General features: G+C 70.3%; 54 protein-coding genes (1 of these 54 cut by a window edge). 25 read left to right on the top strand and 29 right to left on the bottom strand.

Translation table 11 applies throughout. The annotated features are described in order from the left end of the window. Both ACFPZ3_RS13680 and ACFPZ3_RS13675 read right to left on the bottom strand, forming a co-directional pair. On the bottom strand, positions 1-282 hold the start of the coding sequence (locus ACFPZ3_RS13680) for an NAD(P)/FAD-dependent oxidoreductase (RefSeq protein WP_379514427.1). 894 nt of this gene lie to the left of the window's left edge; 282 of the gene's 1,176 nt are visible here — the first part of the coding sequence; its start codon is at positions 280-282; its stop codon lies off the left edge, out of view. Positions 283-324: 42 nt separating this feature from the next. Beyond that, entirely contained in the window at positions 325-909 is a 585-nt protein-coding gene (locus ACFPZ3_RS13675) for a hypothetical protein (RefSeq protein WP_379514426.1), read from the bottom strand. Between the two features lie 119 nt (positions 910-1,028). Here ACFPZ3_RS13675 and ACFPZ3_RS13670 point away from each other — a divergent pair, with 119 nt between their 5' ends. The 7 genes from ACFPZ3_RS13670 (at position 1,029) to ACFPZ3_RS13640 (ending at position 7,662) form a co-directional block, all read left to right on the top strand. Next, the gene (locus tag ACFPZ3_RS13670; protein ID WP_379514425.1) at positions 1,029-1,658 is read left to right on the top strand and encodes an IclR family transcriptional regulator; all 630 of its coding nucleotides are present in this window, start codon (positions 1,029-1,031) and stop codon (positions 1,656-1,658) included. Between the two features lie 82 nt (positions 1,659-1,740). Then, complete coding sequence (locus ACFPZ3_RS13665; RefSeq protein WP_379514424.1) at positions 1,741-2,910, top strand: homogentisate 1,2-dioxygenase; 1,170 nt, start codon at positions 1,741-1,743, stop codon at positions 2,908-2,910. Continuing rightward, a complete protein-coding gene (locus ACFPZ3_RS13660; RefSeq protein ID WP_379514423.1) occupies positions 2,907-3,680 on the top strand; it encodes a hypothetical protein in 774 nt (257 codons plus the stop codon). The genes ACFPZ3_RS13665 and ACFPZ3_RS13660 overlap by 4 nt, the downstream gene beginning before the upstream one ends. A 52-nt stretch (positions 3,681-3,732) precedes the next feature. Further along, positions 3,733-4,836, top strand: a complete 1,104-nt coding sequence (fahA, locus tag ACFPZ3_RS13655) for a fumarylacetoacetase (RefSeq protein WP_379514422.1) — start codon at positions 3,733-3,735, stop codon at positions 4,834-4,836. A 73-nt stretch (positions 4,837-4,909) separates the two neighbouring features. Next, positions 4,910-6,079, top strand: a complete 1,170-nt coding sequence (locus ACFPZ3_RS13650; protein ID WP_379514421.1) for a L,D-transpeptidase — start codon at positions 4,910-4,912, stop codon at positions 6,077-6,079. Positions 6,080-6,150: 71 nt separating this feature from the next. Then, the gene (locus ACFPZ3_RS13645; RefSeq protein WP_379514420.1) at positions 6,151-6,582 is read left to right on the top strand and encodes an NfeD family protein; all 432 of its coding nucleotides are present in this window, start codon (positions 6,151-6,153) and stop codon (positions 6,580-6,582) included. A gap of 3 nt (positions 6,583-6,585) precedes the next feature. After that, positions 6,586-7,662, top strand: coding sequence for an SPFH domain-containing protein (locus ACFPZ3_RS13640; protein WP_379514419.1), 1,077 nt, complete (start codon positions 6,586-6,588; stop codon positions 7,660-7,662). A 70-nt stretch (positions 7,663-7,732) separates the two neighbouring features. Here the strand turns inward: ACFPZ3_RS13640 and ACFPZ3_RS13635 are convergent, their stop codons facing one another. The 5 genes from ACFPZ3_RS13635 to ACFPZ3_RS13615 all read right to left on the bottom strand — a co-directional run bounded on the left by ACFPZ3_RS13635 (position 7,733) and on the right by ACFPZ3_RS13615 (position 10,999). Then, the gene (locus ACFPZ3_RS13635; protein ID WP_379514418.1) at positions 7,733-8,263 is read right to left on the bottom strand and encodes a hypothetical protein; all 531 of its coding nucleotides are present in this window, start codon (positions 8,261-8,263) and stop codon (positions 7,733-7,735) included. Further along, on the bottom strand, positions 8,260-8,505 hold the full coding sequence (locus ACFPZ3_RS13630) for a hypothetical protein (RefSeq protein ID WP_379514417.1): 246 nt from the start codon (positions 8,503-8,505) through the stop codon (positions 8,260-8,262). The genes ACFPZ3_RS13635 and ACFPZ3_RS13630 overlap by 4 nt, the downstream gene beginning before the upstream one ends. Before the next feature lie 122 nt (positions 8,506-8,627). Continuing rightward, the gene (locus ACFPZ3_RS13625; protein ID WP_379514416.1) at positions 8,628-9,209 is read right to left on the bottom strand and encodes a hypothetical protein; all 582 of its coding nucleotides are present in this window, start codon (positions 9,207-9,209) and stop codon (positions 8,628-8,630) included. Then, entirely contained in the window at positions 9,206-9,793 is a 588-nt protein-coding gene (locus tag ACFPZ3_RS13620) for an RNA polymerase sigma factor (RefSeq protein WP_379514415.1), read from the bottom strand. Before ACFPZ3_RS13620 ends, ACFPZ3_RS13625 begins: the two co-directional genes overlap by 4 nt. Before the next feature lie 12 nt (positions 9,794-9,805). Continuing rightward, the gene (locus ACFPZ3_RS13615; RefSeq protein WP_379514414.1) at positions 9,806-10,999 is read right to left on the bottom strand and encodes a Gfo/Idh/MocA family protein; all 1,194 of its coding nucleotides are present in this window, start codon (positions 10,997-10,999) and stop codon (positions 9,806-9,808) included. 145 nt (positions 11,000-11,144) lie between these two features. Here ACFPZ3_RS13615 and tdh point away from each other — a divergent pair, with 145 nt between their 5' ends. From tdh to ACFPZ3_RS13595, 4 genes are read left to right on the top strand one after another with little or no spacing between them, the layout of a single operon-like run. Continuing rightward, positions 11,145-12,173, top strand: coding sequence for an L-threonine 3-dehydrogenase (gene tdh / locus ACFPZ3_RS13610; RefSeq protein ID WP_379514413.1), 1,029 nt, complete (start codon positions 11,145-11,147; stop codon positions 12,171-12,173). Further along, positions 12,173-13,342: a glycine C-acetyltransferase gene (locus ACFPZ3_RS13605; RefSeq protein ID WP_379514412.1), complete on the top strand. Its 1,170-nt coding sequence runs from the start codon at positions 12,173-12,175 to the stop codon at positions 13,340-13,342. Before tdh ends, ACFPZ3_RS13605 begins: the two co-directional genes overlap by 1 nt. 13 nt (positions 13,343-13,355) lie before the next feature. Then, positions 13,356-14,258, top strand: a complete 903-nt coding sequence (locus ACFPZ3_RS13600; protein ID WP_379514411.1) for a LysR family transcriptional regulator — start codon at positions 13,356-13,358, stop codon at positions 14,256-14,258. Positions 14,259-14,315: 57 nt separating this feature from the next. Continuing rightward, positions 14,316-15,494 carry an MFS transporter gene (locus tag ACFPZ3_RS13595; RefSeq protein WP_379514410.1) on the top strand — a complete coding sequence of 393 codons (1,179 nt, stop codon included), beginning with the start codon at positions 14,316-14,318 and terminating at the stop codon, positions 15,492-15,494. On the opposite strand, the gene ACFPZ3_RS13590 is transcribed toward ACFPZ3_RS13595, so the two are convergent. From ACFPZ3_RS13590 to lhgO, 6 genes are all read right to left on the bottom strand, one after another. Beyond that, on the bottom strand, positions 15,463-17,070 hold the full coding sequence (locus ACFPZ3_RS13590; RefSeq protein ID WP_379514409.1) for a YfjP family GTPase: 1,608 nt from the start codon (positions 17,068-17,070) through the stop codon (positions 15,463-15,465). The two genes, ACFPZ3_RS13595 and ACFPZ3_RS13590, sit on opposite strands and share 32 nt — an antisense overlap. Continuing rightward, positions 17,067-18,980 (bottom strand): GTPase family protein, encoded by a 1,914-nt coding sequence (locus ACFPZ3_RS13585; protein ID WP_379514408.1) that lies wholly within the window; start codon positions 18,978-18,980, stop codon positions 17,067-17,069. The genes ACFPZ3_RS13590 and ACFPZ3_RS13585 overlap by 4 nt, the downstream gene beginning before the upstream one ends. Positions 18,981-19,089: 109 nt before the next feature. Then, entirely contained in the window at positions 19,090-19,746 is a 657-nt protein-coding gene (locus tag ACFPZ3_RS13580; protein WP_379514596.1) for a response regulator transcription factor, read from the bottom strand. A gap of 65 nt (positions 19,747-19,811) precedes the next feature. Then, positions 19,812-21,224, bottom strand: a complete 1,413-nt coding sequence (locus ACFPZ3_RS13575; RefSeq protein WP_379514407.1) for a sensor histidine kinase — start codon at positions 21,222-21,224, stop codon at positions 19,812-19,814. After that, positions 21,224-21,916, bottom strand: coding sequence for a response regulator transcription factor (locus ACFPZ3_RS13570; RefSeq protein WP_379514406.1), 693 nt, complete (start codon positions 21,914-21,916; stop codon positions 21,224-21,226). The genes ACFPZ3_RS13575 and ACFPZ3_RS13570 overlap by 1 nt, the downstream gene beginning before the upstream one ends. 17 nt (positions 21,917-21,933) lie before the next feature. Next, the gene (gene lhgO, locus ACFPZ3_RS13565) at positions 21,934-23,121 is read right to left on the bottom strand and encodes an L-2-hydroxyglutarate oxidase (protein ID WP_379514595.1); all 1,188 of its coding nucleotides are present in this window, start codon (positions 23,119-23,121) and stop codon (positions 21,934-21,936) included. Positions 23,122-23,194: 73 nt separating this feature from the next. On the opposite strand from lhgO, the gene ACFPZ3_RS13560 reads away from it, so the two are divergent. Continuing rightward, the gene (locus ACFPZ3_RS13560; protein ID WP_379514405.1) at positions 23,195-23,566 is read left to right on the top strand and encodes a hypothetical protein; all 372 of its coding nucleotides are present in this window, start codon (positions 23,195-23,197) and stop codon (positions 23,564-23,566) included. Positions 23,567-23,620: 54 nt separating this feature from the next. Here the strand turns inward: ACFPZ3_RS13560 and ACFPZ3_RS13555 are convergent, their stop codons facing one another. Together ACFPZ3_RS13555 and ACFPZ3_RS13550 are read right to left on the bottom strand one after the other, a co-directional pair. Continuing rightward, positions 23,621-24,640 carry a hypothetical protein gene (locus ACFPZ3_RS13555; protein WP_379514404.1) on the bottom strand — a complete coding sequence of 340 codons (1,020 nt, stop codon included), beginning with the start codon at positions 24,638-24,640 and terminating at the stop codon, positions 23,621-23,623. A gap of 156 nt (positions 24,641-24,796) precedes the next feature. Next, positions 24,797-26,179: an MATE family efflux transporter gene (locus ACFPZ3_RS13550; protein ID WP_379514403.1), complete on the bottom strand. Its 1,383-nt coding sequence runs from the start codon at positions 26,177-26,179 to the stop codon at positions 24,797-24,799. A 97-nt stretch (positions 26,180-26,276) separates the two neighbouring features. On the opposite strand from ACFPZ3_RS13550, the gene ACFPZ3_RS13545 reads away from it, so the two are divergent. Continuing rightward, a complete protein-coding gene (locus ACFPZ3_RS13545) occupies positions 26,277-27,245 on the top strand; it encodes an aldo/keto reductase (RefSeq protein ID WP_379514402.1) in 969 nt (322 codons plus the stop codon). Between the two features lie 193 nt (positions 27,246-27,438). Here ACFPZ3_RS13545 and thpR read toward each other — a convergent pair whose 3' ends face one another. The 4 genes from thpR to ACFPZ3_RS13525 all read right to left on the bottom strand — a co-directional run bounded on the left by thpR (position 27,439) and on the right by ACFPZ3_RS13525 (position 31,392). Next, positions 27,439-27,996: an RNA 2',3'-cyclic phosphodiesterase gene (thpR, locus tag ACFPZ3_RS13540; RefSeq protein ID WP_379514401.1), complete on the bottom strand. Its 558-nt coding sequence runs from the start codon at positions 27,994-27,996 to the stop codon at positions 27,439-27,441. 115 nt (positions 27,997-28,111) lie between these two features. Then, positions 28,112-29,356, bottom strand: a complete 1,245-nt coding sequence (locus tag ACFPZ3_RS13535; RefSeq protein WP_379514400.1) for an MFS transporter — start codon at positions 29,354-29,356, stop codon at positions 28,112-28,114. 23 nt (positions 29,357-29,379) lie between these two features. Further along, on the bottom strand, positions 29,380-29,832 hold the full coding sequence (locus ACFPZ3_RS13530) for a MarR family winged helix-turn-helix transcriptional regulator (RefSeq protein ID WP_379514399.1): 453 nt from the start codon (positions 29,830-29,832) through the stop codon (positions 29,380-29,382). Between the two features lie 120 nt (positions 29,833-29,952). Continuing rightward, a complete protein-coding gene (locus ACFPZ3_RS13525; RefSeq protein ID WP_379514398.1) occupies positions 29,953-31,392 on the bottom strand; it encodes an NCS2 family permease in 1,440 nt (479 codons plus the stop codon). An 82-nt stretch (positions 31,393-31,474) separates the two neighbouring features. Between ACFPZ3_RS13525 and ACFPZ3_RS13520 the strand changes: the two genes are divergently transcribed. Together ACFPZ3_RS13520 and ACFPZ3_RS13515 are read left to right on the top strand one after the other, a co-directional pair. Further along, complete coding sequence (locus ACFPZ3_RS13520) at positions 31,475-31,687, top strand: DUF2530 domain-containing protein (RefSeq protein WP_379514397.1); 213 nt, start codon at positions 31,475-31,477, stop codon at positions 31,685-31,687. Positions 31,688-31,780: 93 nt separating this feature from the next. After that, positions 31,781-33,229 carry an alpha/beta hydrolase gene (locus ACFPZ3_RS13515; RefSeq protein ID WP_379514396.1) on the top strand — a complete coding sequence of 483 codons (1,449 nt, stop codon included), beginning with the start codon at positions 31,781-31,783 and terminating at the stop codon, positions 33,227-33,229. A gap of 110 nt (positions 33,230-33,339) precedes the next feature. On the opposite strand, the gene ACFPZ3_RS13510 is transcribed toward ACFPZ3_RS13515, so the two are convergent. Continuing rightward, on the bottom strand, positions 33,340-33,909 hold the full coding sequence (locus ACFPZ3_RS13510; protein ID WP_379514395.1) for a CGNR zinc finger domain-containing protein: 570 nt from the start codon (positions 33,907-33,909) through the stop codon (positions 33,340-33,342). An 81-nt stretch (positions 33,910-33,990) separates the two neighbouring features. On the opposite strand from ACFPZ3_RS13510, the gene ACFPZ3_RS13505 reads away from it, so the two are divergent. Further along, complete coding sequence (locus ACFPZ3_RS13505) at positions 33,991-35,424, top strand: MFS transporter (protein WP_379514394.1); 1,434 nt, start codon at positions 33,991-33,993, stop codon at positions 35,422-35,424. Between the two features lie 3 nt (positions 35,425-35,427). Here the strand turns inward: ACFPZ3_RS13505 and ACFPZ3_RS13500 are convergent, their stop codons facing one another. Together ACFPZ3_RS13500 and ACFPZ3_RS13495 are read right to left on the bottom strand one after the other, a co-directional pair. Next, on the bottom strand, positions 35,428-38,463 hold the full coding sequence (locus ACFPZ3_RS13500; RefSeq protein WP_379514393.1) for a sacsin N-terminal ATP-binding-like domain-containing protein: 3,036 nt from the start codon (positions 38,461-38,463) through the stop codon (positions 35,428-35,430). 65 nt (positions 38,464-38,528) lie between these two features. After that, complete coding sequence (locus tag ACFPZ3_RS13495; protein WP_379514392.1) at positions 38,529-39,329, bottom strand: DUF3027 domain-containing protein; 801 nt, start codon at positions 39,327-39,329, stop codon at positions 38,529-38,531. A 125-nt stretch (positions 39,330-39,454) separates the two neighbouring features. Here ACFPZ3_RS13495 and ACFPZ3_RS13490 point away from each other — a divergent pair, with 125 nt between their 5' ends. After that, positions 39,455-41,005, top strand: a complete 1,551-nt coding sequence (locus tag ACFPZ3_RS13490) for an MFS transporter (RefSeq protein WP_379514391.1) — start codon at positions 39,455-39,457, stop codon at positions 41,003-41,005. A gap of 20 nt (positions 41,006-41,025) precedes the next feature. On the opposite strand, the gene ACFPZ3_RS13485 is transcribed toward ACFPZ3_RS13490, so the two are convergent. After that, positions 41,026-41,421 carry a cold-shock protein gene (locus tag ACFPZ3_RS13485; protein ID WP_379514390.1) on the bottom strand — a complete coding sequence of 132 codons (396 nt, stop codon included), beginning with the start codon at positions 41,419-41,421 and terminating at the stop codon, positions 41,026-41,028. Between the two features lie 92 nt (positions 41,422-41,513). Next, positions 41,514-42,131, bottom strand: a complete 618-nt coding sequence (locus ACFPZ3_RS13480) for an HAD family hydrolase (RefSeq protein ID WP_379514594.1) — start codon at positions 42,129-42,131, stop codon at positions 41,514-41,516. Positions 42,132-42,235: 104 nt separating this feature from the next. On the opposite strand from ACFPZ3_RS13480, the gene ACFPZ3_RS13475 reads away from it, so the two are divergent. Further along, the gene (locus ACFPZ3_RS13475; RefSeq protein WP_379514389.1) at positions 42,236-42,631 is read left to right on the top strand and encodes a hypothetical protein; all 396 of its coding nucleotides are present in this window, start codon (positions 42,236-42,238) and stop codon (positions 42,629-42,631) included. A 34-nt stretch (positions 42,632-42,665) separates the two neighbouring features. Further along, a complete protein-coding gene (locus ACFPZ3_RS13470; RefSeq protein WP_379514388.1) occupies positions 42,666-43,283 on the top strand; it encodes a TetR/AcrR family transcriptional regulator in 618 nt (205 codons plus the stop codon). Here ACFPZ3_RS13470 and ACFPZ3_RS13465 read toward each other — a convergent pair. Continuing rightward, on the bottom strand, positions 43,276-44,124 hold the full coding sequence (locus tag ACFPZ3_RS13465; RefSeq protein WP_379514387.1) for a hypothetical protein: 849 nt from the start codon (positions 44,122-44,124) through the stop codon (positions 43,276-43,278). The genes ACFPZ3_RS13470 and ACFPZ3_RS13465 overlap by 8 nt on opposite strands. 45 nt (positions 44,125-44,169) lie before the next feature. Between ACFPZ3_RS13465 and ACFPZ3_RS13460 the strand changes: the two genes are divergently transcribed. Further along, entirely contained in the window at positions 44,170-46,527 is a 2,358-nt protein-coding gene (locus ACFPZ3_RS13460; protein WP_379514386.1) for a helicase-associated domain-containing protein, read from the top strand. Here the strand turns inward: ACFPZ3_RS13460 and ACFPZ3_RS13455 are convergent. Continuing rightward, the gene (locus ACFPZ3_RS13455; RefSeq protein WP_379514385.1) at positions 46,505-47,869 is read right to left on the bottom strand and encodes a hypothetical protein; all 1,365 of its coding nucleotides are present in this window, start codon (positions 47,867-47,869) and stop codon (positions 46,505-46,507) included. The genes ACFPZ3_RS13460 and ACFPZ3_RS13455 overlap by 23 nt on opposite strands. A gap of 328 nt (positions 47,870-48,197) precedes the next feature. Between ACFPZ3_RS13455 and ACFPZ3_RS13450 the strand changes: the two genes are divergently transcribed. The 3 genes from ACFPZ3_RS13450 to ACFPZ3_RS13440 all read left to right on the top strand — a co-directional run bounded on the left by ACFPZ3_RS13450 (position 48,198) and on the right by ACFPZ3_RS13440 (position 51,868). Next, entirely contained in the window at positions 48,198-49,679 is a 1,482-nt protein-coding gene (locus ACFPZ3_RS13450) for an AMP-binding protein (protein ID WP_379514384.1), read from the top strand. Between the two features lie 62 nt (positions 49,680-49,741). Then, a complete protein-coding gene (locus tag ACFPZ3_RS13445) occupies positions 49,742-50,095 on the top strand; it encodes a hypothetical protein (RefSeq protein ID WP_379514383.1) in 354 nt (117 codons plus the stop codon). Positions 50,096-50,215: 120 nt separating this feature from the next. Then, positions 50,216-51,868 (top strand): DNA repair helicase XPB, encoded by a 1,653-nt coding sequence (locus ACFPZ3_RS13440; RefSeq protein WP_379514382.1) that lies wholly within the window; start codon positions 50,216-50,218, stop codon positions 51,866-51,868. A 226-nt stretch (positions 51,869-52,094) separates the two neighbouring features. On the opposite strand, the gene ACFPZ3_RS13435 is transcribed toward ACFPZ3_RS13440, so the two are convergent. Further along, entirely contained in the window at positions 52,095-52,430 is a 336-nt protein-coding gene (locus ACFPZ3_RS13435) for a hypothetical protein (protein WP_379514381.1), read from the bottom strand. Positions 52,431-52,550: 120 nt separating this feature from the next. Here ACFPZ3_RS13435 and ACFPZ3_RS13430 point away from each other — a divergent pair, with 120 nt between their 5' ends. Both ACFPZ3_RS13430 and ACFPZ3_RS13425 read left to right on the top strand, forming a co-directional pair. Continuing rightward, entirely contained in the window at positions 52,551-54,554 is a 2,004-nt protein-coding gene (locus ACFPZ3_RS13430; protein WP_379514380.1) for a HelD family protein, read from the top strand. 139 nt (positions 54,555-54,693) lie between these two features. Beyond that, the gene (locus ACFPZ3_RS13425) at positions 54,694-55,224 is read left to right on the top strand and encodes a YbhB/YbcL family Raf kinase inhibitor-like protein (RefSeq protein ID WP_379514379.1); all 531 of its coding nucleotides are present in this window, start codon (positions 54,694-54,696) and stop codon (positions 55,222-55,224) included. A 144-nt stretch (positions 55,225-55,368) separates the two neighbouring features. On the opposite strand, the gene ACFPZ3_RS13420 is transcribed toward ACFPZ3_RS13425, so the two are convergent. After that, positions 55,369-55,596, bottom strand: a complete 228-nt coding sequence (locus tag ACFPZ3_RS13420; protein ID WP_379514378.1) for a hypothetical protein — start codon at positions 55,594-55,596, stop codon at positions 55,369-55,371. 147 nt (positions 55,597-55,743) lie between these two features. Continuing rightward, on the bottom strand, positions 55,744-56,161 hold a 418-nt coding region (locus ACFPZ3_RS13415), incomplete at its 5' end, for a TCP-1/cpn60 chaperonin family protein (RefSeq protein ID WP_379514377.1).

Below are 56,161 nucleotides of genomic sequence, written 5' to 3'. Positions count from 1 at the left end.
CGGCGTCCCAGCGAACCAGAGCATGCCCGCTTCCTGGTACAACTCCTCGCCGGCCCGCTCACCCAGCCGCAGCCAGTCTTCGCGTGCCTGCCAGGCGAGGCGGGCGTACCAGTCGTCGTCGCCGTGCGAGCAACGCAGCAGCCGGGTCTCGCCCGCGCTGGCCTGCCGTAGGTGCCCTGGTTTGTGCTGTTCGACCAGCGTCACCCGCCAGCCGGTCTCGGCCAGCCGCAAGGCCAGTGACGACCCCCAAATGCCTGCTCCGACCACAATGACCGATTTCATGAGTCCACGGTGACCTCCGACCAGGGGCCGCCGCAAGAGCCGTCACACGATGATGAGCCGGACGACGACGCCCGCGCAGTTGCCCGCCACGCAGATCCGCACCGGCACCTCCGAGATGCCCGGGCCCGCCGGCACCCCGCCCACGTGCCCGTCGGGGCCGATGCTCACGCCCTTGGGCACCTTGGCGTAGTCGGTCACCGTGAACGTGGGCACCACCCCGCGGGGTCCGCCGTTGATGCCGATCTCACCGTTCAGCGCCGCGCCCGCCTTGCCGGGGAAGGTCAGCTCACGCGGCTCCCACGGCACGTTGGCCGCCACCACGAGCGTGAGGTCCTGCTGCCGGCAGGAGCCTTCCGAGCAGACCTGGACGGGGACGACGTAGGTGCCCGAGCGCTGCGGCTTGCCGTAGAGGCGGCCGCTCTGGTCGACCTTGATCCCGACGGCGAGGTAGGCGGGGCGGAAGGTGACGCCCTTCGCGGTGGGCAGCAGCCACTTGCTCACCTCGATGCCCTCGGTGACGTAGAAGGTGTCCTCCACCAGGCTCTGGTTCGAGGGGTTGAGCGGGGTCCTGTTCGCCAGGGGCATGGTGGGTGGGGAGGCGGTGAGGGAGGGCAGGGCAGAGGACAAGGCACACACGGCCAACCCGGCAAGCAGGAGACCCCACCATTGCCGCATGATTACCCCCCGGCTCTTCTATGCCGATACGTACCCCCTTAACCGCGCAGCGTCACTAGATAATCGGTCGCATGGCCGCTGAATCAGCTCAGACCCTGGAACGCGGGCTCCGCCTGCTGAGACTGCTCGCCGACGGCAAGGGCCCGCGCACGCCGACCGAGCTGAGCAGCGAGCTCTCGCTGAGCCGGCCCGTGGTCTACCGGCTGCTGACGACCTTGCTGAGCGAGGGATTCGTCCGCAGGGACGCCGAGGGGCGGGTGCATCTCGGGTTCGGGGTGCTGGCGCTGGCCCAGGCCGTACAACCGCTGCTCCGCGCCGCGGCGGTGCCGACGTTGCGGCGGCTGGCCGAGCAGGTGGGCGCGACCGCGCACCTGACCGTGGCCGAGGGCGACGACGGGCTGGCCGTGGCGGTGGTGGAGCCGTCCTGGACCGACATGCACGTGGCCTACCGCGAGGGCTCGCGCCATCCGCTGGCCAAAGGGGCGGCCGGCCAGGCGATTCTCGCGCTGCGCGACGGGCGGCACGACTACTTCGTGTCGGAGGGGCAGTTGCAGGAGGGAGCGCGAGGCGTCGCCGCCCCGGTGACAGGGCTGCCGTGGCTGGAGGCGTCGGTGGGGGTGGTGACGTTCGGGCCACTGGAGGAGTCGACCGGGCCGCAGGTGGTGGCCGCCGCGGCCGAACTGACCGCCGTGCTGGGTTGACATCTCCAAGCCGAAAGCGGACGGTAGTTTACAGATATAGGACACGTCCGTCCGATAGTCGGACAGGCATGGAGGGGCCGGGATGCCGTACTACCGGGTCGTGGGAGAGGTGCCGCGCAAGCGGCATGTGCAGTTCAGACGGCCGGACGGCGGTCTCTACGCCGAGGAGCTGATGGGCGAGGAGGGCTTCTCGTCCGACTCCTCGCTGCTCTACCACCGCCACCTGCCGACCGCGATCATCAAGGCGGAGGCGGTCACGCCGGTCATGGAGACCCGGCTGGAGCCCAACCTGCCGCTCTCACCGCGCCACTTCCGCACCCAGGAGCTGATCAGCACGGGCGACCTGGTCTCCGGCCGCCAGCTGCTGGGAGGCAACAGCGACGTCCGATTGTCGTACGCCACCAGCGACCGGCCCAGCGAGCTCTACCGCAACTCCATGGGCGACGAGTGCGTCTACGTCCAGCGCGGGCGGGTGCGCTTCGAGTCCACCTACGGCGTGATCGAGGCAGGCGAGGGCGACTACGTCGTCATCCCCACCGGCACCATCCACCGCTGGGTGCCCGACGGGCCGGTCAACGTGCTGGCCATCGAGGCGGGCGGGCACATCAGGCCGCCCAAGCGCTACCTGTCGCAACACGGGCAGCTCCTGGAGCACGCGCCCTACTCCGAGCGCGACCTGCGCGGTCCCGCCGAGCCTTACGTGGTCGAGGGCGAGGAGGTGCCGGTCCTGGTGCGCACGCGCGGCGGGCTGAGCAGGCTCGTCTACCGCCACCACCCGTTCGACGTCGTGGGCTGGGACGGCTACCTCTATCCTTTCGCGTTCAACATCAACGACTTCGAGCCCATCGTGAAGAGGACGCACGCGCCGCCGCCGGTGCACCAGACGTTCGAGGGGCCGGGGTTCGTGGTGTGCTCGTTCTGTCCCCGGCCGCTGGACTACCATCCGGAGGCCGTCCCGATCCCGTACAACCATCACAACGTGGACTCCGACGAGTTCATGTTCTACGTGGGCGGCGACTACTCGGCGAGGGCGGGCTCCGGCATCGACGTCGGCTCGATCTCGCTGCATCCCGCCGGCTTCACCCACGGGCCGCAGCCCGGAGCGGTGGAGGCGGTGATCGACGCGGTCTCGCGCGGCGTCACGACGACGAGCGAGATGGCCGTCATGGTGGACACGTTCCGCCCGCTCGACCTCGGCCAGGGCGCCCTGTCCTGCGAGGATCCCGGCTACGCGTGGACCTGGGCACGATGATCCTTTTCAGCGCACTGGTGGACGACGCGGGCCTGTTCCCGCCTACGTCCCTGCACATGAACGAGGCACTGTCCCGCAACCGGCGGGACCTGGAGCGGGGCAGCGAGGTGCTCACGCACCGCTTCCTGTGCCCGGCCAGCCGGCTCGACCGGCTGCGCGGCATCGACTACCGGCCGCGGCGGATCGGGCTGATCCTGGACACCTCGGAGCTGCCCCGCTTCGACGACCTCCCCGTGGACTACGTCGAGACGACGCTCCCACCGGACACCTCCGCCGAGGCGCTGGCCGAGCAGCTGAGGCTGCCGGCAGGGGTGCGCCTGTTCGCCGAGGTCCCGCCGCGCAAGCTGGCCATGGACGTGCCGGACGGCGTCGGGCTGAAGGTGCGTTGCGGCGGTATGACAGCCGACAAGTTCCCGCATGCGGAACATCTCGGGCAGTTCATCAGGTCCTGCGCGGAGAGCGGCATCCCGTTCAAGGCCACCGCCGGGCTGCACCACGCCGTACGCCACTTCGACCCCACGCTCGGCGTGGACCGGCACGGCTTCCTCAACCTGCTGCTGGCCGTCTGCGAGGCTGTGGAGGACAGGGACCCGGTGCCGGTGCTGCGCACCACCGACGTGGGCAATCTCGTGCAGATGGCGAGGGCCGTACATGAGGAGACCGCGACGCGGGCGCGGCGGCTGCTGGTGAGCTACGGCTCGTGCAACACCTGCGCGCCCCTGGAGGACCTGCGCGCGCTGGGACTGATCGAGTCGGAGGAGGGTCTGTGAGCGAGCGGAGCGAGCGAACCATCAGGCACAGCACCTTGGCGAAGGAGGGCCTGTGACTTGGGGTGTGGACAATTTGCCGTACGGCGTCTTCTCCTGTCCCGGTGAGCGGCCCAGGGTCGGCGTCCGGTACGGCGACAAGGTGCTCGACCTGGCCCCCGCCCTGCACGACGAGGTCTTCGCCGCCCCCACGCTCAACCCGTTCATGGCCAGGGGCCGCGCGGCCTGGCACGACACCAGGACGCTGATCCAGAACAAGCTCACCGGCGACGTCTCCGTCACCGAGGCGCACCTCGTCCCGCTCGACCAGGTACGCCTCCACCTGCCCTTCGAGGTGGCCGACTACGTCGACTTCTACTGCTCGCTCGAACACGCCAGCAACATCGGCCAGATCTTCCGCCCCGGCACCGAGCCCCTGCAGCCGAACTGGCGCCACCTGCCCGTCGGCTACCACGGCAGGTCGGGCACCGTCGTGGTGTCGGGCACGCCGGTCAGGCGGCCTCAGGGCCAGCTCGGGAAGGGGACCTTCGGCCCGTGCCAGAAGCTCGACATGGAGGCGGAGCTGGGCTTCGTGGTGGGCGTGCCGACCGCGATGGGCTCGCCGGCCGGGGCGTTCGAGGACCACGTGTTCGGGGTGACGCTGGTCAACGACTGGAGCGCGCGTGACATCCAGTCGTGGGAGTACGTGCCGCTGGGGCCGTTCCTGGCCAAGTCGTTCGCCACGTCGATCTCGCCCTGGGTGACGCCGCTGGAGGCGCTGCCCAGGATTCCCGGACGCCTCCAGGACCCCGAGCCGGCCGGCTACCTGCGCAGGCAGGCCGACTGGGGGCTGGACATCGCCCTGGAGGTGCTGCTCAACGGCGAGGTGGTGTCGCGGCCTCCGTACTCGGCCATGTACTGGACGCCTGACCAGATGCTCGCGCACATGACGGTGAACGGGGCCCGCCTGCGTACGGGAGACCTGTTCGCCAGCGGCACGATCTCGGGCGCCGAGCGGGGCGAGCAGGGCTCGTTCATCGAGCTGACCTGGAACGGCACGGACCCGCTCAAGCTGGCGGGCGGCGAGACGCGCGCGTTTTTGCAGGACGGGGACACGGTCACCATCCGCGCCACCGCGGCGGGCCTGACAATGGGGGAAGTTTCCGGAACTGTCGGATAAGTGACTCGACGTGCTTGCGTGATGACTCACCGCTACCCTTGGGGCACCCCTTCCCTCGGAAAGCAGGAGTCACATGCGGCGTGCCGCGATGCTCTGTGTCGCCTTTCTCCTGGTCTGTGGCTGTAGTTCCGGCGCAGGCGAGACCACGGCCGCGCCGCCCGTCGTGCAGGTATGGCCGCCGTTCGACGCCAAGCACGCCCGCCCCGACCACGGCCTGGTGATCAAGGCGCACGGCGGCACGCTCAGCCAGGTGCTCGTCTACCAGAGCGGGGAGCCGGTGTCCGGCCGGCTCGACGGGTCCCGCACGACGTGGCGGACGAACTGGACACTGAAACCCGCCACCGAATACACGGTGACCGCCACCGCGACGCGCAAGGGGGCGCCCGCCACGGTGGCGATGGGCCGGGTCCGCACCCGCATGCCCGAGAAGACGTTCCAGGTGGCCTCGACCGCGCCGCTGCCCGGCGAGACGGTCGGCACCGGCATGCCGATCATCATCGACTTCGACGCGCCGGTGCAGGACAAGGCGGCCGTCGAGCGGGCGCTGGAGGTCACCGCGCAGCAGCCGGTCGAGGGCGCCTGGCGGTGGACAGGCGACACGCAGGTCATCTACCGCACCCGGCGGTTCTGGGGGCCCAGGCAGCGGGTCACGGTGACCGCGCACCTGGCCGGCGTACGCGGAGGCGACGGCCTCTACGGCGCCGCCGACTCCACCTTCACCTTCACCGTCGGGCGCGATCAGACCACCACGATCAACGCCGGCACCCACCAGATGACCGTCGACCGCGACGGCGAGATCGTCCAGCGCATGCCCATCAGCGCCGGCATGGCCACCACCGAGGAATACACGACGACCAGCGGCGTCCACCTGACCATGGACAAAGGCAACCCGGTCCGCATGATCTCCCCCGGCCGCGAGAAAGGCGACCCCGGTTTCTACGACCTGATGATCGACCACGCGGTGCGCATTTCCAACAGCGGCGAATATGTGCACGCCAAAGACAACGTGTGGGCGCAGGGCAGGGAAAACGTCAGTCACGGCTGCGTCAACGCCCGGCCTGACCAGGCAGCCTGGTTCTACGCCTCGTCCCTGCGCGGCGACCCGGTCACCATCACCGGCACCCAGCGCCCGCTCGCATGGGACAACGGATGGGGCTTCTGGCAACTCCCGTGGGAGAAATGGCGGCGGGGAAGCGCACTACCCGAAACCGACGCCACCGACGACGGGGTGCCGAAGGGTTGATATCGGGATTACGGTAGGAGAGGGGAACCACTCGCGACCTCAGGCCCGTTGTCCTACTAGGAGGGCCGGACATGGATGAATGGATCATCTGGGTAATCCTCGCAGTCGTCCTCGGCGTGGCCGAGATATTCACACTCACGGCCTCACTCGGTCTTCTGGGGGCGGCGGCGCTACTCACCGCCGCGACCGCGGCCATCGGATTGCCCGTTCCCCTGCAGTTGTTCTTCTTCGCCGTATCCTCCGCGGCGGGCCTGCTCGTGCTCAGGCCGATCGCGATGCGCCATATCAGGCAGCCGCCGCTGCAGCGGTTCGGCGTGGAAGCACTGGTCGGGAAGCCCGCCTACGTCGTAGCCGAGGTGACGGGCCGAGACGGTCGGGTGCGCATCGGCGGCGAGGAATGGTCGGCGCGCGCATACGACGAAACCCTGGTGATCCCCACGGGGGCGACCGTCGACATCATCGAGATCGAAGGGGCTACCGCCCTTGTATATCCCCGGGAGTGATCCATGGATCCGCTGTTGCTGGTCGGACTGTTCGTCATACTGTTCGCGGTCATCACCCTGCTCAAAGCCGTACGGATCGTCCCGCAGGCCCGTGCCCGCAACGTCGAGCGCCTAGGCCGCTACCACCGCACCCTCAAGCCGGGACTGAGCTTCGTCATCCCATACGTCGACCACGTCTACACCATGATCGACCTGCGCGAACAGGTCGTCTCCTTCCGCCCCCAGCCGGTCATCACCGAGGACAACCTGGTCGTCGAGATCGACACCGTCCTCTACTTCCAGGTCACCGACCCGCGGGCGGCGGCGTACGAGATCGCCAACTACATCCAGGGCGTCGAGCAGCTCACGGTCACCACGCTGCGTAACGTGGTCGGCTCCATGGACCTGGAGAAGACCCTGACCTCCCGCGACACCATCAACAGCCAGCTTCGCGGCGTCCTCGACGAGGCCACCGGCAAGTGGGGCCTGCGCGTCAACCGCGTCGAGATCAAGGCCATCGACCCGCCGAAGACCATCAAGGACGCGATGGAGAAGCAGATGCGGGCCGAGCGCGACAAGCGCGCCGCCATCCTGAACGCCGAAGGTCAGCGGCAGTCGCAGATCCTCACGGCGGAGGGCGACAAGCAGAGCAGCATCCTGCGCGCGGAGGGCCAGCGCACGGCCGCCATCCTGGAGGCCGAAGGCCAGTCGCGGGCCATCGACCAGGTCTTCCAGGCGGTCCACCGCAACGACCCCGACCCGAAGCTGCTGGCCTACCAGTATCTCCAGGTGCTGCCGCAACTCGCGCAGGGCCCGAACAACACGTTCTGGGTGATCCCCAGCGAGGTCACCTCGGCGCTGCAGGGCGTCTCGAAGGCGTTCACCGAGGCTCTGCCCCGCTCGGCCGCCACGCTGGACGAGGTCCCCAGGGCCTCGGAGGCGGACGCGGAAGTGGCCAAGGCCTCGGAGGCGGCGGCCGAGGCGGTCGCGGACGCCCAGGACGCGGAGAGCCCGAACGGGCCCCGGCAGATCGCCCAGAAGGTCGAGGAGCCTTCCCCGTTCCCGGACCTGGACAAGAAGGCGACGGAGGCCGAGCGCTGAGGGTGCGATGTCGAGAAGTGCTGTTCCCGGCGGCCGGTAGGTCAGTTGAGGAGTGAGCCGGCCGCCAGAATCAGGAAGCGATCTCGTAGATATGACGCACTTCGGCCTCCTGGTGGGAGTCCCGGGCACGGCAGGCCAGTTTGACCGCCGCGTCGGCGACGACGATGTCACGGTTCATCGGCGGGATGTCGTCTCTCATCGTGGTGCGCAGCCACTCTGAGATCTCGGCCCAGGAGTAGATGCTGATGTTGTCGGCCTCGATGACGGGGGCGGGGAATCCCCCGGGACCGCGCTGACCGGTGGCGAGCTGCCGCATGCTGGCCTGCGTGCGGCCCCCGTGACGGCGCGCCGCATCGCCCAGCGTCACCCCGTCCCCTTGACCGACGCCGATCGCCCATATGCCCTCGACCTTCCTGAGGTCGGTGAGCACTGAGGCGATGGCGTCCAGGAGGTTCGGGGCCTCGCGGTCGCATCTGAGTTGCACACTGCCGTCCGGGCTTCCTCCTATCGCGCAGTCATCCAGACCTGCCTCGTAGAGAGCGTCCGTTTCCGCGTCAGTAGGCTCGCGATTGAGCGTGATGCGAAAGTTCCAGGTTGTCATGACTCCTCCTCGCTAGCACCGCACGCCGCGTGCTCGTCGACCCACCGGAGAATGTCATTCGCGTGGTCCCCCGGGTTGCGCGGCGTGCACCAGATCTTGTAGCGCGTGGTAGCACAGACGCATTCAACCCATCCCCAGCGGTGGCCGTTGTGGCTTTCCACCACAAGCAACGAATCGATCTTGCGAATGCGCTTGATCGCCGCGTTGATCTCGTTGTGCTGATGTCTTCCTCGACTAACCATGTGCCAACCTTGCAACAGTGTTGCATGGCCACAACGGAAAATCCAGCCCTGGAGCCCCCACTTAATTACGCACGGCGATGCCCGCCACACGCTCTGTCGTGTGACGGGCATCATCTCAGAGGTCAGTGGGACAGGGGCGCCTCCGTGGTGTCCACGAGCGCGCAGGCCGCGATCGGCCCCTCGGCCACCTTGGCCCAGATGCCGGCGACGACGCCGCCGTTGATCTCCGAGGAGCTGAACTCCAGCACCCCGGTCTGCCCCGGGCCGATCACGCGGGGATCGATGGTGTAGCCCGGCCCGTACTCCTCAGGCGTGGGCCAGACGACCAGGTTCGCCTCCTCGGGGGTGAGGAAGCGGGCGGCTCGGGGTTGCGGGCTGCACTTCTTGCCCATGGGGATGTAGTCCACGGTCACGTTCGCGCCCATGTCCCGCAGCTCCTCCTGAAGCCGCTGCGAGTCCTTGGCCTCGTTGATGGTGATGTGGATCAGGCCGTCGGGCCCCTTGGTCACCGCGTAGGCGGGCGCGCCGCCGAAGAGCAGCGGTACGGCCACCGCGGCGGCGGCCGCCAGGCCCAGGGCGGGGGCGAGGAGGGCCAGGCGGGGAAGGCGTCGCTTGCGGGGCGCCTGGTCGATCTCGGTCATCACGAACTCCTTGAGCAGTCGGCGACGCCCCTCGGGAAGATCGCGTTCGGCCGGCCAGTTCATCGGATCTCCTCCTTCTCGGGGCCACGGTCACCAACTACCTGTCGCCTCGCCGGGGGAGGTTCCCCCGCGTCGGCGAGTTTTCTGCGGGCGCGGGAGAGCCGGGACCTGACCGTGCCCACCGGGATGCCGAGCGCCTCGGCCGCCTGGGCGTAGTCGAGGCCCGCCCACACGCACAAGGCGAACACGTCCTGCTCCTGGCGGCGCAGCCGGCCGTAGGCCTGGCGGATGGCGGCCAGGCGTTCGGCGTCGTCGATGCGGCCCACGACCTCCTCGGCGAAGTCGGGCACCGCCTCGCCCCGGGGCAGCCTGGCCAGGGCGTCGTCGTGGCGGCGGGCGGCGCGGCGCTGGTTGCGGGTGACGTTGGTCGCGATGCCGAGCAGCCAGGGCTTCAGCGAGCCGCCCTCCTCGTCGATCCTCGTACGTAACCGCCACGCCTCCAGGAACGTCAGCGCCATCATGTCCTCGGCGGTGGACCAGTTGCCGGTCAGGCGGAAGGCGTGGTTGTAGACGGCCTTCGAGCACTCGTCGAAGAGCTGCCCGAACGCCGCCTGGTCCCCGTCACGAATGCGGGCGCGTATCGACATATCCACATATGGTTACTGTCCGGTCTCGGCCCCGGGTTCCCGCTGGCCGTTGTCGAAGTACGCCGCCAGGCCCGCGTCCAGCTCCGGCACGTCGTACGGCATGCCGCCGTCCCGCAGCGACATCGTGGCCATGTAGCCGGCCGCCACGCTCATCCGCGCGGCCACCGGCGAGGTGTCCGTCGTCCCGCCCTCCCTGACGAACCTGAGGAACTCCGTCATGATCTCGGCGTCCGCGCCCCCGTGCGTGCCGCGCGCCGCGGGCACCTTGTACGCGATGTCGCAATCGTCCCGATACCCGGTCGGCCCCGTGTTCCAGACCTTGACCGTGTCCCCCGGCCCGTCGCCGAAGTTCTCCAGCCGCCCCTCGGTCCCGATCACCGTGTAGTTGCGCACGTAGTCGGGGGAGAAGTGGCACTGCTGGTAGGCGGCGATGACGCCGTTGTCCAGGCGCATGTTCATGACCGACACGTCCTCGACGTCCACGACGTGGTTGAGGTCCGTGCGGGTGGCGGGCGGCCACTCGTACTCCTGGAGCCAGCCCTCGGGGCGCGGCGTGCCGGGCGTCCGGCGGGGCAGGTCGCCGTAGAGCATGAGGTCGCCGAAGGCGTTCACCCTGGTGGTGTAGCCGCCGGCGAGCCAGTGGATCACGTCGAGGTCGTGCGCCGCCTTCTGCAGGAGCAGCCCGGTCGTACGCGTGCGGTCGGCGTGCCAGTCCTTGAAGTAGTAGTCGCCGCCGTAGGAGACGAAGTGGCGCACCCAGACGGTCTTGGGGACCCCGATGACGCCCCGCCGGATGATGTCGCGCATCAGGCGTACGACGCCCATGTGCCGCATGTTGTGCCCCACGTACAGGCGGGTCCCGCTCTCGCGGGCGGCGCGGAGGATGGCGTCGCAGCCCTCCACCGTGATGGCCATCGGCTTCTCCAGGTAGACGGCCTTGCCCGCCCTGAGGCAGTCGATCGCGAGCCGCTCGTGCGTGTCGTCGGGCGTGTTGACCACGATCGCGTCGAGGTCGGGGCGGTCGAGCAGCTTGCGGTGGTCGTCGGTCAGGAACTCCGCGTCGAACGCGCCGGCCTGCCTCTTGAGCACGGCCGGGTCCACGTCGCACAGGGCGGCCACGGTCGCGCCGCTGCCGGGCCGGTGCGCGGCCAAGGCGAGGCTGGTACGCAGGCCGAGGCCGATGACTCCGATGCGCAAGTCGTCCACTGGTGTCCCTTTCTGTGGAGCTATAGACCTATTCAACAAGGTCGCGTGAAGCGGAGCTGTGGGGGCACTTAAGAAGTCCTCGATGGACACGTCCCGAGCGGAGCGGGCACAGTGCGTTAGGTTCGTACGAGGGGGAAGTGGAGCCATGAAAGCGCTGGTCAAGGAGAGGGCGGAGCCCGGCCTCCTGCTGGTGGACGTGCCGGAGCCGACGGTGGGGCCCGGCGAGGTGAAGATCCGGGTCCTGCGTACCGGCATTTGCGGCACCGACCTGCATATACGGAAATTTGATGACTGGGCGCGGCACACACTGAAGCTCCCGCTCATCGTCGGGCACGAGTTCTCCGGCCACGTGGTCGAGGTGGCGCCGGGCGTCGAGGACATCTCCGTCGGCGACCTCGTCAGCGGCGAGGGGCACCTCGTGTGCGGCAAGTGCCGCAACTGCATGGCGGGCCGCCGCCACCTGTGCCGCAACACGGTCGGGCTCGGGGTCAACAGGGACGGCGCGTTCGCCGAATACCTCACGCTGCCCGCCTCCAACGTCTGGGTCCACCGGGTGCCCGTCCACCCCGACATCGCGGCCGTCTTCGACCCGTTCGGCAACGCCGTGCACACCGCGCTGTCCTTTCCCCTGGTCGGAGAAGACGTGCTGATCACCGGCGCGGGCCCGATCGGCCTGATGGCGGCGGCCGTGGCCACCCACGTCGGCGCGCGCAACGTGATGATCACCGACGTCAGCGACGAGCGGCTCGACCTGGCCGGCAAGCTCGGCGTCTCCCTCGCCGTGAACGTCTCCAGGTCCTCGATCGCCGAGGGCATGCGCCAACTCCACCTGCGCGAGGGCTTCGACGTGGGGCTGGAGATGTCCGGCAACCCGGCGGCCGTGCGCGACATGATCGCGAGCATGACCCACGGCGGGAAGATCGCCATGCTGGGGCTGCCCGCCGAGGAGTTCGCCGTCGACTGGTCCACCGTCGTCACCTCCATGATCACGATCAAGGGGGTGTACGGCCGGGAGATGTACGAGACCTGGTACAACATGTCCGTCCTGCTGGAGAAGGGCCTCGACCTCTCCCCCGTGATCACCGACCGGTTCTCGTACCGGGACTTCGACGCCGCCTTCGACACGGCCGCCTCCGGCCGTACGGGCAAGGTCATTCTGGATTGGAGCGCCTGATGTTCACCAACGTGCGCCAGCAACTGCGTACGACGCTCGAAGAGATCACCGAGGCCGGGCTGCTCAAGCCGGAACGTGTGCTCTCCACCCCGCAGAACTCCCAGGTCAGCGTGGCCGGCCGAGAGGTCCTGAACTTCTGCGCCAACAACTACCTGGGCCTGGCCGACGAGCCCGAGGTGGTCGAGGCGGCCAAGCAGGCGCTCGACCGGTGGGGCTTCGGCATGGCCTCCGTACGCTTCATCTGCGGCACCCAGGAGGTGCACAAGGAGCTTGAAGGCCGCCTGTCGGACTTCCTGGGCATGGAGGACACCGTCCTCTACAGCTCCTGTTTCGACGCGAACGGCGGCGTGTTCGAGACCCTGCTCGACGCCCAGGACGCGGTGATCTCCGACGCGCTCAACCACGCCAGCATCATCGACGGCATCCGGCTGTCCAAGGCCCAGCGTCTCCGCTACGCCAACCGCGACATGGCCGAGCTGGAGGCGCGGCTGAAGGAGGCCTCGGAGGCGCGGCGGCGGCTGATCGTGACGGACGGCGTGTTCTCCATGGACGGATATCTCGCGCCGTTGCGGGAGATCTGCGACCTGGCCGACCAGTACGACGCCATGGTCATGGTCGACGACTCCCACGCCGTCGGCTTCGTCGGGCCGACCGGCCGCGGCACGCCCGAGCTGCACGGCGTCACCGACAGGGTCGACATCGTCACCGGCACGCTGGGCAAGGCGCTGGGCGGGGCCAGCGGCGGTTACGTCTCGGCCCGCAAGGAGATCTGCGACCTGCTGCGTCAGCGCTCGCGCCCGTACCTGTTCTCCAACTCCCTCGCCCCCGTCATCGCCTCGGCGTCGCTGCGCATCCTCGACCTGCTGGAGAGCTCGAACGACGCCCGGGAGCGGCTGCGCGCCAACACCGCCCGCTTCCGTAGTGAGATGACCGAGGCCGGGTTCGACATCCTGCCCGGCGACCACCCGATCGTGCCGGTCATGATCGGCGACGCCGCCGAGGCGGGCGCCCTGGCCGAACGCCTGCTCGACCTGGGCATCTACGTGATCGGGTTCTCCTACCCCGTCGTGCCGCACGGCCAGGCCAGGATCCGGGTGCAGCTCTCGGCGGCGCACTCGCCGCAGGACGTGGACCGCGCCGTGCGAGCGTTCATCCAAGCTCGAAGCTGAGTATCCTCGCTGCGTGATAGAGACGCGGCGGCTGCGCACGTTGCGCGCGGTGGCCGACCACGGCACGGTCACCGCCGCGGCGGCCGCGCTGCACCTGACGCCCTCCGCCGTGTCCCAGCAGCTCGTCGCGCTGGAGCACGAGGTGGGGCACCGCCTGTTCACCCGTGACGGGCGCGGCGTGCACCTCACCGCGGTCGGCAAGATCATGCTCGGTCACGCCAACGAGGTCCTCGCCCAGCTCGAACGGGCGCAGGCGGAGGTGGCCGCGTACACCACGGGCGAGGCGGGCGAGGTCACCGTGGCCTGCTTCGCCACCGCGATCAGCGCCGTGCTCTCCCCCGCCATCTCCGCCCTGCGCGTCACCTCTCCCGGTCTGCGCGTGCGCGTCCACGACGCCGAAGGCGACCAAGGCCTGGCCATGTTGCTGGACGGAGAGGCGGACCTGGCCGTCGCGGTCGAGTACCGGGGTGCGCCCGACGCCGCCGACCGCCGGTTGTCGCGCCGCCCGCTCTACGCAGAGCCGTTCGATTTGGTGCTCCCCCACGACCATCCGCTGGCCGGCTCCGCCACGCTGCCGTCGCTGGCCACCGAGACCTGGATCGGACCTTACCCGGGCAATCCCGTGCACGACGTGATCGCGTTCGCGTGTCAGCAGGCGGGCTTCACGCCGAATCTCGTGCACTGCTCCGACGACTTCCGCGCCGTGGTGGCGCTGGTCGGGGCCGGGGCGGGGGTGGCGCTGGTGCCGCGGCTGGCGCTGAAGGACATGGTGCTGCCGGGTGTCGCGGTGCGCCACACGCCGGGGCCGGAACGCCGGGTCTTCGCCGCCGTACGCAGCGGGTCCGACGCCCATCCCCTCCTGCGCCCGCTCCTGTCCGCCCTGCGCACGGTCGCAGAATCTCTCGGAACGACCTGAAATACCCCGATCTAGGCAAGGCGCCCAAATGCTGATCTTGGGCAGTAATGTGCGTTTATGGGTGGCGTTCCTTACCGCAGGCTGCTCGGCCTGCCAGGGGTCGGGGCGCAGGCCGTGCTCGGGTTCCTGGCGCAGCTCACGCAGCAGGTCGCGCCCGTCGGCATCGTGCTCGTGGTGCAACACGCGAGCGGCTCGATAGCTCTCGCGGGGGTGACGGCGGCGGCGTTCTCCGTCGGGGCGGGCATGGGGCGGCCCGTGCAGGGGCGGATCATGGATCGGCGCGGAGCCCGTCCCGTCCTGGCGGCCACTGCCCTCCTGCACGTGGCGGCGCTGCTGGCGCTGGTCGCCTCCGCCAGGACCGGGTGGCCGTGGTGGCCCATGGTGGTGCTGTCCTGGGTCGCGGGCGTCGGGCTGCCGCCGATCTCCGTCAGCATGCGGATCGAGTGGGGCCGCAGGATGGCCGCCGAGGGGCGTACCACCGCCTACAGCCTCGTCTACCTGGTCCAGGAACTGGCCCTGCTGGTCGGGCCGCTGGTGTTCGGGCTGCTGATCGCGGTGGCCTCGGCCTCGCTGGCTCTCGGCGTGGTCGCGGCGGCGGCCGGGGTCGGCACGCTCGCCTTCGCCAGGGCGCTGCGGGAGGGCCCTGACGCGTCATCGCGGGGGCGAGGGCGCGTCTTCGCCGATCGCCGCATGTTCGTGCTGCTGGCCGTGGTGCTGCTGCTGGGCGCCGTCATCGGGGCGCTCCAGGTGGGCCTGCCCTCGCTGGCCGCCGCCCGTGGCATTCCCGCCGCCACCGGACTGCTGGTGGCGGCGCTGTCCGTGGGCGGCATCGCGGGGGCCGCCGCCTATGGGGCCCGCTCCTGGGGATCGGCCGTTCAGGTGCGGCTGGTGGTGTTGATGCTGGTGCTCGGGCTCGTCCTGGCGCCGCTGGCGCTGATCGGCACGCTGCCGCTGTTCTGGGCGGTTTTGTTCGCCGGTGGGCTGGTGATCAATCCGGTGCTGACCACGGCCTCGCTGCTCGTGGACGAGTACGCGCCAGAGGCACAGGCGGAGGCGTTCGGCTGGGTCTCCACGGCCATCGGGATGGGCGGCGCCGCGGGATCGGCGGTGGCCGGCGTGTTGGGAGAGCGCCTCGGCCCCGCGGGAGCCTTCCTGGCCGCCGCCGCATTCGCCCTGGCGGGGGCGGCACTGGCGACCGCGCTGCTCAGGCGCGCGCCAGGTCGAGGGCCTCGGTGAAACGTCCGTAGGTGTCCAGCTCCGCCTCCACCGGCTCCAGCACGAGCTCATTGCCGACCCGCCCGATGGCCGCGCGCAGGGCCTTGGCCGTACGGCGGGCCCTGCGCCGGCCGCCCGCCCAGGCCGCCAGCCGCGACAACACCGCGATCAGCACACCCGCCAGCGCACCGCCCACCAGCAGCACCGTCGGCCACGGCACGACACCTGCGGTCGGGAGCGGCGGCTGGGGCAGACGCAGATAGTCCATCCCGAACAACCCGCCCAGCCAGAGGGCGCCGGCCACCATGGCGGCGAACACCAGCCACTGCGACAGGTTCACCACCCGCCACCACCGGGGCCGCCTCGTGGCACCGGCCGACGTCGTGGCCACCACCCGATCCACCGCGTCGGCCAGGTCGAGGGCGCGCGACCTGGCCGCCTGCCGCACCGCCACCGCCCACGGCCCGGACAACCCGGCCGCGGCCACCTCACCGACGTCCCTGATCGCCGTCTCGACCTGCGCCCGCTGCACAGCAGAAGCCGCCGGTACGGAGGTGCGCCCGACGATCTCCTTGCCCGCCCGCGCGCCCCTGTCGATGCGCAGCCTGCGCAGCGGATCGGGCCTGAACCGCCTGACCCACCTGGTGACGGGCCATCCGGTGGCGACCACGGCCCGATGCCGATGCCCCTTGGCCACCGCCTCCACGACGATCGGCACCCCGGCCGCCGCGCACAACGCCCCGGTGAGCGCCCGCTCCGCCCCCACCATCCGCCTGCCCTCCGCGGCGTCCAGGTGCTCCGTGGTCTCCAGGTGGTCGGCGGCGGTCGTGATGTCCGCTGACAGGCGGTCCGACCAGGCCCTGCGTTCCGAGACGCGGTCCCCCAGGAGTGCTCGCAGCTCGTCCATGCCCTGCCCCGTACGCGCCGAGACGGCCAGGACGGGGACCCCGGCCAGCCCGTCGTCGTCCAGCAGGCGGCGCAGGTCGAGCAGGCAGCGGTCCACGGCGTGCGCGGGCAGGCGGTCCACCTGGTTGAGCACCACCACCATCACGTCCTGGTGCCCGGCGAGCGGGCGCAGGTAGCGGTCGTGCAGGGCGGCGTCGGCGTACTTCTGCGGATCCACCACCCACACCAGCAGGTCCACCTGCTCCACCAGCCGATCCACCTCCAGCCGGTGGGACAGGCGGATGGAGTCGTGGTCGGGCAGGTCAAGGAGGACTAGCCCGGTCAGGTCGGGCATGGCGACGGAGTGCCGTTTCTGGATGTCCAGCCAGTCCAGCAGCGGGCCCGCGCCGTCGCCGTCCCACAGGGCCGCCTGGGCGGTCGAGGTCGTGGGCCTGGTGACGCCCACGTCCGCCAGGTCGTCCCCCGCCAGCGCGTTGTACAAGGAGGACTTGCCGCTGCCCGTGGCCCCGGCCAGCGCGGCCACGGTGTGGTCGATCGAGAGGGCGCGACGGGCTCCGGCCCGTTCCGCGACCGTACGGGCGCCGGTCACCGCCTCCTCCGGCAGCCGCCCCTCGCCCAGCGTGGCCGCCTCCAGCAACGCGGCCACCCGGGTGTCGAGGGACGGGCCCTCCTTACGGCGCAGCAGCTTCACAGCCTCTCCTCACCACTGTCACGCGTCTCCCCCGGCGGAGGCGGCTCAGCGGTCCGCGACTCTCCCGGAGAGGGCAGCTCAGCCGTCCTCGAGTTCCCCAGGGCGGGTGGCTCGGAGGTTCGCGAGTCCTCCAGGGCGGGTGGCTCGGAGGTTCGCGAGTTCCCCAGGGCGGGTGGCTCAGCGGTCAGGGCGGGCAGCTCGGCCGTGACCGCGGTGGGCAGTTCGTCACGGTGGTCGCGGATGCGCCCGGCCGCCGTACGCAGGACCTCGGCCGTCCCCCTGGGCGGCTCCACCGTCTCCAGCCGGTCCATGAACCGCCCCGACTCCTCCTCCAGCAGCCCGCGCACCCGATCCCGCAGGTCCTCCCTGGCCCGCACGGTCAGCGACCGCACCGCCTGATCCCCGAACACGGCCTCCAGCAACTTCTGCGACAGGACGCTCGTCCCGCCCGCGATGCCCACCTCGATCCCGGTCAGCCCACCGGTGGAGGCGAACACGGCCAGCATGAGCAGCAACCCGGCCCCGTTCACCCCGAACGAGGCCACCCTGGCGGTGGTCCGCCGTTCGGCGCCCTCCTCGCGTACCAGGTCGAGCACGTATTCCTGCCAGCCCCGCACCGCGGCCTCGGCTCGCTTGCCGAGGTCGGCGGAGGCGCGGCCGAGGCGGGCGGCCTCGACGGCGCCGATCCGGTCGAGCAGCCCGGGACCGCCGGGCGCGGCCGACCAGCCCTCCAGTGCCCGCTCGGCGGACCCGTCGGCGGCGCCCCTGATCAGCGCCTCCACACCGCTCTCCAGGGCGTCCCTGAGCTGCGCCTCGGGAACCCGGCCCGTGAAGAAGCCGACGATGCGGTCGCGCAGCCAGCCCACCCGGGTCTCCAGGGAGCGCATGAGGTCGCCGGTGCCGATGAAGTCCTGCCAGCGGGCCAGCACCTCGCCGCGCAACAACGAGCCGTCCCGCATGCCCTCGTCGAAGTCGGCCAGCCCGCCCGCGTACGCGCCCGACACGATGGAGCGCAGCCCGTCGAAGGCGGTCTGCTGGCGTTCGACGGCGGCGGCCAGCGACGGCACCCGGGTGGCCAGGCTGTCGAGCGCGCCCGACAACGTCTGGCGTACGACCCGGGACCGCTCCGCCGCGTCGGCGGCCAGCCCGGTGAGCCACGCGGAGATGGGCTCGACGTAGGCGGCGGGCAGCCGGGCCTTCTCGTCGAGGAGCGCGGCCTCGGGGACGGTGAACAGGCGGGTGCCTTCGAGGCCGTTCTCGGTGAGCAGGCGGGCCAGGTCGCGGGAGACGGGCTCGACGGCCTCCGCGGGCACCCGATCGAGGACGAGGGCCAGCGCCGTGCTGCGTTCGCGGGCCGAGCGCAGGAAGCTCCAGGGCACCTCGTCGGCGTACCGGGCGGCGGTCGTGACGAACAACCACAGGTCGGCCGCGGCCAGGAGCTGGGCGGCGAGCTCCCGGTTGGCGGTCACCACGGAGTCGATGTCGGGCGCGTCGAGCAGTGCCAGGCCCGCCCCCAAGGCGTCGGAGGTGACCACGCGCAGCGCTCCTGGGCCGCCGCCGGTGGAGCGGGAGAGGCCGGGCAGCACGTTCTGGCCCATGAACCAGGTGCGGTCGGCCGCGCTGACCACGAGCGTGGGCACCAGCGTGGTGGGCCGCAACACGCCAGGCTCCGCCACGTCGGCCCCGACCAGCGAGTTGACCAGCGTGGACTTTCCCGCCCCCGTCGATCCGCCGACGACGGCCAGCAGCGGCGCGTCCAGGGCGCGCAGCCGGGGCAGCAGGTAGTCGTCGAGCTGCCCGGTCAGCTCCCGCAGCGCGCGCCTGTCGGCCTCCGCCTCGCCGACGGCCAGCGGGAACAACTCCCGATCCAGCGGCCGCCGCAGCGACTCCAGCCCGCCCAGCAGGTCCATAGGACCAAACTACGGTGGGCCGCGTTCAGCGGTCCATCGCAGGCAGCGGCGTGGCGCGCCTACGGTGGGCCGCGTTCAGCGGTCCACCGCAGGCAGCGGCGCGCCGCGCCTAACTGGCGGGTGGCTCCCGGAGCACGTAACCGACGCTGCGCAGGGTGTGGATGAGTCGTGGCTCGACGTCGTCCACCTTGCGCCTGAGGTAGGACACGTACGACTCCACCACGCCCGCGTCCCCGCCGAAGTCGTAGTTCCACACATGGTCGAGGATCTGCGCCTTCGACAACACCCGCCCGGCGTTGACCATGAAGTAGTGCAGCAGCTTGAACTCGGTCGGCGACAGACGTACCTGCCGCCCGCCGCGCCACACCTCACGCGCCTCCTCGTCCAGCTCCAGGTCGGCCACCTTCAGCTTGCTGGCGGGCGCGACCTCCCCGCGCGTGCGCCGCAGCACCGCCCTGATCCTGGCCTGCACCTCTTCCAGGCTGAACGGCTTGGTCACGTAGTCGTCGCCGACCCGCAGCCCCGTGATCTTGTCCTCGGTGGCCTCGCGGGCGGTCAGGAACAACACGGGAGCGTTGATCCGCTTGGCCACCTCGAACCCGTCCAGGTCGGGCAGCATCACGTCGAGCACCACCAGGTCGGGCGAGGTGCGTACGGCCACCTCGACGGCCTCCTCGCCGTCGGCGGCGGTCAGCACCTCGAACCCGGAGAAGCGCAGGCTGGCGGAGAGGAGATCCCTGATGCTGGGTTCGTCGTCCACCACCATGATCAGCGCCTCGGGTTTCGTCACCTACTCAGAGTGACGCAACGACCTGAGGGTTAGCTGAAGGGTCACTCCAAAGCGAGTGGGAGTTCGACCCGGAAGGTGGAGCCGCCCTCCGGCGAGCTGTCCACGGTGACGGTGCCGTTGTGGGCGTGGACGAGGGCCTGCACGATGGCCAGGCCGAGCCCGCTGCCCCGGTCCTCGCCCGAGCGGCGGCGCGAGCGGGCGGAGTCGGCCCGATAGAAGCGCTCGAAGACGTGCTCGAGCTGTTCGGGGGTGAGGCCGGGCCCGTTGTCGACGACCTCGATGAACAACGTGCCGGTGCCCGCCCCGGCCCGCACGATGATCGGGGAGCCGGGTTCGGTGTGCACGATGGCGTTGGTGACGAGGTTGCTGATGACCTGGCGCAGGCGTACCTCGTCGCCGGAGACGATCAGGGCCGCGCCGCCGACGACGTCCAGCTTGATCAGCCGGTCGGGCGCGATGATCCGCGCGTCCTGTACGGCGTCCGCCGCCAGCGCCAGCATGTCCACCGGCTGCATCCGCAACGGCCGCTGCTGATCCACCCTGGCCAGCAGCAGAAGGTCGTCGACCAGCAGGCTCATCCGGCCCGCGGCCGTCTCCACGCGCTGCATCAGCTCGGCGGGGTCGGCCTGCGGGTTCTGCCTGGCGTACTCGGCGAAGCCGCGGATCGAGGTCAGCGGGGTGCGCAGTTCGTGCGAGGCGTCGCCGACGAACTGGCGCATGCGGTCCTCGGAGCGGCGGGCCGCCGCCTCGGAGGCCGACCTGGCGGCGAACGCGGTCTCGATCTGGGCCAGCATCCCGTTCAGCGACCTGGCCAGGCCGCCCACCTCGGTACGGGGGTCGCCGTCGGGCACCCGGCGCCCCAGCTCGCCGGCGGCGATGGCCTCGGCCGTACGCTCGATCTGGCCGAGGGGCCGCATGCTGTGCCGGACGATCGTGACGCCCGCCACCGCCAGGATGAGCAGGATGCCGCCGCCGCCCAGCAGTTCGATGAGCACCAGCCGGCGGGTGATCGCGTCCACCTCCTCCAGGTCCACCGCGACCACGAGCGTGCGCCACTTGTCCACGCTCTCCAGCACCCGCCACTCGCCGCCGCCGCTGACGGCGGCCGCGGTGTAGGGCTCCTTGCCGGGCGACGGCGACACCACCGGCTTCGGCTTCGTGTCCACGTCCCGGTCGGTCAGCATCGGTACGAAGTCTCCGCGCGACTCCTTGACCAGGGCGATGGCGTCGGACTCGATGAGGATCGGCCGCTCCGCGGTCTCCCTGGCGTTGCGCCAGTCGCTCCTGACCTTCTTCTCCATGCGCGCGCTCAGCAGGTGGAGCTGGCTGTCCACGCGGTTGATGAGGTAGCCGTGCAACACCGAGACGCTCACCAGGCCGATGAAGAACATGGCGAGGCCGAGCAACGCCAGCATCGACGCGATCAGCTTGATCCTCAGCGGCAGGCCGCTCACTAGGGACTCGGTGGCAGGCGCAGGACGTATCCGACGCCCCGCAGAGTGTGGATGAGCCGCGGGCTCCGGTTGTCGATCTTCCGGCGCAACACGGACACGTACGACTCGACGATGCCCACCTCGCCCCGGAAGTCGTAGTCCCACACGTGGTCGAGGATCTGCGGCTTGGACAGGACACGACCGGCGTTCGTCATGAAGTACCGCAGCAGCTTGAACTCGGTCGGCGACAACGCCACGGCGTTGCCCCCGCGCCACACCTCGTGGCTCTCCTCGTCCAGCTCGATGTCGGCGAACGTCAGCCGGGGCGGTGCCGCCTGCGCCTCCCCGCTCGTACGGCGCAGCACGGCGTGGATCCTGGCGACCACCTCCTCCAGGCTGAACGGCTTGGTCACGTAGTCGTCGCCGCCGATCGTGAGCCCGCGGATCTTGTCCTCGGTCTCGTCACGGGCGGTCAGGAACACCACCGGGGTGTGCAGCCCGCCGCCGCGCAACCGCCTGACGATCTCGAAACCGTCCAGGTCAGGCAGCATGACGTCGAGCACCACCAGGTCAGGGCGGTGGCGTTGGACGGCGGAGACGGCGTCCACGCCGCTCTTGGCCGTGGTCACGTCGAAACCCGCGAACCTCAGGCTCGCGGCGAGGAGTTCGAGGATGTTCGGGTCGTCCTCGACTATCAGCAGGCGTGATTCCATCACCTCCAAGGATGCCCTCATCGGACGAGTGCTGGGACAATTCCGGCAATATGCCGGGCAATGGCCAGGCTCGAAGTGGCGGCGGGGGAAGGCGCGTTGCGTACGAGGACGACGTTGCCGTGGATGTCCACCACGAAGTCGTCCACCAGCCGTCCGTCCCGGGCGACGGCTTGGGCGCGTACGCCGCCTGGAGCCCGTTCCAGGTCAGCGGCGGTGAGCTCGGGGACGTAGCGGCGGGCGCCCTTGACGAAGGAGTTCTTGACGAGGGATCCGTAGGTCTCTTTGATCCCGGTACGCCAGTGGGTCCTGGCCATCCGCAGCGTTCCAGGCCAAGAAATAATTTGCCCGAAATTACGGAAATTTCGCCATCTGTAGCCTTCGTACGCCATCGCGAGCACCGCGTTCGGCCCCACCAGCACGCCGCCGTCGATCCGCCGCGTCAGATGCACGCCCAGGAACGGGTAGCGCGGGTCGGGCACCGGATAGATCAGCCCCCTGACCAGATCCCTGGCGGCGCCGCTGAGCGAGTAGTACTCACCCCTGAACGGCACGATCCGCACGTCACCCGGCGCCCCGGCCATCCTGGCCACCGCGTCGGTGCCCAGACCGCCGCACACCACCAGCCGGTCGAAGGCCAGCTTCCGCTTCCCGGCCAGCACCTCCACCTTCCCGGCCCGCTCCCTGATCGCCCTGACCGGGTGCGCGAGCCGTACCGACCCGCCCAGCTCCGCCACGTCCTGCGCCAGGCGGCGCGCGACGGCCGGGAAGTCGCAGATCGCGGTGTACGGCGAATGGACGGCGGCGACGCCGACCGCGTGCGGCTCGATCTCGCGCAACCCGAGCGCGTCCAGCTCCGCGATGCCCGGCACGCCGTTGGCCCGCGCCCGCTCGGCCAGCGCGGCGAGCCCCGCCCGCTCGGCGCGCGTACTGGCCACGACCAGCTTGCCGACCTCGTCGTACGCGAGCCCGTGCGCGGCGCAATACTCCTTGAGCAGCGCCACGCCCTCCCGGCAGAGCCTGGCCTTGAGCGAGCCCGGCGGGTAATAGATCCCCGCGTGCACGACGCCGCTGTTGTGCCCGGTCTGGTGGGCGCCGACGCGCCCCTCCTTCTCCAGCACGGTCACTTCGGCGCCTCTGACAGTGGCCAGCTCGCGTGCCACCGCCAGCCCGACGATGCCCGCGCCCACGACCCCGATCTTCTCCATCACACGTTGATTTTCCGGCCTAACGCCCGTCCCCGCCATATCCGGGCGAATCGAACATGAGTACGATGTTCCCATGTACGTCCCGCCAGAGTGGCCCGCTGAGGTCCGTCCACCCAGCGTGCCGGACTGGGAGACCTCGGCTGTGGCCTGGCTGCTCGACGCGGTGCCGCCGGACTACCGGGCGTACGAGGTGCTCAGGCGACACCCCGTGGCGCTGGCCGCCATGGCGCGCCACCACGTCACGTCGGCCATCGAGGCCGCCCGCGCCGGATACCGGGCGGCGGCGATCGACCTCAAGGGCCACCTGCCGCCGCACGCCATCGAGGCGGTCCTCGACACCTACCGCGAGGAGGGGCCGCGACTGGTACGCCTGTCGCGCTCCATCGAGGTGGTCGAGCGCGCCCTGCGGGGCGACCTGTTCACCGCCACCATGCGGCGCCCCTGATCCGCGTGTACGGCCCGATCCGCGTGTGCGGCCCGATCAGCGTGTACGGCCCGATCAGCGTGTACGGCGTGCCAGGAAGGTGATCACCCCGATCGCCCCCGCTGCAGCGGCGAGCCAGATGAGGATGTCCCTGGCCGACAGCCCGTCACCGCCCACGGGTTCCGCCGCCTCAGGCGTGTCCTCCTCCTGCGCCCTGGCCGGACTCGACGTGGGGGTCGGCGTGGGAGAAGACTGGACGCCGGCCTGGGGAAGCGGCACCCGGTAGACCGGGCTCCGCGGCCCTTCCGAGCCCACGAGCAGCGCCTTCCCGTCGGCCGTGTACGTGATCGACTCCGCCTGCTTCAACTCCGGCATCGTCACCCTGCTGATCGTCTCGCCCGAGGGCCGATAGAGGGTGGCGGAGAAGTAGGTGCGGATCACGTACGACGAGCCGTCGGGGGCGTAGGCGGCGTCCGTGGCCATGATGGGCGCGGCGCCGACCTTGCGCAGGACGTTCGTCCTGTCCGTACGCAGCTTCTTCGGGGCCGCGTAGACCGAGCCCGCGAACTCCTTGGACACGATGTAGAGCCGCCCCGTCTTCGGGTTGATCATGACGCCTTCCGCGTTGCGGGCGCCGTCGGCGTAACGGAACCGGTAACGCGTGGCGGGCAGCGTGGCGTCCCTGAGCGTCTGGGGCTCCATCACCTTGTAGATGGAGATGTTCGGCCACGCGCCGTCCAGGTTGTCGCCGATGTCGGCGAACCAGAGCACGCCCCGGCCCGTCGCCGGGTCCTTGGTCGCGGCCATGGCCTCCCAGTCGCGCGCCTCGGCGCCCCGTACCTGGAAGGTGGCCTGTGTGCGCCCCTCACCGTCCACGGCGTAGAACGTCGGGGCCGCCGCGCTGTCGTTGTGCGTGTAATAGACGCCCTGACGCGTTGGCGACACGGCCAGCCCGCTCGACTCCGTGATCCGCGCGTCCTTGAAGGTGAACAGCTTCTCCGTCCCGTCGTCGTCCACCGCCGCCCAGGCGGGAGCGGCGGGCAGCAAGCACATGGCCGCCATGACGGCGAGCCCCCTGGTCACGAAGTCCCCCACGTCCGCCATCATGCCCCACCCACCCCCGCCGGCCCGCCTCGCACGGCCGAGCGTCCATCAACGACCCGCCCCACACAGCGCGAGCCGCCACCAACAACCCGCCCCACACGGCACGAACCGCCACCAACAACCCGCCCCACACGGGACGAACCGTCGTCAACGACCGGCGTCGGTCGCCGCGCCCGGAGCAGCGCCCGCGTCTGGGGCGGCGCCCGCGTCTGGGGCGGCGTCTGGGGCTGGGGCTGGACCCGTGCCGGGGGCCGCGCCTGGGCTCGGACCTGGGACGATGCCGACCTTGGCGCTGTGGCGCTGGAAGCCGGTGCCCTGGAGCACCACCAGCAGCCCGTTGGCCACCGCCATGGCGGTCCACAGCCCGGTGATCCCCCACGTCCTGGCCACGGGGACGGCGGCCACGACCAGCAGGCCGTACGCGATGGAGAAGTACATCAGGCTGGACGCCGAGCGCTTGAGCGCGGTGAGGCCGGTGCCCTGCACCGCCTGAGCCGCGTCGAGCGTCGACGCCAGCAACATCAACGGCAGCAACCCGAACACGCGCTCCCGCACCGCGCCGTCGTCGCTGAACAACACCAGCAACTTCTCCCCGAACCCGAGCAGCAATCCGGCCGCCACAAGCGTCCCTGTTATGGCAAGCAAAGCCGCCGTCCGGTGAGCCCGCCGCGCCCCCGCCGCATCGGGGGCCCGGGCCACCTCCGGCACCGCGGCCTGCGCGACGGAGAGGGAGGCCAGCATGAGAAAGCCGGTGAGCGTGGTCAGCACCGCGTGGGCGGCGGTGTCGCGCGTGCTGGTGGTGCTCGCGGCGAGGGTCACGACCCCCAGCACGCCAAACTTGATCAGCACGGTCCCCGCCAGCGGAATGCTGACCTTCGCGAGCTGGATGATCTCGCGCGTCCTCGGCCGGCCCTGCCCGATCGGCCGCCCGAGCGCCCTGCGCAGGTTCAGCGCCGCCACGAGCGCCGCCACCACACCCGCCACCACCCAGGCGATGCCCACCCCCATCAGCCCCAGCGGCGGCACCAGCACGGCGGTGAGCCCGCCCAGCAGCACCCCGAACGCCAGGGTCGGCCAGAGCACGTTACGACTGCGCCCGAGCGCGATCAGGATGGTGCTCGCACCACCGGTGGAGGCGAAGACAAGGAGATACACCGCGAGGAAATACGGCAACGCCCCGATCTCGCGCCGCACCTCGGGCGGCACCCCGGCGGCCCCCGCCAGCAACGGCACGCAGAGCAGGGCGAGGGCGCCCACCGTGCCCGTGGCCAGGCTGAGCCAGCGAGCGTCCCGCACGACGGGCACCGCCGCCGCCGGGTCCTCCCTGTACGGCGCGACGAACGGCCCCAGACCGCGCAACGCGCCCTGCACGGCGGTGCTGGCGGGGTTGAGCACCGCGGTCACCACCGCGAAGGCGGCCAGCGTGACCGTGTCATGCTTACCGAGCACCGAGGTGACCACCAGCGAGCCCACCATGCCCGCGATCATGGCGAGGAAGAGCGGCAGCGCGGCTCGGAGCAGGGCGATCACGACGAGCGGAGATATGAGAACGAATCATCCACTTCGTCCAAGATCATGGACCTAGTCTATGGCCTGGAGTGCACTCCAGGTATTTAGGGTTGGACTCATGGACTACGTCAACCTCGGACGCAGCGGTCTCCTGGTGAGCCCGCTCAGCCTCGGCACCATGAACTTCGGCCCGCGCACCTCGGAGGAAGACTCCTTCGCGATCATGGACAGGGCCCACGAACTGGGGCTGAACTTCTTCGACTCGGCGAACGTCTATGGCGGCGTAAAAGGCGAAGGCATCACGGAGCAGATCGTCGGCCGGTGGTTCGCCCAGGGAGGCGGGCGCCGGGAGAAGACGGTCATCGCGACCAAGGTCTACGGCGACATGGGCGACTGGCCCAACGAGCGGCGGTTGTCCGCTCTCAACATCCGCAGGGCCTGCGACGCCTCACTGAAGCGGATGCAGACCGACTACATCGACATCTACCAGGCTCACCACGTCGACAGGGACACCCCGTTCGACGAGTTCTGGGAGGCCATGGAGATCCTGCGACAGCAGGGCAAGATCATCTACGTGGGTTCCTCCAACTTCGCGGGCTGGCACCTCGCCAAGGCCCAGGAGACGGCCGCCAGGCGCAACTTCATGGGCCTGATCAGCGAGCAGACCCACTACAACCTGCTCACGCGCGCGCCGGAGCTCGAAGTGCTGCCCGCGGCCGAGGACTACGGCCTCGGCGTGATCCCGTGGAGCCCGCTGGCCGGCGGCCTGCTCGGCGGTGTGCTGCGCAAGATCGACAAGGGCCGCTCGGCCGCCGAGCACGTGGTCAAGCAGCTCGAAAGGCACCGCGACAAGATCGAGCAGTACGAGAAGTTCTCCGACGAGCTCGGCGAGGACCCGGCGAACGTGGCCCTGGCCTGGCTGCTCAAGCAGCGCGCGGTCGTCGCCCCGATCATCGGCCCGCGCACGCTGGAGCAGCTGGAGGGCAGCCTCCGCGCCCTGGAGATCAACCTGGACGAGGCCGCCCTGGCCCGCCTCGACGAGATCTTCCCCGGCCACCGCACCGCCCCGGAGGACTACGCCTGGTAACAACCGCACGCCCCGCACGCGTCAGGGCGTACTGTCCGGGAGGCGGGAGGCTCGGACGCCTCTGAGCGCCCTGCCCGGGCGGCGGGAGGCTTGGGCGCGTCAGGCGAGCAGGGCGCCGACGATCACGATCAGCAGGAGCAGGCCGAGCACGATGGGCAGCAGCCAGGGGCGAGGACGATCCACGACCTGGAGCCTAGCCCTGCCCGGCGGGTGCCAGCGCCCATTCGGCGAGTGACTCGTACCTCACCTGGGCCCCGGTGTAACTCCGGACGAGCCGGACATGCTCCGCCCGCCACGGCGAGCCGCTGAACCCGGACAGCGACTCGACCAGCGGGCGGAGGTCCGTCTCCGTCTTGGCCCTGGCCAGGGTGAGGTGCGGGTGGAACCGTTTCTCGTCCGTCTCCGCCGCACCGGCCCGGCGAGCGCCGGCTTTGACGGAGTCGGCCAGCCTGATCATGGAGTCACCGGTGACGCCCGCCCAGAAGACGCGCGCCCGGCGTACGGAAGAGAAGGCCCCGAAGCCGTCGAAGGCCAGGTCGAGGGCGGAGTGGCGGCGCACGGCACGGGCCAGGCGCACCTCCAGCTCTGGCAGCACCCGCTCGGGCACCTCACCGAAGAAGCCCAGCGTGATGTGCCAGGTGATCCGGTCGGGCCAGCGCAGCCCCGGCACCTGCCCGACGTACGGGGCGATCGCTCCCGAGACCTCGTCCAGCACCTCCTCGGGCGGCACCACAGCCGCGAACAGCCTCATGCCACCCGATTCTCCCCCAACCCACCCCCGCCCCTCACACCGCCACACGCAGAACGGGCGCCCGCACCCAGGGTGCGAACGCCCGCCCATCACATCGACGACGGCGGTTTATGACTCATGCGACCGCCAGCGCCGCCTTACCCACCCGGGAGCTGATCAGCCGCGTCACGAGCACGGCCATCCCCGTACCGAACAGCACCAGCACGCCGGACAGGACCACCCCCGTCCGGGGCCCGCCCAGCTCGGACAGCCACCCGACCATCGGCGCCCCGAGCGGCGCCCCGCCGGTGAAGACCAGCATGTAGATGCCCATGACCCGTCCCCGCATCTCGGGCGAGGTGGCGATCTGGACGCTGGCGTTGGCGGCCGTGTTGATGGTGATCAGCGCGATCCCGGTCGGGATCAGCATCAGCAGGTAAACGGGATAGACCGGCGCCACCCCGGTGGCGATCTGGAACACCCCGAACCCGATCGCCCCCGCGAACAACACCTTCCGCGACAACCGCACCCGGCGCGCCGCGAGCAGCGCCCCACCGAGCGCGCCGACCGCGAACATGCTGCTGGCCAGCCCGAACGACGACGCCCCTGCCCCGAACACCTCGCGGGCCATGAGCGCGATCGACATCGAGAACGACTGCGAGAACATCGACACGAACGCGATCAGCAGCACGGGCATGAGCAGCTCCTCGCGCTCGAGCACGTACCGGAGCCCTTCGCGGAGCTGTCCCTTGGCCCTGGGCAGGGGCACGGTGGGGTTCAGCTCGGCCTTGCGCATGAAGACCAGGCTGGAGATCACACCGCCGAAGGTCAGCGCGTTGATCAGGAAGATCGGTCCGGTGCCGCCCAGGACGTAGATCAGCACGCCGGCGAGCGCGGGGCCGACCACGCGGGCCAGGTTGAAGATGGAGCTGTTGAGCGCGATCGCGTTGGTCAGGTCGTTGCGTCCGACCATCTCGACCACGAACGCCTGCCGCGTCGGCACCTCCACGCAGGAGATCATGCCGAGGGTGAACGCCATCACGTACACGTGCCAGACCTGGGCTGAGCCCGTCATCGTGAGCACGCCTATGGTGAGCGCGAGAGCGGCCATGAGCGTCTGGGCGGTGATCAGGATGGGGCGCTTGGGGTAGCGGTCGGCGAGGACGCCGCCGAACATCCCGAACAACAACATCGGCAGGAACTGCAGCGCGGTCGCCGTACCGAGCGCCGCCGCGCTGCCGCCCGCGTGGGCGCCCGTACCCTGGGTCAGGTCGAGCACCAGCCAGTCCTGAGCGGTGCGCTGCAGCCAGGTGCCCACGTTGGAAACGGCACCACCGGCTGCGAACATGCGGTAATTGGGAACCCTGAGTGACCGGAACATCCCGGTCTTGGGTTCCTCAGGCTCTATATCTTGCTGAGCTTCTCCAGGATCGGCGCCGCCTGCCTGAGGATCGACCTCTCCTCCGGAGACAGCTCCTTCAGTCGCTGTGTCAGCCACGCCTCCTTGCGGCGTCGCTCCTCCTTCAGCAACTTCTCTGCGGCCTCGGTCACCGAGACGGTCACCTGGCGCCGATCGGTCGGATGCGGGGTACGGGCGACCAGACCGCGTTCCTCGAGAGCGGCGATCACGCGCGTCATCGAGGGCGGCTGTACCTTCTCTAGCTCGGCCAATTCGCCGGGGGTTATCCCGGAATGCCGATCCACTGCGGCGAGCGTCGCGAACTGGGTGGGAGTCAGCGAGTGGGCTGCCGCCTGTCGTCGTAGGCGTCGGTTCAGCCTTGCGAGTGAAACGCGCAGGGCTGAAGCGAGACCCGCGCCGCTGCGCAGGTCCATCTTGGGCTGGGTGTTGGTTAGCATGAGTCATTACCTTTGCTAACTATACGGCATGTCACGATATTTCCAGACAGAAGGTTCATCTGTTCCCTTGATACCCCGAAGCCGCCCCGGTTGTGCGGAGCGGCTTCGTACGAACAGTACTCAGAGTCCCAGCAACGCTCTGATCGGCCCGATCGCGAAGTAGAGCGCGAACAGGACGGCCACCCCCCACAACAACGGGTGCACCTCCCGGCTCTTGCCGCGCACCACCTTGATCAGCACATAGGTGATGAAGCCGGCGCCGATGCCGTTCGAGATCGAGTACGTGAACGGCATGATCACGACGGTGAGGAACGCCGGGATCGCGATCTCGAAGTCGTTCCACTCGATGTCGCGGATGGCGGTCATCATCATGAAGCCCACCAGGACCAGCGCGGGCGCGGCAGCCTCGTACGGGACGATCTTGACCAGCGGCGCGAAGAACATCGCCACCAGGAACAACAGCCCGGTGACCACGCTGGCCAGGCCCGTGCGGGCGCCCTCGCCGACGCCTGCCGCCGATTCGATGTAGGTGGTGTTCGAGGAGACCGACCCCGCGCCGCCGACCGCCGCGCCGATCGAGTCGACGAGCAGGATCTCCTTGGTACGCGGCAGCGTCCCATCCTCCTGGACGAGGTCTGCCTGGCGTCCGACGCCCACGATCGTGCCCATGGTGTCGAAGAAGTCCGTGATGAGCAGGGTGAACACGAACAACCCAGCCAGCAGCACATCGATGCGGATGAACCCACCGAACGGGTCGAACTCGGTGAAGAGCCTGAGCGGGTTGTGGAAGCCGAAGATCTGGTCGGGCACAGCGGGCTGGTTGAGCTGCCAGCCACCCGGGTTGTCGGCCGAGAAGACGCCCGCCTTGGCGAACAACTCCACGATGATCGCCAGGATCGTGGTCCCGACGATCCCGATGAGGATGGCCCCCTTGACCTTCTTCGCCACCATCGCGGCGGTGGCGAGGAGCCCGATGATGAACACGAAGACCGGCCACGAGGTGAGGCTGCCCCCGATGCCCAGCTCCAGCGGCGTGCCCACCGCCTTGCGCACGAACCCGGCGTCCACGAACCCGATCAGCGCGATGAACAGCCCGATCCCCACGCTGATGGCGGTCTTGAGCTGGGCCGGGATGGCGCGGAAGACCGCCGTTCTGAGCCCGGTCAGCACCAGGACGGCGATGATGACACCTTCGAGGAAGACCAGGCCCATGGCCTCCTCCCAGGTCATCACAGTGGCGATGTTGAAGGTGACGAAGGCGTTCAGGCCCAGCCCGGCCGCCATCGCGAAGGGCACCCTGCCGACCACCCCCATGAGGATGGTCAGCACACCCGCGACGAAGGCCGTGCCGGCGGCCACGAGCGCCACGTTGGGCGTGGTGCCGTCGCCGATGACCTGTCCGGTCACGTCCTTGCCGTTGGCGATGATGATGGGGTTCAGCACAACGATGTAGGCCATGGTGAAGAAGGTGGCCAAGCCTCCCCGTACCTCACGGGAGACCGTTGAGCCTCGTGCGGAGATTGCGAAGAAACGATCTATTGCGTTACGTGTGTCGCTCACGACGCGAACAGTGACAGTCGTGGTGAACTGCGAAAAGAGCCAGTGATGAGATCGAGACCCGATTGGAAGCTAGGCTGGATACGTGGACAAGCAGTGGCATCCTGACCCGGAGCCCATCAAGACCAACGACACCGCCGCCGTGGGCGCCGGCACGGCTCTGTGGGCCGTCGCGCTGGTCGTCCTGCTGATCTTCCGGCCCGCCCCCGAGAACACGTGGTTGATCTGGACCTGCGTGACCGGGATCGGCTTCGGCTTCTTCGGCATGTGGTTCGTACGGAGGCCCGGCAGGAGTTGACATTCGTCATCTTCTACCCTTCGCCGAAGTCATCCGGAAGTGGTGTTTTCGCCCACTACCTCGGCTAATGCCCGCAACGTCATGCTTGTCGGCATGAAGAAGCCCATTGTGCTGCTCCTTCTGGGAGCGATGGTCCTCACCGCCTGCGGCACCCCGGAGGCGGCGCCGGCCACCGATGGGACGGTGGCCTGGAGCAAGTGCACCGACCTGCTCGGCCCTGACGCCAAGCCGATCACCCCCGGCCCCGGCGTCGAATGCGGCAAGATCCAGGTGCCCCTCGACCACGCCAAGCCTGGCGGGGAGAAGATCGACCTCGCGCTCATCCGCGTCAAGGCCACCGGTGATCGCCTCGGCTCGCTCGTCTTCAACTTCGGCGGGCCCGGAGCGTCGGGCGTGGACACCCTGGCCCAGGCCGCCGCCGCGTTCACCAAACTGGGCAGCCGCTACGACCTGGTCAGCTTCGACCCGCGCGGCGTCGACCGCAGCTCCGGCGTCACCTGCGGCGACGGACTCGGCAGGTTCCTCGCCGCCGGCACGGACACCGACCAGGACAAGCTGGCCAAGGAGGTCTCCGCCGCCTGCGAGCGGGACTCCGGCAAGATCCTCCCGTACGTCGGCACCCTCAACGCCGCCAAGGACCTCGACCTGCTCAGGACCGCCCTCGGCGACAAGCAGCTCAACTACTTCGGCTTCTCCTATGGCACCCACCTCGGCGCCGTGTACGCCACCCACTTCCCCAAGAACGTCGGCCGCTTCGTCCTGGACGGCGCCCTCGACCCGACGGCGACGCTCGGGGAACGGGCGGTCACCCAGGCGACGGGCTTCGAGCACGCCTTCCAGGCGTTCGCCAAGGACTGCGTGGCGCAGAGCTGCGAGCTGGGCGCCGACCCGGCCGCCGTCGAGCGCACGGTCGATGACCTGATGGAGAGCCTCAAGACCAAGCCGATCAAGGTGGGTGACCGCGAGCTCACGTACGGCCTGGGCCAGCTCGCCATCATCACTCCCCTGTACGCCAAGCAGACCTGGCCGATGCTGGAGCAGGCGGTCGCCGCCGCGCGCAAGGGCAACGCCACCGTGCTGCTCGCCCTGGCCGACTCCTACACCGGGCGCCGGGCGGACGGGACGTACACGACGATGATGACCAGCCTGATGGCGATCAACTGCATGGACAACGCCGAACGCCCGACCGCCGCGGAAAGCGCCAAGATCAACGAGCGGGTACGGAAGATCTTCCCGATCCTGTCGAGCGACCAGTCCACCGGGGTGTGCGCGCACTGGCCGGTGCCCGGGGACGACACCGCCAAGCGCGTCGACGCCACCGGCTCGGGCCCCATCGTGGTCGTCGGCGGCAAGGGCGACCCGGCCACGCCGTACGAGTGGGCCACCAAGCTCACGGACCAGCTCAAGACGGGCGTCCTGGTCACCTATGAGGGCGAGGGCCATGGCGCCTATCTGACCGGCAACGCCTGCGTCATGCGGACGGTGGAGGCGTACGTCCTGGACGGCAAGCTCCCGGCCAAGGGCACCACCTGCGCCGCCTGACCATCCACCCCGGGAGGCCCAACGGGGGCGCCTCCCCAGCCTGCTGCGGTCGCGGCCGAGCCGGAAAGAACCGACGCCGGTCACACCGCTCACCGCATGAGCGTCCGGGCTCAGTCCTGGCGGCGCGCGGCCGAGCGAGCGCGGAAGGCCGCCGCCTTCGTACGGCTCTGGCAGGTACGGGAGCAGAACTGGCGGGCCGCGTTGCGGGAGGCGTCCACGTACACGCGGTCGCACTGCCTGGCCTGGCAGATGCCGAGCCGCCCTCCGAGGTCGCTGCCGATCGCCAGCGTCAGCCCGGAGGCGAAGCCGGCGCTCCACCCGACGGCGAGGGTGTCGTCGGCACCGTGGAAGTGGACCTGCCAGGGCTCGCCGGGGGCGCGGTTGAGCTGCGGGCGAGCACCCGTGCTGATGACGAGCGCGTTGACGACGGCGGCCGCCTCGTCGTCCCGATGAGCCTCCATCGCCTCGAAGACGCGCCGGACCTTCAGCGCGGTCGCGGCCAGGTACAGGGCCTCTTCCATCGAGACCGTCACACCACCTGGCAGCACGCCGGCGATCGCGGACGGCAGCGCCTCACCCTTCGGCGCCACGTACGGCTTGCCGCCGTCGTCGCCGTCGGTCAGGACGTTCACGAGCGCTGCCGCGGTGTCGAGCAGGATCGCCACGTGACTATCGAACATCACTTGACTAGTCACCCCTAGCGTCTTACGGTCCTACGTGACCGACGTTACCAGTTTCGATAGTCATGAGGTGGTGGAACCGTGCCGCGTACCGTGTGGTGGCTCATTCTCGCGCGGGCGATCAACAGGCTGGGAGCCTTCTCGCTCGGCTTCCTCACCGTATTGATCACCACCGACTTCGGCGCGAGCGCAGTCACCGCCGGCGTGATCTCCGCGGCCTTCGGCGTGGCCACCATCCCTTCCCGCCTCCTGGGCGGCGTCCTGGCCGACCGCTTCGGCCGCCGCCGTACGATCGTCGCGGGCCTGACCGGGTGCGCCCTGGCGCAGGCAGGCGTCGCGGCCTCCGCTTCCGTGGCGATGCTCGCCGTGTTCGCGGTCCTGCTCGGGCTGGTCTTCGAGATCTACGAGCCGCCGTCCCAGGCGATGATCGCCGACGCCGTACGTCCCGCGCAGCAGGCGCAGGCGTTCAGCCTGTTCAACACGGCCCTGGCGGTAGGCGGCATGGGCGCCGGCCTGCTCGCCGCCTCACTGGGACGCTGGGACCTGCGCTGGCTGTTCGTCGCGGACGCCGTGAGCTGCCTGGCCTGCGCGCTCGTGATCCGCCTCATCCTCCCCGCCGACCACCCAACACCCCACCCACCCCCCAAAAACCCAGCTCGGGCGAGCCACCCCGACGATCCGCCATCCGCCCCGCCTAAGACCTCCGCCCCGCACGAGACCGCCATCCCGCACGAGCCCGCCATCCCGCGCGAGACCTCCGCCCCGTATGAACCCTCCGCCCCGCAGGAGTCGGGCACCCCGCGCAAGACCCCCACTCTGCAAGAGACGTCCGCCCTGCAAGAGACGTCCGCCTCGCGTGAGACGCCCACCCCGCGCGAGGTCTCGGCCCCGCGCCACGCCTCCACCCTCCAGGAGCCTCTCCCCCAGGCGGAGACCGTTCCGGTGTCGGCCTGGCGTGATCGCAGGCTGCTCGTGCTCCTGGTCTCCGGCACCTTCTTCGCCCTGATCTACATGCAGGTCATGATGGCGCTGCCACTGGCCCTGGCGAGCCGCGGCCTGCCGCCCGCCGACGCCGGCCTGCTCTCGACCGTCTCAGCCATCGTCATGGTCCTCTGCCAGCCACTCCTGAGACGCACGGCCGCACTCTCCCACCACGCCGCCATGACCTCCGGCTACCTCCTGCTGGCGATCGGCCTGACCGGCTACGCCCTGGCGAACGACCTGCCGGGCCATCTCGCCGCCACGGTGATCTGGAGCGCCGGCGACGTCCTGATGTTCGGACGCAGCTATGCCATGGTCACAGGCATCGCCCCCGAGCACGCCCGGGGACGCTACCTGTCGATCTTCGGCACCTCCTGGGGCTTCGCCACCGTCCTCGCCCCTCTGTGCAGCACCCAACTCCTCGAACGCACCGGACCAGAAGGACTCTGGGGCGGATTGGCCCTGGTATGCCTCCTCCTGGCCGCGGCGCAGTTCGTGATCGTCAAGCCCCTGCTAGCAATAAAACGACAGTGACCCTCAGGACAGATCGGCCTCGGCCAGGAGCAGCGGCACCGCCCCCGGATCCCGCAGCAGCGCGGCCACCGCGAGCCGGTCGTTCCACTGCCCGGTGGCCCACGCCAGCCCCCTGGCCAGCCCGTCGACCCCGGTGCAGTGCACCGCCCCCTCGAAGTACCGCCAAGCGCATTCCACCCCGTCCACCAGCAGCTTCTCGTGCTCCACGTACGTCTCGGGCGTCGTGGGCAACAGGGACCGCACCTCGGCGGGCACCTCACGCCGCACTCCCTCCGAGGTGACGACCCCTGAGGTGAGCTCACCGGCGAGCGGCAGGTCGAGCAGCTCCGACAACGACTCCGCCAGATCGTACGAGGCCAGCACCAACGGCCGATCCGTCACAAGCTGCAACAGGTCGGGCGCCTCCACCACCACGGCATCCTCGGCCGAGGCCACCACGATGGCCCCGCCGAGCACGGCCCGCACCCGGGACGGCGGCGCGACGCGCGAGGGGTCGACGGCGGCCAGCGCGATCCACAGGGCCCGCAACTGCGCCCGATCCACCTCGACGGACTCGTCGGCCAGCAGGTCGAGGAGCTCCTCCGGCCCACCGTGGGAGCCCAGCAACTCCGGCAGCGTCGTACGGACGCCGAGCATCGACAGCGCGCCCTCGTCCAGCCCGGCCGGCGCGTCGGCATAGAGGCCCTGGAGCAGCGGATCCGCCCCGGGCAGCCGCAGCTCAAGCGGCTTGCGCCCGCCCAGCACCGGATGGTTGGCCAGCCACCAGGCCGTGTACGACGGCACCTCCACACCCTCGATCCGCAACGGATGGAGGGCGGCCCGCAGCGGCGGCCTGGTCAGCAACTCCAGCGCGGCCGTCCAGTCGGCCACCAGCTCCAGGTCCCGGACCGCCGAGAACTCGGCCACCAGCGGCGGCACGTCCAAATCCGGCAGCAGGTCGAGCACGTGGTCGAGCCAGTCGGTCTCACGGTCGAGATCGTGGTCGCAGTCGTCGGGGTCGAGCAGCACGTCGGCCTCATGCACGAGGGCGAACCCGTCGAGCACCCCCACCGCCGCCAGCACCCGCGACCCGTAGGTCTCCTCCAGCTCGGACGCGGCCACCCCGAGATGCGTGTCGTCCTGCAGCAGCCCCGCCAGCGCCCCGTCGGCCAGCATGAGCTCCCCGGCCGGATAGAGCTCCCCGTCGGTGCCCCGCAGCGCCAGCTCGGCCAGCCACGGCGCCTCGCCCGGCACCAGCCCCGACGCCGCCACCAGCGACAACACGGCCCGCGCCACCAGCTCGGAATCGGGGCTGTCGAGCGACTCAGCGACGGCGGCCTTGGTCAGCGGATCGTCGAGCACCGTGCGCGGCGTGGCCTCGGCGGCACCCAGCCGCAGCAGCGTCGGATGGGCCGCGTCCGGATGCACGATGCGCAACCCGAGCGGCGTCAGGTCGAGGTCGGCGCCCCCATCGGTCAGGATGAGCGTGCCACGCGGCCCCCGCACCAGCCGCCCGTCGCTCAACGGCACCGGCAGCGCCCCCAGCGACTCGGGGTCGTCGCCGGGCAGCACGTCGTACAACGAACGCCACCACGACGGCTCCCGCGCCTCCACCGCCTCGCCCGAGAGCAGATCGACGATGTCGGACATCTCCACCCGCCGCACCCCGAGCGCGGTCATGGCGGGATGACGCGCGGGCCACCCCGCGGGCAGCAGCCCCGGTACGAAACCCGCGACCGTCTCCAGCAGCGCGGCCGAGGCGGACGCCACGACGGCCGCCTCCCGTCCGGGCACGACCCAGTCGTCACCCTCGGGCTCGGGCGCGGGATGCTCGACCCGCCACTCCGCGTCGGGCTCGTAGACCCGCGCGTCGGCGAACGACGGCGTCTGCACGGCCGGGGCCGGCGCCGACAGGGCAGGCAGCAGCGGCGTGCCGGGCAGGCGCTCCAGCACGGCCCGGCGGATGCGCGCGTCGAGCTCGCCCTTGCCCATCATGGACGGCACGAGGTCGAGGAGCTTGGAGGTGCGCGGCAACTCCCGCAGCAGGCGCACGTAGGCGTCGGCGACCCGCTCCACCAGGAAGTCGGCCAGCGCCCCCTTGGCCACGTGACGCCGGTCGGTGGCCATCGGGAACGACGCGATCAGCAGCGCGGGCAGGTCGATGGGCTCGTCGCTGGGCGTCGGGGCGTGCACCACGGGCGGCACGGAGGCGGGCAGCGGCCCTGGCTCGCCGGTGCCGGTGACGGGCACCGCCCAGCGCAGCGACCAGATGGGGCGGGCGCGCTCCTCGGTGGGCCGGTCGGCGAAGAGCCTGCCGACCTCCTCAGGGGTGAACTCGCCCGACTCGGAGACCACGTGCCAGCCGTCGGCGACGACCGTGCGCGTGCTCCCGTCGAGCTCGATCTCGATGCTCTCCAGCACGGGCAGGCCGAGCAGCAGCGCGGGGCTGGTCTCGGCCAGCATGCCCCGCACCGCCTCCACGGCGGCCTGGTCGCGCAGCGGGAGCCGGACGATCGTGTCGAAGCCCTCGGGGATGTCCAGGAGGGGCGGCTCGTCGAAGGGCAGTCTGAGCAGCGGCACGTGCCCGCCGCGGTCGGTCAGCTCACGGGCCAGCGCGGGGATCTCGGCGACGAGGGCCGCGGTCTCAGTGCGGGACCAGCGAACCGCTCCTGCCCCGCGCGAGCCGATCGAAGGAGCGTCGCAAACCGACACCACCGCCGCGAACCCGACACCGAACCGGCCCGCGGCGCCGGCTTCATCACGTTTGCCGGAGGCACGCAACGTGGACAGGCTCTCCACGCCGGTGGCGTCGAGCGGGGCGCCGGTGTTGGCGGCCGTCAGCACGTCGCCACGCAACGTCAGCCGCAACACCCCTGGCACGCCCGCGCGCAGCGCCGCGTCGGCGGCGTTCTGGGCCAGCTCGACGATCAGCCGATCGCGGTAGCCGCCGAGCGCGAAGTCCTCCTCCGCGTTGGCGTCTTCGCGGAACCGGGCGGGCGAGGCCGTCCACGCGGAGAGGACGGCTGCTCGCATCCGGTCAGTGCCGTAGGTGTCGCTCATCGATCACGATCCTGATTGAGGGTAGGGGGCCACCGTAGGGTAGCGGCCCGCACCGACAGTCAGGTTCAGGAATGGCCGAGCTCTTCCGAGGCGGATTCGTCGACCGAACCCGCCTCCTCCTCCATCAGGTCGTAGTCGAGTTCGTCGAGGATCGGGCTGGCCTGCTCCACGGGCGGCGGCTGCACGGCGGCCTCGGAATGGGCGCCGCAGCCGTGGTCGGCCGCGACGACCTTGCCGTCGTCCGGTGCGTACTCGTTGGCGCAGACCCCGAACGACAGCCGGAGCTCACCCGAGAGCAACCAGTAGAAGCCGCAGGTGGAGCACTGCGCGGGAGCGGCGTGTGCGATCGGCGTGTGCGGCCCGTGCTCGCCCGAATGCCAGCGTCTGGCAGCCTGGTCTCTGCCGATGGCCGAGAGCACACGGGCTCGACCCAGGCCGTACTCGAAAACCATCTGTCTGTCGGTGTCGTCGTCGGTCTCGGTGAAACCCGGCGCGAGCCTGTCGTCGTCGTCCGAGGTCGGCAGCAGATCGCCCACGCCGAGGTCGCCAGGGCGCAGGCGCTCGCTCCACGGCAGCCACTCGGGTGCGAGCAACGCGCCCGAGCCCGGCAGCAGAACGGCCTCGCTGACCGTGACGTTCTTCGCACGCGAGGCACGCGTGACGGTGACGGCCCAGCGCCAGCCGCGATAGGCCCGGTCGAGGCAGGTGAAGTAGTGGGTGACGATCCGGTCGCCTTCGCTCTCGTAACCGAGGTGCTCGCCCGGCTCACCTGGCCATGCGAGTTCCTCGGCCGTGGCGCGGGCCAGATCGACCGCGGCGACACAGGCCTGGTCGGGAGCGGCGACGCGGGCCCTGGTGCGGCTCATCGGGCCGGCTCCGCCGAAAGGTGCTGTTCGCTCACACTTCATTCTCACCCATGCCGGGACCCGCAGGACCCACAACCGGGGATCCACCGCTGAGATCGCCGGTGAATCGGGTAAGACTGGTAGGCGTGGAGGGTGGCTGGGACCGAGCCCGCGACGTCTCCCGGCGGGTGGCGCGTGGCGCCGCCGGCGCCGGGCGCGCTACCGTGCGCGCGAGCAGGGCCACCGCGAGCGGGACCGCGCGGGCGGGCAAAGCCACCGCCAGAGGTGCGCAAAAAGTCGGTAAAGCCACTCGCCGCCTCACCTACGCCAACGGCGCGGGCCGCACCGGGCTCGGCCGGCTGATCGAGCTGTCGGCCGGCAACAGCATCGGCGACGCGTTCGTCACGGTGGCTCTGGCCAGCACGGTGTTCTTCGGTGTGCCCGTCGGCGAGGCGCGCGGCACCGTCGCCCTCTACCTGGTCATCACGATGGTGCCGTTCGCGCTGCTGGCGCCGTTCGTGGGGCCGATACTCGACCGGTTCAGGTCGGGCCGCCGCTACGTGATGGCCGGCACGTTGTTCGGGCGCGGCCTGCTGTGCTTCGCGATGGCCGCGGCGGTGGCTCCCGGCGACCTGCCGACGTTGTTCATCGGGGCGCTGGGCGTGCTGGTGTTGTCGAAGGCGTACAACGTGTCGCGGGCGGCGATCATGCCGAACGTGCTGCCCGCCGACATCACGCTGGTGTCGGCGAACGCGAGGGTGGCGCTGTTCACGCTGGTCGCGGCCGGGGTGGCGGTGCCGGTCGGCGCGGGCCTGACCGCCTGGCTGGGCAGCGCGATGGCGCTGCGCTTCGCGATGGTGGCCTTCATCCTGCTCGGCGTCCTCGCGGTGCGCCTGCCGCGCCACATCGACTCCCCCGACTTCGACGAGGAGGCCGCCCCGCGCTGGCGCACCCTGCTCAAGGTGGGCCCCGCGGTGGCCGAGGCCGTCTGGGCGAACCTGGCCCTCCGCGTCTTCTCCGGCTTCCTGCTGTTCTTCCTGCTGTTCCTGGTCCAGGACGCGGCGGTGCCGTGGCTGGCGGTCAAGGAGCCGTGGGCGCAGGACCCCTTCTTCGACATCCCCAAGACGATCGCGCTGCTCGCGGGCGCGGCCGGGCTGGGCGGCCTCGTGGGCGCCGCGGTCGCGAACTGGACCCGCAACCACGCCCCGCAGCTCATCGTGCTCGTCACGCTGGCGGTGACCGTCGTGACGGCCATCCTCACCGCGATCTTCTTCGGCCTGTGGACGGCGCTGGCGATCGCCCTGGTCACGGCCTTCTCCCAGGAGCTCGGCAAGCTGGCGCTCGACGCGATCGTGCAGCGGGAGATCGGCGAGGAGATACGCTCGTCCACGTTCGGCGTGGTCGAGGCCGTGCTGCAACTCGCCTGGGTGTTCGGCGGCCTGGTCGGGCTGGTGCTCTCACTCACCCAGAGCAGCGTGGCCGGTCTGGTCACGCTGGCGGTCATGCTGACCGCCACCCTCGGCTGGCTCCTGGTCGCCAGACGCAAGCGGGTGCGGGCCGCCAAGGCCAAACTCCGCCGCCGGCGCGCCGAAGCCGCCCAAGACGCCGCAGCCGCCGACCACGCGGACGAGCAGCAACCGCACACGGACACGGACACGCTCGACACCACCCAACCGCTCACCAACCCGAACGGCTGACCCCCCGGGGAGCGGCCAGGTCAGGCGTCGAGGTCGTCGGCGACGGCCCGCAGCACCTGGGCGATCTTCTTGGCGTGCGCCGCATCCGGGTGCTTGCCCCGCTGGTAAGAGGTCGAGACGTCATCCAGCAGCTTGATCAGGTCCTCGACGATGACCACCATCTCGTCCGGCTTCTTCCGCTTGCCCTTGGGCTTGGGCTTGGCCAGCGTCGGCGGCTGCTCCAGGATCCGCACGGACAGCGCCTGCTGGCCCCGACGACCCTCCGCCACGCCGAACTCGACCTTCTGGCCGGGCTTGAGCGGAGCCGCACCTGTGGGCAGCGCGGAGGAATGCACGAAGACCTCACCGCCGTCGTCGCGGGTGAGGAAGCCGAAACCCTTGTCGGCGTCGTACCACTTGACCTTGCCACTCGGCACAGGAGGACCTCGTTCAAACAGTCGAAAAGAAGGATGGATGGATGTAGGTTATGCCCCGCGAAGCGCCAGGGCGACCGGGTAAATGCCGGTAATTACCGGACTTCATCGCGCTCTCGCCAACCGGCGAACCATGCGGTGAATTCGGTCAGGTCGCCCAGCGCCACATCTGCTCCGTGATCACGCAGCTCTCCCACTGTGTAAGGGCCTGTCGCAACTGTCACGCTCACGGCGCCGCCTGCGCGTGCCGCCTCGATGTCCGCGACATGGTCACCAACATAAGCCGCCGCGCCGAAGCGCGCGAGTGCCGATCCCTTGGCCGCTCCGAAAACCGAGCCGACCACTTCGTCGACGTCCAGACCGAGCACTTTGACCGTGCCGATCGCGTCGCGGACGTTCTTGCCCGTCACCACGATCACCCGGCCCCCGGCTAGGCGTACGGCGTCGATGGACTCGTGCGCGCCCGCCATGGCCGTGTGTACCGGAACTCCCATTTCCGGATAAATCTCCCTATAGAGGTCGGCGACCGCGGCGACGTCCTCCGCCGGCAGCCAGTTGGCCAGCTCCGTCTCCAACGGCGGCCCCAGCCGTTCCACGATCGCCGCGCTGTCGAATGGCACGCCCAATCGCGCCGCGAGCTCGTCGTAAGTGGCCGCGATCCCCGCCCGAGTGTCCGCCAAAGTCATGTCCAGGTCGAAACCCACAGAAGTCATCACATGGTGCAGGATGCCAAAGAACCTTCTACCCCGCGTAACGCCCCTTGTTCTGGAAGCATGGGAATGGGAAGAAAGGAATTACTTATCGGAGAGGAGCGGCCGTGACCGACACCCCCCAACCGCCACAGGCCGGAGACCGGCTCGTCGCCTCCTCCGCCTCACCGCGCCCGCATCGCCCGGCCCGCCCCGGCGGACCCGTCGTGACCCCGTGGCAGCGCGTCGTGGGCGCCGTGGCCGCCACGGTGAAGCTGGCCTCCAGGGTCGCCGCGCTGGCCCTGCTGCTGTACGCGATCTTCACGGTGTTCAGGGCCAACCCGGCCAACATCTGGTACCAGTTCGTCGAGACCCTCGCCTCGTGGCTGTCCCTGGGCCTGGCCAACCTCTTCCAGCTCGCCGATCCGCGCTGGACGACCCTGGTCGACTACGGGCTCGCGGCGATCGTGTGGTTGATCATCGGCTCCGCCCTGGCGAGCCTGATCCGGCGCGCCGCCCCCTAACGATTACTCTCCTTACGGAGGTATCAGCATAGATATGAGCAGATCGACCCGTGAGCGGATCATCGATGAGGCCCTGCGGCTGTTCGCGGAGCGGGGCTACTCCGCCACGTCCGTGGCGGAGATCGAGGCCGCCGCAGGGCTCTCGCCCGGCGCCGGAGGGCTCTACAGGCACTTCAAGTCCAAGTACGAGGTGCTGGCCGCGGCCATCAATGAGCACGCCACCCGTACCAGAAGGCAGGTGGCCGAGAGCCTGGCCGAGCTGAGCGCCATGGAGGCGTCGGTGGACCTGGAGGAGCGCCTGTCGCACGTGTGCCGCGCCGGGCTGGCGAAAGTACGCGAGGAGTCCGAGCTGACCCGCGTCTTCTTCCGCGACCTGAGCCAGTTCCCCGAACTGGTCGCCGTCGTACGCGAGGGGCTGCTGCAGCCGATGTTCGACGCCATCGTCACCTGGTTCCAGGCTCAGCCCGAATACCACGACGCCAAGCTCGACTGGACGGGCATCGGGGCCGTGCTCGGCGGCTCGGTGGTGCACTACCGGCTGTTCCAGGAGACCGTGGGCGAGCTGCCGGGGCACGCGGAGAAGGAGCAGTTCGTCACCGCCTGGGTGCGTCTCGCGGTCGGCCTGCTCCCCAGCCCCGCCCCGGTCAGGTGACGTCGAGCAGCCGGTAGGCCAGCCACACGACGCCGACTCCCGTACCGATCATGAACATCGTGCCGCTGACGTCGAAGAACTGCGTGACGAACGCCTGAACTCCGGCCTCCACCCCCACCCGCAGGCCGCCGATGAGCACCCCGCCCACCGAGTAGCCCAGCAGCGGCGCGCCGACACCGAGGATCCTGTCGCGCAGACTCCAGCTGGTGCTGGACAGCACCATCACCGCGCCCACGGCCCACACCACCAGCGGCACCTGGAAGATCGCCAGCGCCGGCAGCTCGAACGGCACCAGCAGCGCCGCCACCACCAGGATCACGATCGCGGCCGTGTCGCGCGGATGTTCCTTGACGATGGTCCTGGCGTCCCTGCCGCCGGTGGCCATCGGGTTCGCGCTGGACATGGCCGCCCTGCGCAGCCCCGCGAACGGCAGCCCGCGGCCCCGCCCCTCCCCTTCGAGCCGCTCCTGCGCGATCTTCCGGTACGCCCGAACGCCCGGCGGCGGCGGGCCGCCGTCGTCCGCGATGGCCGGGAAGTGCAGCGTGGAGCCCGTGGCCCGCTGGGTGTCCGCACCCGCCGCCGGGGCCGCGTCCCGCTTGGTGGCCACGCCCGCGTCGGCCAGCCTGTGGGCCTCGCGCTCGACCAGGGCGACCGGATCGCCGAACCGCGCCAGCACCTTCGCCACCTCGCGCGCGTTCTGGCTGCCGTGCCGCTCGACCTCGATCCTGGCCCGTAGCCGTTTGGCGAAGTCGAGCCGCTGGTCGGCCCTGAGCACGCCGTGGGCGGCGTCGGCCGCCTTCGAGACGTAGTTCAGGACTAGCTGGTCCGCGCGCTCTATCACGTCAAGCAATGCTGCCCCAATCAGGGTGGACATACCATGGCAACGATGGAGTTCACGGAGTGGATCAGGGGGCGCACCGACGAACAGCTACGGGCGCTCGTCTCCGCGCGCCCTGAGTTGATCACTCCGGTGCCCGCGCATCTGGAGGGCCTCGCCTCGCGAGCCGGCAGCCCTTCGGCGATCGGAAGAGTGCTGGACAGGCTCGACCGTTTCACGCTGGCCGTCGTGGAGACGCTGGCGGTGCAGGAGGGGCCGGTGTCGAAGGACGCGCTACGCGGCCTCGTCGGGGCGGCGCTCGTGTGCACCGAACCGCTGGCCGCCGCGGCCGGCGCCGAGCCGGAGCCCGCGCTTTCCACCGCGCTCGGCAGACTGTCAGAGCTGGCCCTGGTGTACGGCTCCGACGACGCCCTGGAGCTGGGCCCCGGGGTGCGCAAGGTGCTCGACGACCCGGCCGGGCTGGGCCCGCGGGCCATGGACGCCTTCCGGCACCACGCGCCCGAGCAGCTCGAAGAGATGGCCGACGACGTCGCCCCCGGCACCAAGGGCTCGGGCAAGGAACGGCTGACGGCCGCTCTGTCCGCGCCGCAGGCGCTCGTCGCGTCCGTCTCGCCGGAGGCCAGGGGCGCGCTCGACCAGCTCGTCTGGGGCCCGCCGACCGGCCGCGTGCCCAACGCCAGACGTGAGGTGCGCATCGGCTCCGCCCGCTCCCCCATCGAGGAGTTGCTCGCCCGCGGCCTGCTGGCGGCCACCGGCGAGGAGAGCGTGACGCTGCCCCGCGAGGTCGGCCTCTACCTGCGCGGCGGCCGGGTGCACCGCGACCTGCTGGCCGTGCCGCCGCCGCTGCAGGGGGCCACGCGGGATCGCGAGCTGGCCGACAGGACGGCGGCCGGGCAGGCGTTCACGTTCGTCAGGTCCGTGGAGGAGCTGTGCGAGCGGTGGAGCGTCGAGCCGCCCGGCGTGCTGCGTACCGGCGGGCTGGGCGTGCGTGACCTGAAACGGACGGCGAGCGAGCTCGACGTGCCCGAGTGGGTCGCGGCGCTGGTGGTCGAGGTCGCGCACGCGGGCGGGTTGATCGCGGCGGGCGGCGGTGTGGACGGCGAGTGGCTGCCGACCTCGGGCTACGACCTGTGGCGGGTCAGGGGCACCGCGGACCGGTGGGTGGCGCTGGCCTCCACCTGGCTGCAGATGGACCGGGTGCCCGGCCTGGTCGGCGACCGGGACGACCGCGACAGGCCGCTCAACGCCCTGCACACCGACCTGCGCCGCTCGTCCGCCCCGGCGATCAGGGCGGCCACGCTGGGCGTGCTGGCGGCGGCTCCTGGGCTCGCGCCCGACCGCGACTCCGTGCTCGAACGGCTGGCGTGGGAGCAGCCGCGCCGGCGGGGGCCGCTGCGTGAGCAGCTCACCGAGTTCGCGTTGCGGGAGGCCGAGCAGGTCGGCGTGACGGGGCTGGGCGTGTTGTCCGCGCACGGGCGGATGCTGATCGAGGGCGGCGGCGCGGCCGAGGTGCTCGCGCCGCTGCTGCCGGAGCCCGTCGATCACGTGCTGCTGCAGGCCGACCTCACCGCCGTCGCGCCCGGGCCGCTCACGAGCGAGCTCAACCGCTGGATGACGCTCACCGCCGACGTCGAGTCGAAGGGCGGGGCGACGGTCTACCGGTTCAGCGAGGGCTCGATCAGGCGCGCGCTCGACGCGGGGCACGGGGGCGAGGAGCTGGTGGCGATGCTGGCCCGCCACTCGGCCACGCCGGTGCCGCAGGCGTTGTCCTACCTGGTGACAGACGTGGCCCGGCGGCACGGGCGCATCAGGGTGGGCACGGCGAGCGCGTACATCAGGTGTGACGATCCCGCGCTGCTCGACCAGATCACCGCCGACCGGCGCTCCGCCGCGCTGCGGTTGCGGCGGCTGGCGCCGACCGTGATCGCCTCCCGCTCGTCGCGGGCGGCGCTGGTCGACTCGTTGCGGGCCATGGGATACTCCCCGGTCGCCGAGTCGCTCGACGGCGACGTGATCATCTCCCAGCTTGAGAGCCGCCGTACCGAGGGGCTGGCGCCGGCCCGTGCCGTGGCCTCGGCCAACGGTGTGGACCCCGAGGTGGCGGTGGCGGCCGTACGCGCGCTGCGGGCCGGCGACGCCGCGCATCTGGCCCGCAGGGAGCCCGTGGACGCCCCGGCAGGGCAGCTTCCGCGCGGGCCCGCCACGGCCACGATCTCGGCCCTCCAGGAGGCCATCAAACAGGGCGTGCGGGTGTGGATCGGCTATCTCGACTCCCAGGGCAACGCGACCTCACGCATCCTGGAGCCGGCCCGGATGGAGGGCGGCTACCTGACGGCGTACGACGAGACCAGGGCGGCCGTGCACCGCTTCGCCCTGCACCGCATCACCGGCGTGGCGGGTCTCTGAGCAGCGGCGCGAGTGACCGGCCCGCCAGCGATCCCACGGGCCCGCCGGCTGCTTCCAGCCGCCGCAACTGACGGACGGAGTCGGCGGGATAGCGGACGGACAGCCCGCCGCCCAGCGCCACGGCCGCCGTCGTCGCCCTGACGTCCGCGGGGTCCGCCGCCCAGCCGAGCACGAGCCTGAGGACCTCGGGGGCGAGGGCGTCGTCGGCGCACATGTACGACAGGACGTTGGCCGCCGCCACCCGCTCCGCCGCGCTCCCCTGCGCCCAGACCTCAAGGAACTCCTCCCGCACCTCCTTCGGCGACAGGCCGGCCAGCAGCGCCACGCCCTGCGCGGCCCGCACCTGAACGGCCGTCCCCTGCTCCGGCAGGGACAGGACCCATTCGCGCAGCGGCTGCCACAACCAGAACCCGTACCGCGTGACCAGCTCGGCCAGCACCCGCGGGCGCTGGTGCGCCGCGCGGAACCCGACGAGCCCGTTCTCGGCGCCGATCAGCGGCCCGGCGACAGGTCGCCGTCCCATCTCATCGCAGAGCCGCTCAAGCCGGGCGAGCTGCTCGTCGAAGGCCGCCTCGTCCAGCCGGTGCGTGAACGCCAGCGCCGCCACGGCCAGCACGTCCCGCATGGGCGGCTTGGTGTCGAACCACCCCGCCACCTCCTCGCCGCCCGGCTCGCCGCCCTCCGCGAAGCGCTCGGCCAGCCGGACGACCTCGGCGGGCGTCGCCAGGGTCGGCGCCAGGCCCCTGGCCGGGCTCACCTCCTCAGGGCTCAGCCCCGGCCGCAGGTCGAACGTGCTCAGGCACAGGTCGAACAGGTCCCCTGGCTCGGGAACGCGCCACTGATGCTCCACCTCGACCGCCGTGGACAGGCCGCCGTTCCTGGTGACGACCAGGTACGAGCCGAGCTCGGCCAGCTTGCGGGCCAGGTTCACCAGCTCGGTGCGGTCGGTGCTGGCCACGATCCAGTCGTGCAGCAGGTAGGCGCGCCCCGGCTCGTAGTCGATCCCGGACAACAACTCGGGCGCCCCCGCGGCCGGGGACAACACGGTGATCGTGCTCTCGGCCAGCGACATGCGCGACAGCAGCGCGATGGCGCCCAGCCGGCGGCCCGTCTCCTCCTCGCCGACGAGGACGAGCAGGTGACGGATGCTCAACCGGCGCACCGCCTCGGGGAAACAGCCCGGCTCCAGGTACGAGCGCAGCAGCGCGTCCGCGTCCCGCCGGCGCAGCTCTCTGGGGATGGGACCGGTCACGGCCCGCACGTGGTCACCGACGGCTATGAGGCTTCCTGTGAGCGTTATGTTGTCGAGATCGATCTCGCCCGCTTCAGGCGTTTCGGTCACGAAGTCACCTCGGGAATTGACGTAGAAAGTTTTCTACATGAAATATCTTCGGCCAACGAAACTCTTCGTTTATACGCAGTGGTTACACGGTGTCACCGTGTGGCTCTGACCTGGCATGTCAACCGACATGGTCAGCCCTCCGCCACTCCCGGTGGACCCTGCGGTCCTTAGATCTCCAACCATTACACGATCTAGGCCAACAAGAAAACACGAATGGCAATAGAGGAAGATTTATACCTATTTACGGGCCACGGGACCACAGTCCACAATGACCAGTCAAGGCGGGTGAGGCTTGACTGGGCCTCCTCACTCGCATCAGGTTGGGCATGTGACCGAGCAAACGCTGGGCCGACTGGCCGAGGAGTCATGGAGCCGTTTCGACGACCACGACTCGATGTTCTACGAAGGCGCCTGGCACCGCAGTCACGCGCTCGCCGAGCGGGCGCGCAGGATGTGCGGCGGGTTCGCCGAGTCGGGGATCCGGCCCGGCGACCGGGTGGCCGTGATGATGGCCAACTCCCCCGAGGTGCCGCTGATCTACCAGGCGCTGTGGGCGGCGGGCGCGGTGGTGACGCCGGTGGTGTTCCTGGTGGGGCCGCGGGAGTTGCGGCACATCCTGCTCGACAGCGGCGCCGCCGCGATCGTCACCTCGCCGGAGCTGGCGGACAACGTACGCGCCGCCGACGTCGACATCCCCGTGTACGTGGACACAGGGGAGCTCGAACGGGCGACCGAGCACGGCCCCGTGCGCAGGGACCCAGGTGACCTGGCCGCCCTCATGTACACCGGCGGCACCACCGGCCGGGCCAAGGGCGTCATGCTGAGCCACGGCGGCCTGTGGCACGTGGCCAAGGACGCCTTCGAGCTGTCCCACCAGGAGGGACGGAACCGCGCGCTCGTGCCCGTACCGCTGTCGCACGCGTACGGGCTGATCATCACGGTCGCCTCGATGCACGCGACCGAGCCGCAGCAGGCGGTGCTGATGCGCTGGTTCGACGCCAAGGACTTCCTGGAGCTGGCCGCGGAGCAGCACGTCCAGTACGGCACCGTCGTGCCCGCCATGATCCAGCTCCTGCTCGCGGAACCGCTCGAATCACACCCCCTGCCCGACCTCGCCTACCTCACCTGCGGCGCGGCGCCACTGGGCCGCGACACGCTGGCGGAGTTCGAGCGCAGGATGCCCGGCACCCAGATCCTCGAGGGCTACGGCCTGACCGAGACCAGCGCGGTCACCACCTTCAACCCGCCGGGGCGGCGCCGGGCCGGCAGCGTCGGCGTGCCGCTGGGCGGCTACTCGATCACCATCCGCGACGGCCAGGGCGAGCCGATGGAGACCGGGGACGTCGGCGAGATCTGCGTCTCCGGGCAGTCGCTGATGCTCGGCTACTGGGGCGAGCACGACCCCGACCCCGAGGGCACGGCGCTGGTGGGCGAGGAGTTGCGTACCGGTGACGTCGGATGCGTGGACGACGACGGCTACCTCTACATCGTGGACAGGAAGAAGGACCTGATCATCCGCGGCGGCTTCAACGTCTTCCCGCGCGACGTCGAGGACGCCCTCAACCTGCACCCCGACGTCGTGATGTCCGGCGTCGTGGGCCGGCCCGACCCCCGCGTCGGCGAGGAGGTCGTGGCGTTCGTGCAGCTCGGGAAGGGCGCAGAGGTGACGGCCGAGGAGCTGATCGAGTGGGCGCGCGACCGGGTGGGGCGGGTGAAGTATCCGCGCGAGGTGCGTTTCGTGGACTCAGTGCCGGTGACGAGCGTGCTCAAGCTCGACAGGAAGGCCCTGCGGAGCAGGCTCCAGGGTTAACCTCACTCTCGGTTAGGGGCACGTCAATTCCGTGATAATTGTTGACGTGTCTGGAGGTGAGCATGAGTCAGGAAGACCCGTCCGGGTATCCGTACCAACCTTATGGCGCACCCTACGGTGAGCAGCCGCCCCCGCAATACGGCTATGGCTACGGCCAGCCGCCCCCACGCAACAACGGACCGAGCGCCAACGCGATCGTCTCGCTGGTGCTCAACCTGATCGCGATCGTCTCTTGCTGCAACTTCCTGGGCATTCCAGGCGCGATCCTGGCCGGCCTGGCCATCAGCAAGGCCCGCACGCAGCCGCAGACTGCGCGCACGATGGTCATCTGGAGCTGGGTCCTGTTCGGCCTGGGCTTCGTGCTGACCCTCGGCATCTTCCTCATCCTGGGGTTCTCCGGCGCCTTCGACGACTGATCAGGCGCTCTCGCGGACTAATACCGGCCTGTCCGTTGTTGGAGAGTCGGAGCGGGGGAGCCGGGATCAGGAGACGATGGTCCTGTTGAGCCAGGCCCCCGTCCGATACCCCACGGAGAAATGCCAGTGAGCGATGGACCGCTGATCGTCCAGTCGGACAAGACGCTGCTGCTCGAGGTCGACCACGAACAGGCCGGTGCCTGCCGTAAGGCGATCGCCCCGTTCGCCGAGCTCGAGCGCGCTCCAGAACACGTCCACACCTACCGCGTCACCCCGCTCGCGCTGTGGAACGCCCGCGCCGCGGGTCACGACGCCGAGCAGGTCATCGACGCGCTCATCGGCTTCAGCCGTTACCCGGTGCCACACGCGCTGCTCGTGGACGTCGCCGAGACGATGGCCCGCTACGGCCGGCTGCGGCTGGAGAAGGACTCGGTCCACGGCCTGGTCCTGACCTCCATCGACCGGGCCGTGCTGGAAGAGGTGCTGCGCTCCAAGAAGATCCAGCCGATGCTGGGCGACCGGCTCGGTCCCGACTCGGTCGTCGTGCATCCGAGCGACCGGGGCAACGTCAAGCAGGCCCTGCTCAAGCTGGGCTGGCCGGCTGAAGACCTGGCCGGCTACGTCGACGGCGAGAAGCACCCGATCACGCTGCTGGAGGACGGCTGGTCGCTGCGCCCCTACCAGCGCGAGGCCGCCGAGGCGTTCTGGAACGGCGGCTCCGGCGTGGTCGTGCTGCCCTGCGGCGCCGGCAAGACCATCGTCGGCGCGGCCGCCATGGCCGAGGCCCAGGCCACGACGCTCATCATGGTCACGAACACGGTCTCGGCCCACCAGTGGAAGACCGAGCTGCTCAAGCGCACGTCGCTCACCGAGGACGAGATCGGCGAATATTCCGGCACCAAGAAGGAGATCCGGCCGGTCACCATCGCCACCTACCAGGTGATGACCACTCGCCGCAAAGGCGTCTACAGCCACCTGGAGCTGTTCGACGCGCGCGACTGGGGCCTGATCGTCTACGACGAGGTGCACCTGCTGCCCGCGCCGATCTTCCGGATGACCGCCGACCTGCAGGCCCGCAGGCGCGTCGGGCTGACCGCGACGCTGGTGCGCGAGGACGGGCGCGAGGGCGACGTCTTCTCGCTGATCGGTCCCAAGCGCTACGACGCGCCCTGGAAGGAGATGGAGAACCAGGGCTGGATCGCGCCGGCCGACTGTGTCGAGGTGCGGGTGACGCTGACGGATGAGGAGCGGCTGGCGTACGCGATGGCCGAGTCCGAGGAGCGTTACCGCTTCTGCGCGACCACGCCGTCCAAGACGCACGTGACCGAGGCTCTCGTCCGCCGTCACCTCGGCGAGCAGGTGCTGGTCATCGGCCAGTACATCGACCAGCTCGACGAGCTCGGCGAGCACCTCAACGCGCCGGTCATCAAGGGCGAGACCAGGGTCAAGGAGCGTGAGCGGCTCTACCAGGCCTTCCGCGACAAGGAGATCCAGGTCCTGGTGGTGTCGAAGGTGGCCAACTTCTCCATCGACCTGCCGGAGGCGGCCATCGCGATCCAGGTGTCGGGCACGTTCGGCTCGCGTCAGGAGGAGGCCCAGCGGCTCGGCCGGGTGCTGCGGCCCAAGGCCGACGGCGGGGGCGCGCGGTTCTACACGGTGGTCAGCAGGGACACGGTCGATCAGGAGTTCGCGGCGCATCGGCAGCGGTTCCTGGCCGAGCAGGGGTACGCGTACCAGATCATCGACGCCGACGACGTGCTCGGCGGGGTGTGACGGTTTGTGATGCCCGGCCGCTCGCGCCGAGCGGCCAGGCATTCAGCGTGGAGTCACGTCCACGAGACTCCGCGGGCCGACGACATTCGAACCACCCCCCTCACCTGCGTACTATCACGCCGCCTGCGACATACCCCCATGATCCGGCAAACGCACCTGATATGCCCGATTTTTTCGGTATTCCCAGGTTGTTGACAGATGCACGGTTCTGTCGGGTCTGTAGCGACTAGCGGGCCAACATCCCGCCGAGGAACAACACGCCCTCCGCGGCGATCCAGGACAACACCCCGGCGCCCAGCAGCCGCCCGAACGCACGCGGGTCGTGCCTGGACCACGGGAGCAACCAGGCTGCCACCGTGCAGCAGGCGGCCAGCGCGGCGAACAGCCCCGACACGGTGGAAACCGTATCAAGGCGCTGCGAGCACGTCGAAGCGACCTCACCGCCCGCGCAGAACGCCTGCAACCCCCACCCCGCGAACACCGACAGCACCCATAGCGCCGCGAGCAGGAAGCTCGCGATCGTGGGAATGATCGGTGAGAAACGCAGCTGGACCCGCGCCATCTCGTATCCCTACCCCGTCCGCCCCCGGTAAATGCTTTGGAGACACGCGGAAGTCGCCGTTAAACTGGTCGATTCGCTGCCTTGACCACCTCCGTTCACCCACCAGGGAGGCACTTTCGCATGCCCACACACCAACTGGCCCCCGACATACCCTCCGACGTGCTCGCCGCCGAACAGGCGCACCTGGCCGACTCCAGGGCCGCGCTCATGGCCATGCGCGTCCACGCCCAATCCCTGTCCTCGGACGCGGCGGGCGACTGGGTGTCGCAGCAGATCCTCCAGTCGCTGCTCGACCAGCGCGTGGCCGCGCTGGCCGACCATCCGGACACGCCGCTGTTCTTCGGCCGCCTCGATCGTGAGGGTGGCGATGATCTTCCTGGAACGATCTACGTCGGCCGCCGCCACGTCCACGACGGCAGCAGCAAGCCGCTGGTCATCGACTGGCGGGCGCCGGTGTCCACCGCGTTCTACCAGGCCAGCCCCACCGACCCGATGGGCGTCGTACGCCGGCGCCGCTTCGGCTACCACGGCGGCGCGCTGACCGCGTTCGAGGACGAACCGCTGGGCGAGGGCGGCGAGATCGGCCCGTCGAAGATCCTCACCGACGAGATCGAACGCCCGCGCACCGGCCCCATGCGCGACATCGTGGCCACCATCCAGCCCGATCAGGACGACATCGTCCGCGCCACCCTGGCCCAGACCGTCTGCGTGCAGGGTGCGCCGGGCACCGGGAAGACCGCCGTCGGCCTGCACAGGGCCGCCTACCTGCTGTTCACCCACCGCGAGCGGCTGGCCAGGTCCGGCGTCATGATCGTCGGCCCGAACCGGGCGTTCCTGTCCTACATCTCCTCGGTGCTGCCCGCGCTCGGCGAGGTCAAGATCGACCAGACCACGGTGGCCGGGCTGCTCGGCGACTACGCGACGCCTGAGGACGCCCTCGTCGGGGCCGTGAAGGGCGACGCCAGGATGGCGGCGGTGCTCGAACGCGCCCTCTGGCTGCACATCGTCAAGCCCTCGGAAGGGCTCATGTACCCGAAGGGCGCCTACCGCTTCCGGGTGGCCGACCACGAGGTACGCGAGATCGTGGCCTCCCTGCGCGGCACCACCCGGTACAACCCCGGCCGGGCCGCGCTGGCGCAACGACTGGCCCACATGGTGCTGGTCAGGATGGAGCAGCGCGGCGAGTCGCCCGACGACCGGGTCCAGGACGCGGTGGCCAGGTCGAAGCCGGTCAAGCAACTCGTGGACGCGGTCTGGCCCAAGCTGACGCCCGAGCAGGTCCTCTTCCGCCTCCTCTCCGACCCGTCCTTCCTGGCCCAAGCCGCCAAATCCGACTTGTCGCCCGAGGAGCAGGAAACGCTGATCTGGCGGAAGCCGTACCGGGGCTGGAAGTCCGCCAAGTGGTCCGCCGCGGACGCCGCGCTCCTCGACGAGCTCCGCGACCTCATGGACCGCACCCCCTCCCTGGGCCACCTCATCGTGGACGAGGCCCAGGACCTCTCCGAGATGCAGCTCAGGGCGCTGGGCCGGCGCTGCCGCAACGGCTCGGCCACCGTGCTCGGCGACCTGGCCCAGGGCACCACACCGTGGTCCACCACCTCGTGGGAGTCGGTGCTCGAACACCTGGGTCAGCGCGAGGGCGAGGTGACGGAGCTGACGCTCGGCTTCCGCGTACCGCGTGAGGTCCTCGACTACGCGGCCCGCCTGCTCCCCCTCATCGCCCCCGACCTGGCCGTCCCGCGCTCGCTGCGCCCCGGCCTCGGCTCCCTCAGGGTCCAGCCGGGCGGCTCGCTCACCCGCGCCGCTGAGGAGGCCCTCGCCAAGGAGGGCTCCATCGGCGTCATCGTCCCCGACGCGCTGGTCGCCGAGGTCTCCCAGTCCCTTGCCGAACTCCCCCACGCCGTGCTCGACCCCGACTCCAGCGAGGACCACCGCCTCCTCGTCGTCCCCGCCACCCTGGCCAAGGGTCTGGAGTACGACCACGTCATCGTCGTCGAACCCGCCGACATCGTCTCGGCCGAGCCCAGGGGCCTGGCCCGGCTGTACGTCGTACTGACCCGGGCGGTGACGTCCCTGACGGTGCTGCACGACAAGGCGCTGCCCGCGGAGCTGGTGGCGCCCTGACGGCGCTGCCCACGAAGCTGATGGCGCTGCTCGTGGAACTGACGGCGCTGCTCGTGGAGCTGGTGGTGTGAGAGGCCGCGGGTGCGGCGCTTCTAGGATGGCTGGACAAGCAATCCAGCTCTCCATCCAGGAGGATGCCGTGCCCGCACCGCTTCCACACGAACACCTGCCGTCGGTCCCCGCGCTCGTGGTCGAGAGCGACGACATCGAGGACGGCGGCACGCTCGCCGACCTCCACGTCTTCAACGACTGGGGCATGACGGGCGCGAACCAGTCCCCGCACCTGCGCTGGTCCGGGGCCCCAGAGGGCACCCGCGGCTACGCCGTCACCTGCTACGACCCCGACGCCCCCACGGGCAGCGGCTTCTGGCACTGGGTCCTGTTCGACCTTCCGTCCTCGGTGACCGAACTCCCCACGGGCGCCGGCACGGCCCCCGACTTCAAGGGCCTGCCCGAGGGCGCCACGCACGCCCGCAACGACTACGGCCTCAAGTCCTACGGCGGCGCCGCCCCGCCTCCCGGCGACCCGCACCGCTACGTCTTCACGGTGCACGCGCTGGGCGTGGACGCACTCGGCGTGGACAGCGACACCAGCCCTGCGGTGGTCGGCTTCAACATCACCGCCAACACCCTGGCCCGCGGCCACATCGTGGCGTACTACGGCGTCTGACCCGGACATATCGAAAGCGCCCCGTCACATCGGACGGGGCGCTTCACGTCGAGGGACGTAGCCGCTGACCACCGGAGTCCGCACCGCCGCAGGAGACGCACGCACCGGGGGCGTCCCCCCGGCGCCGCGACCGGCGAGCCCGGCTCAGTCGGTCAGACCGACCTCACCGCAGGCCGCGAGGTGCGGCAGCACCGCGTCCACGATCGGGACCCCCGTGGTCATGTCGGGCAGGCACAGCTGCCCGTGCAGCGCCCGCAGGATGCCGAGGCCGGTCAGATACTCTTCCTCGGCATGGGCCGGAGCCGCCAGAGCGGCGCCGGTGACCAGGGTCAGAGTGGCGACAGCGAAAATACGCTTGCTGCGGGAAAGCATTCTCTACTCCTTTGTTGAGGCGAGTGTGGCCACCACCCTTCCTCACTTCAAGTAGTGGAGCAATTGCGAAACGTAATGGCAGTCAAACAAAAGTAAGAGCGGCCCGGAAAATCCGGGCCGCTCTTCGTACCAGCGACGAGAAAAGACCTAGAAGTCCATGTCTCCGCCACCCGGCATGGCCGGGGCGGCGGGGGTCTTCTCGGGCTTCTCGGCGATGACGGCCTCGGTGGTGAGGAAGAGCGCCGCGATGGAAGCGGCGTTCTGCAGCGCCGAGCGCGTCACCTTGGCCGGGTCGAGAATGCCGGCCTCGAACATGTTGACGTACTCGCCGGTCGCGGCGTTGAGGCCCTCACCCGGGGTGAGGTTGCGCACCCGCTCGACCACGACGCCGCCCTCAAGGCCGGCGTTGACCGCGATCTGCTTGAGCGGCTCCTCCAGCGCCTTCTTGACGATCGCGGCACCGGTGGCCTCGTCGCCCGTCAGCTCCAGCTTGTCGAACGCCTTGGCGCCGGCCTGCAGCAGCGCCACGCCACCGCCGGGCACGATGCCCTCCTCGACGGCCGCC

The sequence above is a fragment of the Nonomuraea insulae genome (assembly GCF_042656245.1).
The sequence above is the reverse complement of the archived record's forward strand: the minus strand, read 5'-3'. Positions and strand labels throughout refer to the sequence as shown.

Excerpts from the sequence above, each read along its gene's own strand:
- ACFPZ3_RS13570 (WP_379514406.1), bottom strand. The coding sequence starts at position 21,916 with ATGGAATCACGCCTGCTGATAGTCGAGGACGACCCGAACATCCTCGAA.
- ACFPZ3_RS13640 (WP_379514419.1), top strand. The coding sequence starts at position 6,586 with ATGGATCCGCTGTTGCTGGTCGGACTGTTCGTCATACTGTTCGCGGTC.
- lhgO (WP_379514595.1), bottom strand. The coding sequence starts at position 23,121 with ATGGAGAAGATCGGGGTCGTGGGCGCGGGCATCGTCGGGCTGGCGGTG.
- ACFPZ3_RS13470 (WP_379514388.1), top strand. The coding sequence starts at position 42,666 with ATGAGCAGATCGACCCGTGAGCGGATCATCGATGAGGCCCTGCGGCTG.
- ACFPZ3_RS13560 (WP_379514405.1), top strand. The coding sequence starts at position 23,195 with ATGTACGTCCCGCCAGAGTGGCCCGCTGAGGTCCGTCCACCCAGCGTG.
- ACFPZ3_RS13430 (WP_379514380.1), top strand. The coding sequence starts at position 52,551 with ATGCCCACACACCAACTGGCCCCCGACATACCCTCCGACGTGCTCGCC.
- ACFPZ3_RS13625 (WP_379514416.1), bottom strand. The coding sequence starts at position 9,209 with ATGAACTGGCCGGCCGAACGCGATCTTCCCGAGGGGCGTCGCCGACTG.
- thpR (WP_379514401.1), bottom strand. The coding sequence starts at position 27,996 with ATGAGGCTGTTCGCGGCTGTGGTGCCGCCCGAGGAGGTGCTGGACGAG.
- ACFPZ3_RS13670 (WP_379514425.1), top strand. The coding sequence starts at position 1,029 with ATGGCCGCTGAATCAGCTCAGACCCTGGAACGCGGGCTCCGCCTGCTG.
- ACFPZ3_RS13510 (WP_379514395.1), bottom strand. The coding sequence starts at position 33,909 with ATGTTCGATAGTCACGTGGCGATCCTGCTCGACACCGCGGCAGCGCTC.
- ACFPZ3_RS13620 (WP_379514415.1), bottom strand. The coding sequence starts at position 9,793 with ATGTCGATACGCGCCCGCATTCGTGACGGGGACCAGGCGGCGTTCGGG.
- ACFPZ3_RS13500 (WP_379514393.1), bottom strand. The coding sequence starts at position 38,463 with ATGAGCGACACCTACGGCACTGACCGGATGCGAGCAGCCGTCCTCTCC.
- ACFPZ3_RS13585 (WP_379514408.1), bottom strand. The coding sequence starts at position 18,980 with ATGGACCTGCTGGGCGGGCTGGAGTCGCTGCGGCGGCCGCTGGATCGG.
- ACFPZ3_RS13535 (WP_379514400.1), bottom strand. The coding sequence starts at position 29,356 with ATGTTCCGGTCACTCAGGGTTCCCAATTACCGCATGTTCGCAGCCGGT.
- tdh (WP_379514413.1), top strand. The coding sequence starts at position 11,145 with ATGAAAGCGCTGGTCAAGGAGAGGGCGGAGCCCGGCCTCCTGCTGGTG.
- ACFPZ3_RS13480 (WP_379514594.1), bottom strand. The coding sequence starts at position 42,131 with ATGACTTCTGTGGGTTTCGACCTGGACATGACTTTGGCGGACACTCGG.
- ACFPZ3_RS13545 (WP_379514402.1), top strand. The coding sequence starts at position 26,277 with ATGGACTACGTCAACCTCGGACGCAGCGGTCTCCTGGTGAGCCCGCTC.
- ACFPZ3_RS13495 (WP_379514392.1), bottom strand. The coding sequence starts at position 39,329 with ATGAGCCGCACCAGGGCCCGCGTCGCCGCTCCCGACCAGGCCTGTGTC.
- ACFPZ3_RS13420 (WP_379514378.1), bottom strand. The coding sequence starts at position 55,596 with ATGCTTTCCCGCAGCAAGCGTATTTTCGCTGTCGCCACTCTGACCCTG.
- ACFPZ3_RS13515 (WP_379514396.1), top strand. The coding sequence starts at position 31,781 with ATGAAGAAGCCCATTGTGCTGCTCCTTCTGGGAGCGATGGTCCTCACC.
- ACFPZ3_RS13645 (WP_379514420.1), top strand. The coding sequence starts at position 6,151 with ATGGATGAATGGATCATCTGGGTAATCCTCGCAGTCGTCCTCGGCGTG.
- ACFPZ3_RS13665 (WP_379514424.1), top strand. The coding sequence starts at position 1,741 with ATGCCGTACTACCGGGTCGTGGGAGAGGTGCCGCGCAAGCGGCATGTG.
- ACFPZ3_RS13530 (WP_379514399.1), bottom strand. The coding sequence starts at position 29,832 with ATGCTAACCAACACCCAGCCCAAGATGGACCTGCGCAGCGGCGCGGGT.
- ACFPZ3_RS13635 (WP_379514418.1), bottom strand. The coding sequence starts at position 8,263 with ATGACAACCTGGAACTTTCGCATCACGCTCAATCGCGAGCCTACTGAC.
- ACFPZ3_RS13435 (WP_379514381.1), bottom strand. The coding sequence starts at position 52,430 with ATGGCGCGGGTCCAGCTGCGTTTCTCACCGATCATTCCCACGATCGCG.
- ACFPZ3_RS13660 (WP_379514423.1), top strand. The coding sequence starts at position 2,907 with ATGATCCTTTTCAGCGCACTGGTGGACGACGCGGGCCTGTTCCCGCCT.
- ACFPZ3_RS13605 (WP_379514412.1), top strand. The coding sequence starts at position 12,173 with ATGTTCACCAACGTGCGCCAGCAACTGCGTACGACGCTCGAAGAGATC.
- ACFPZ3_RS13650 (WP_379514421.1), top strand. The coding sequence starts at position 4,910 with ATGCGGCGTGCCGCGATGCTCTGTGTCGCCTTTCTCCTGGTCTGTGGC.
- ACFPZ3_RS13460 (WP_379514386.1), top strand. The coding sequence starts at position 44,170 with ATGGAGTTCACGGAGTGGATCAGGGGGCGCACCGACGAACAGCTACGG.
- ACFPZ3_RS13445 (WP_379514383.1), top strand. The coding sequence starts at position 49,742 with ATGAGTCAGGAAGACCCGTCCGGGTATCCGTACCAACCTTATGGCGCA.
- ACFPZ3_RS13630 (WP_379514417.1), bottom strand. The coding sequence starts at position 8,505 with ATGGTTAGTCGAGGAAGACATCAGCACAACGAGATCAACGCGGCGATC.
- ACFPZ3_RS13595 (WP_379514410.1), top strand. The coding sequence starts at position 14,316 with ATGGGTGGCGTTCCTTACCGCAGGCTGCTCGGCCTGCCAGGGGTCGGG.
- ACFPZ3_RS13440 (WP_379514382.1), top strand. The coding sequence starts at position 50,216 with ATGCCAGTGAGCGATGGACCGCTGATCGTCCAGTCGGACAAGACGCTG.
- ACFPZ3_RS13580 (WP_379514596.1), bottom strand. The coding sequence starts at position 19,746 with ATGGTGGTGGACGACGAACCCAGCATCAGGGATCTCCTCTCCGCCAGC.